Genomic DNA, 47,475 nt, shown 5'->3' on the forward strand with positions numbered 1-47,475 from the left:
ACACTAACTCGCCCGTGGTTGGAAAGCGCTTTCTTTGCTTCGTTTCTTTGTCGCTGTGGACAAAGAAAATGACGGCCGCCACGCACGGTGGCTAATAGTGATAAAAAATACAGCTCACTCACGCAGACCACTAAGGCCGAAAGCACCAACCCGGCATTGACTCTGACCAGCACGCTGCGAGCACGGTCCAAAACCCCGAGCGCGAGCGCCCCCCGCCCGAGTGCGAACGAAAACCCCCTTCAAACCCCGTATAATCGACAATCCCATTTTGGCACCCGGCCTCGCGCGCAGCGACAGAACCCAGAACCCACAAGTTATGCCCAAGCGCCGCCGCCGTACAAAACAGCAGACCCGCACGCCATGAAAGCCGCCGACATCCGCGAGAAATTCCTCAAGTTCTTTGAATCGAAGGGCCACACGATCGTCCGCTCGTCCAGCCTTGTGCCCGGCAACGATCCCACGCTGCTGTTCACGAACTCCGGCATGGTCCAGTTCAAGGACGTATTCCTCGGCACGGAGAGCCGTCCGTATTCGCGCGCCACGACCTCGCAGCGCAGCGTGCGCGCCGGCGGCAAGCACAATGACCTCGAAAACGTCGGCTACACAGCCCGCCATCACACGTTCTTCGAAATGCTCGGCAACTTCTCGTTCGGCGACTATTTCAAGCGCGACGCGATCCACTATTGCTGGGAACTGCTGACCAAAGTCTATGGACTGCCGCCGGAAAAGCTCACGGTCACCGTCTATGAGGAAGACGACGAAGCGTTCGGCATTTGGGAAAACGAAATCGGTGTGCCCAAAGAACGGATCATCCGTATCGGCGACAACAAGGGCGCACGCTACGCATCGGATAACTTCTGGACCATGGGCGACACCGGCCCGTGCGGCCCGTGCTCGGAAGTGTTCTACGACCACGGCCCGGAAGTGTGGGGCGGCCCGCCGGGATCTCCCGAAGAAGACGGCGACCGCTTCATCGAGATCTGGAATCTCGTGTTCATGCAGTTCAATCGCGACGCCCAGGGCAACATGACGAAGCTGCCGAAGCAGAGCGTCGATACGGGCATGGGCCTCGAGCGCCTCGCCGCCGTGCTCCAGCATGTGCACAGCAACTATGAAATCGACCTGTTCCAGGCGCTGATCAAGGCTGCAGCCCGCGAAACCGGCACGCCGGATCTCACGAACAATTCACTGAAGGTGATCGCGGATCATATTCGCGCCTGCTCGTTCCTGATCGTCGACGGCGTGATTCCCGGCAACGAAGGCCGCGGTTATGTGCTGCGCCGGATCGTGCGCCGCGCGATCCGCCACGGTTACAAACTCGGGCGCAAGAGCGCGTTTTTCCATAAGCTCGTGGCCGATCTGGTCGAGGAAATGGGCGCGGCCTACCCGGAACTCAAGGACGCGCAAACACGCGTGACGGACGTTCTGCGGCAGGAAGAAGAGCGTTTCTTCGAGACGATCGAACATGGCATGTCGATGCTCGAAACGGCACTGGCGGAGCTCGACGCCAAGGGCTCGAAGCAGCTGGACGGCGAACTCGCGTTCAAGCTGCATGACACCTTCGGCTTCCCGCTCGATCTGACGGCGGATGTATGTCGCGAGCGCGGCATCACGGTTGACGAAACCGCCTTTGACGAAGCCATGGCGCGTCAACGCGAACAGGCTCGCTCGGCCGGCAAGTTCAAGTCGGCACAAGGCCTCGACTACGCCGGCGCAAAAACGACGTTCCACGGCTACGAGAACGAAATCTTCGACGACGCCAAGGTCATCGCTGTGTACGTTGACGGCGCCTCGGTGAAAGAGGCGCACGTGGGCCAGCAGGCCGTCGTCGTGCTCGATCACACGCCGTTCTACGCCGAATCGGGCGGTCAGGCGGGCGATCACGGCGTACTCGCGAACGCGTTGGTGCGCTTCGCGGTCGTCGATACGCTGAAGGTCCAGTCCGACGTCGTCGGTCATCACGGCACGGTCGAGCAAGGCACGCTGAAAGTGGGAGACGTGATGAAGGCGGAAATCGATACGGCTCGCCGTCTTCGCACCGCCCGCAACCACTCGGCCACGCACCTGATGCACAAGGCGCTGCGCGAAGTGCTCGGCAGCCATGTGCAGCAAAAGGGTTCGCTCGTCGATCCGGACAAGACCCGCTTCGACTTCGCGCACAACGCGCCAATGACGGACGAGCAGATTCGTCGAGTGGAAGCGATCGTCAACGCCGAAGTGCTGGCAAACGCGCCGGGTATCGTGCGTGTGATGCCGTACGACGAAGCGGTGAAGGGCGGCGCAATGGCGCTGTTCGGCGAAAAATACGGCGACGAAGTGCGCGTGCTCGACCTCGGTTTCTCGCGCGAATTGTGCGGCGGTACGCACGTGCATCGCACGGGCGATATCGGTTTGTTCAAGATCGTGATGGAAGGCGGCGTGGCGGCAGGGATTCGCCGCGTGGAAGCAATCACCGGCGACAACGCCGTGCGTTTCGTGCAGGAACTCGATGCGCGGATTAACGCGGCGTCGGCGGTACTGAAGGCGCAACCGTCCGAACTCACGCAACGCATCACGCAGGTTCAGGAACACGTGAAGGCGCTGGAAAAGGAGCTCGGCACGCTGAAGTCGAAGCTCGCTTCCAGTCAGGGCGATGAACTGGTGTCGCAGGCTGTCGAGATCGGCGGCGTGTTTGTGCTGGCGGCGCAACTGCCGGGCGCGGATGGCAAGACGTTGCGCGAAACCGTCGATAAATTGAAGGACAAGCTGAAGAACGCAGCGATCGTCCTGGCTGCCGTCGATGGCAACAAGGTGAGCTTGATTGCAGGCGTGACGGCGGAGGCATCGAAGAAGGTGAAAGCCGGAGATCTGGTGAACTTCGTCGCGCAGCAAGTCGGCGGCAAGGGCGGCGGACGGCCCGATATGGCGCAAGCGGGCGGCACCGAACCCGAAAACCTGGCTGCGGCGCTGGCGGGTGTTAATGACTGGGTGAAGGAAAAGCTTTAAGCGTTCAACTTTCGCGCGCATTTGAGCAGTTTGAAAAAGCCCGGTCTGTTTTGACAGAACGGGCTTTTTTTCGGCCGCGGGAGCGGCGGTTTTGACGCATACGTGAATCCGCAAACCGCAAGCCAATCGACAGGTACATGGTTTGCGGTTTTTCGGTCAGTGCGGGGCACGAAGCCTCGCGCATCGACTACACAAGGAACCTGTCTCATGAATCGAAAACTCGTCACACTCGTCGCTGCTTCATCGATGTTTTTCGCCGCGGGCGCCGTCCATTCCGAAGGATGTCTGAAAGGCGCGGCAGTAGGCGGCGTGGCGGGCCACGTTGCGGGCAAGCACGGTGCTGTGGGCGCGGCCGGCGGTTGCGCGATCGGCCATCACGAAGCGAGCAAGAAGGACAAGAAAGCGCAGCAGGCCGTCGCAGCCAGCCAACCCAGCGGAAAGTAACGCCGGGCAGCCGGCCCGAGGGCAGCGGCGTGGGTCATATTGGCGTCTCCGCGCACTCAAGCGCGACCCGCTAAAATGACGGCCACGTCCACCATTGCCCTGGCCATCCCATCGCATGCAACATTTCGCCTCCGACAACTACGCCGGCATCTGCCCCGAAGCGCTCGCCGCGCTGATCGAAGCCAACAATAGTGGCCACGAGCCGGCCTACGGCGACGATTCCTGGACCCAGGGTGTATGCGACCGCATCCGCGACCTGTTCCAGACCGACTGCGAAGTCTTCTTCGTTTTCAACGGCACAGCGGCCAATTCGCTGGCGCTCGCGTCGCTCTGCCAGTCGTATCACTCGGTGATCTGTCACGAACTCGCGCACATCGAAACCGATGAATGCGGCGGCCCCGAATTTTTTTCTGGCGGTTCGAAATTGCTGACGGCGCCGGGTATCGATGGAAAACTCACGCCGGATGCCATCGAAGCTATCGTCACGCGTCGCGCTGACATTCACTACCCGAAACCCAAGGTTGTCACGCTGACGCAATCCACGGAAGTGGGTACCGTCTACAGCGTTGAAGAAATTCGCGCGATCGCGGCGATCGCAAAACGCCGTCACCTGAAAGTGCATATGGACGGCGCGCGTTTTGCGAACGCGGTGGCCTCGCTGAATGTGCATCCGTCGGAGATCACGTGGCGCGCGGGCGTCGACGTGCTGTGTTTCGGCGGCACGAAAAACGGCCTGCCAGTCGGCGAGGCGGTGATTTTCTTCGATAAAGCGCTGGCCGTCGACTTCGCATATCGGCTGAAACAGGCGGGGCAGCTTGCGTCGAAGATGCGTTTTATCTCGGCGCCCTGGCTCGGCCTGCTCAATAACGATGTCTGGCTGCGCAACGCGCGCCACGCCAACGCAATGGCGCAATTGATGGCTGATCGGCTGGAAGGTATAGAAGGCGTGAAGGTAATGTTCAAGCCGCAGGGCAACGCCGTGTTCGCCGAGCTGCCGCCACAGGTGGCGCAGGCGCTGCGCAACCAGGGCTGGAAGTTTTATCAGTTCATCGGTTCGGGCGGCTGCCGGTTCATGTGCGCGTGGGACACGCTGCCAGAAACGGTGGAACAGTTCACCGCCGAGATCCGCGCACTTTGCGCCGCCCACTGACTTTTCGAGTTCTCGACCTCAGACCATGATCGAATACCAATTCTGTCCGCGCGATGCCAACAAGCTGGTCGAACGTGTCGATGCCAGTCACGAAGGCGGGCGCGTGCGCCTCGCGTGTCCGGACCCGGAATGCGGGTTCGTGCACTGGAACAATCCGCTGCCGGTGGTCGCGGCGATCGTGGAGTACGAGGGCAAGATCCTGCTCGCGCGCAACGCCGCGTGGCAAGAGGGCATGTTCGCGCTGATCACGGGTTTTCTCGAGAACGGCGAGACGCCCGAGGAAGGCATCGCCCGGGAAGTGCTCGAGGAGACGTCGCTCGTCGCGGAATCGGTGGAACTGGTCGGCGTGTACGAATTCATCCGCAAGAACGAGCTGATCATCGCGTATCACGTGAAGGCGAACGGCACGATCGCGCTGTCGCCGGAATTGCTCGAATATCGGCTGGTCGAGCCCGCAAAACTCAGACCGTGGCGTGCAGGAACGGGACATGCCGTGGCGGAATGGATGCGCCGGCGCGGTCTGTCCGTGGAATATGTGGACCGCCCGGGGCAATAACGGCGTAAGGGCATCGTTAGCATGAATTGACGCGGTCCCCGTCGGCCTTCTAACATGCCGGACGCCTTACTCAACCGCGGACACACGTCATGGCCTTCATCTTCTACGTCACCCACATCCACCTCGGTTACGACGCGCTCGGCATGCTCGACAGCGAATGCGCGCGCGTCGGCATCAAGCGGCCGCTGATCATCACGGACAAAGGTGTCCTGGCCGCGGGGCTGGTGTCGCAAACCGTCCAGGCGATGAATCTGGATGCGGGCGCGGTTCCCATCTTCGATGAAACCCCGTCGAACCCGACCGAAGCGATGGTGATGAAAGCCGCCGCGCTCTACAACAGCGAAGGTTGCGATGGCCTGATCGCGGTGGGCGGCGGTTCGTCCATTGATCTGGCGAAGGGCGTGGCGATCATGGCGACCCATCCGGGGACGCTGACCGAGTACGCGACCATTGAAGGCGGCAGCAACAAGATCACCGCTCAGGCCGCGCCGTTGATCGCTGTGCCGACCACATCGGGCACGGGCAGCGAAGTGGCGCGCGGAGCGATCATTATTCTCGACGATGGCCGCAAGCTCGGCTTTCACTCGTGGCATCTGCTGCCCAAGTCGGCTATCTGCGATCCGTCGTTGACGCTGGGCTTGCCGCCCATGCTCACGGCCGCGACCGGCATGGACGCGATCGCGCATTGCATCGAAACGTTTCTCGCGCCGGCGTTCAATCCGCCCGCCGATGGCATCGCGCTCGACGGGCTCGAGCGCGCTTGGGCGCATATCGAACGGGCGACGCACGACGGCCAGGATCGCGATGCGCGCCTGAACATGATGAGCGCGTCGATGCAGGGCGCCATGGCGTTCCAGAAGGGCCTGGGCTGCGTGCATTCGCTGTCGCATCCGCTGGGCGGGCTGGTCATTAACGGCCGGACCGGGCTGCATCACGGCACGCTGAACGCGGTCGTTTTGCCCGCCGTGCTGCGCTTCAACGAAAGCGCGCCGAGCGTGGTGGCCGACAAGCGTTTTGCACGCATGCGCCGCGTGATGAATCTTGCCGGCGATGCCGATATTGCCCAAGCCGTCCACGACATGACCGAGCGTCTCGGCCTGCCGACGCGTCTTTCGCAAATGGGCGTGGAGGAAAGCATGTTCGACAAGGTGATCAAGGGCGCGCTCGCCGATCATTGCCACAAGACCAATCCGCGCGAGGCGAGTGCGGACGATTATCGGCGGATGCTGCAGGAGTCGTTCTGATCCATGAGCAAGCCGGTTCCCACGACGCGCGCGGATTATCCGCATTTTCTGTCGATCAATACGCGCTGGTCCGATAACGATCTCTACGGCCACGTGAACAACGTGGTGTATTACAGCTACTTCGATACCGTGGTGAACGAGTATCTGATCCGGCACGGCGCGCTCGATCTGGAGGCTGGCAGGACGATCGGACTCGTGGTCGAGACGCATTGCAGCTACTTTGCTTCGCTGGCGTTCCCCGAACGTATCGATGCCGGTTTGCGCGTGACGCGGCTCGGTACAACGAGCGTACGTTACGAGGTTGGAATCTTCAGCGCGGGTTCCGAGCAACCGGCCGCGCAAGGGTATTTTGTGCACGTCTACGTGGATCGCGACACGCGTCGTCCGGCTCCTTTGCCGCAAGCGCTGGTTGCGGCGCTCAAGCCGCTCGTTACCGTTGTTACAGGCTAGGTTCACGCAACGTGACCTCGTTCGTTCAGTGGTTCGCGATCAACCTTCTGAATGGAGTGAGCGTGGGGTTGCTGCTGTTCATGCTGTCAGCGGGACTAACGCTGATTTTCAGCATGATGGGCGTGCTCAACTTCGCTCATGCGAGTTTTTATATGCTCGGCGCGTATGTGGGTTACGCGCTCGCGGCGCTTGGGGGTTTCTGGTTTGCGTTGATCGTCGCGCCGCTATTGGTCGGCGCACTGGGTGGCTTGTTCGAGCGCTTGCTGTTGCGCCGGATAGAAGCGCGCGGGGCGCTCGCCGAGCTTTTGCTGACCTTCGGCGCGGCTTATCTGATCGCTGAAGGGGTCAAGTTGGTTTGGGGCCTGGCGCCCCTCAACGCTGTTGTTCCTTCATCGCTCGATGGTCCGTTGTTCACGTTTTATGGCGCTGCTTTTCCTCGCTATCGCGCGTTCATGATGGGTGTGTCGCTGGCGATGTTGCTGGCTTTGTACGTGGTGCTGCGAGTGTCGCGAATCGGACTCGTTGTGCGCGCCGCGCTCACGCATGCGGCAACTGTCGAGACGCTTGGTCACAATGTGCCGCGTGTATTTACGTTGGTGTTTTCAACCGGCGCGGCGCTCGCCGCGCTGGCCGGCGTGATCGGCGCGCCATTGTTCGTGATCGAACCTTCGATGGCCGAGAACATCGGGCCGATCGTGTTTGTCGTCGTGGTCGTGGGTGGGCTCGGGTCGGTGGGCGGGGCGCTCGCGGCATCGCTTCTGATCGGCTGCGTGCAGACGTTTGCGGTCGGGACTACGTTGTCGCTCGGTAGCATCGCCGGTTTTGCGGGCGCTGTGTTGCCACCTGCATGGGCTTCGCTGAGCGTCGCGCAGATCGCACCCGTGCTTCCGTATGCGTTGCTCGTTGCGATGCTCGCGCTGCGGCCTCGTGGACTTTTCGGGCAGCGTGGTGGCGACGATGTTTAAGCCGCGCTTCGCTTATCCTCACGCGCTTGTGTGGCTGCTGCTTGTAGCAGGTCTTGTGTTGCCGCCGCTCTTCACCTCACAAAGCTGGCTGCTCGCTTACCTCGCGCAAACGGCGACGATGATCGTGTTTGCGCTCGCGTTCAATCTGCTGCTCGGCGAGACAGGTTTGCTGTCGTTCGGGCATGCCGTATATGCCGGTCTTGGCGCATTCGCCGCTGCGCAAATCTTCAATCAATACCCCGTGCCGCTGCCCTTACTACCGTTGATCGGCGGTTTAGCTGCGGCGCTGGTGGGAGTGGTCTTCGGCTTCTTTTCAACGCGCCGCGCCGGCACCACATTCGCGATGATCACGCTCGGTATCGGCGAACTGGTGGCAGCGGGCGTGTGGCTCGTGCCGGGTTGGTTCGGGGGCGAGGGCGGCGTTTCCATCGACCGTACGAGTGGCCCCGCAGTTGCAGGCTTGAACTTCGGGCCTGCGATTCAGGCCTATGCCTTGATCGCCGGATGGTGCGTGCTGGCGTGTATCGCCATGTTCGTGTTCTCGCGAACGCCGTTCATGCGTGTGGCGAATGCGGTCCGCGATAACCCCGTGCGTGCCGCTGCTATCGGCTTCGATCCGCGGCGCGTGCGCTTCACGATGGTCATCGTGGCCGCGTTTTTTGCGGGCGTGGCGGGCGGGCTCGGGCTGATCAATGTGGAGCTGGCATCGGCGGAAGGGGTAGGGCTCGCGCGTTCGGGGAGTGTGCTGATTGCCGCTGTGATCGGCGGGACCACGACGTTCTTCGGGCCGGTACTAGGCGCGGTGGTACTCACGTTTTTCAGCGTGGCGGTGGCGAGTGTGTCTTCGGCTTGGGTGGCATACCTCGGGCTGTTTTTTGTATGGGTCGTGGTCGTGGCGCCGAAGGGTTTGGCTGGTCTCATTGCTGCACGATCACGTGATGGTTTCTTGAACATGGCGTTTGCCATGTGCGCTGCCGTTGCATGGACGCTTGCAACTGTCGTCGCTCTGGAACTCGTCTACGCACTCCAATTCGATAGCCACGGCGACCGCCTCGCGCATGTCGCGGGCTTCCTGCTCGATGGCCGGCATGTCGCTCCATGGTGTTTCGCTGTCTTAAGCGCCTTGGCCGCGATTCTGTTCACCCGGCAAGCCCAGCGCGCACGATGAACACTGCGCTCGAACTGAAGCAGATCACGAAGCGTTTCGGTGCGACGGAGATTCTGCGCGGCGTCGATCTGACGATTCGCCAAGGCGAGCGCCATGCGTTGATCGGTCCGAACGGCGCAGGTAAATCGACCTTGTTCGATCTCATCGCGGGGCGTACGCAGCCCACAAGCGGCCACATCGCGTTGAACGGCGTCGACGTTACGGGAGTGCCGGCTCATAGGCTTGGACGCAAGGGCCTTGCGCGCAGCTTCCAGACCACAAGCGTGTTCACCGGTCTCACCGTCCACGATAACGTTCGTTGCGCAGTGCTGGGGTCTCCCGCGGCTACGTGGAAGGATCGATGGGTCCGTTCGGGTGCGATCGACCAGGAGGCGCAGCGAGTGATCGAGGCTATCGGCTTGACGCAGCATCGCGATGAACTCGCCACCAGTCTGAGCTATGCGGAATTGCGCGCTCTCGATCTGGGCCTTGCGCTCGCCACGGGCGCGTCCGTGCTATTGCTCGATGAACCCACCGCCGGCATGAATCGCGCGGAAGCCGCTCGCGCGCTTGCGTTGATTCGCGAGACGACGCAAGGCAGGACATTACTGATCGTGGAGCACGACATGGAAGCGGTTTTCGCGCTCGCCGACCGCATCTCGGTGCTCGTACAAGGCCGCGTAATCGCGACTGGAACGCCCGTTGAAATTGCGGCAAACGCGGCAGTTCGCACGGCCTATCTCGGCGAAACACCATGACGATACTGCTTGAAATCGACAGCTTGAACGCATGGTATGGCGCGAGTCATGTGCTGCATGGGGTGCGTTTGCGCATCGACGAAGGCGAGATCGTTGCGCTGGCGGGACGCAACGGCTCGGGGCGTTCGACGCTCGCGAAGGCGCTGATGGGACTCGTGCACGCGGAAGGCGTAGCGAACTTTCGCGGGGTATCGATGATCGGCAATCGCCCATATGCGATCGCGCGGATGGGCGTCGGGTACGTGCCCGAACAACGCGACGTTTTCCCGACTTTAAGCGTGCGCGAAAACTTGCTGCTCGGCATGAAGCCGGGTGGATCGCGCTTCACCATCAACGACGCGGAGCAGCTTTTTCCCGTGTTGAAAGAACGCGCGGCCGTGAAGGCGGGGATGTTGTCGGGCGGCGAACAGCAGATGCTCGCGCTTGCCCGGACCTTGATGGGCGACCCGTCGTTCGTGATCATCGATGAACCGACCGAAGGGCTCGCGCCGCAAGTCGTGACGCAGGTTGCTGCCTGTCTGAAGGGCTTGCGGGAGCGCGGCGCGGCGATTCTAATGATTGAGCAACGCATGACGATTGCGCGCGATCTGGCCACGCGCATCGCGGTAATGGGCCACGGCGCAATCGTCTTCGATGACACCCCCGAAGCGCTCGCCGCCAACGAGCGCCTGAGAAATGAATGGCTCTCTATCGGGGGATGAACGCTTAAGCCTTGCTATCCCTCTCCACGATCCATTCGTGCTTCGGATCGTTCTTGAAATGCCAGGTCCGTTTGTCGCCGGCCATCACGTTCAGGTAGTAGTTGTCGTAACCATACGGCACTACCACCGGGTGATAACCGCGCGGCACCATGACAACGTCATGATCTTCCACGGCCATGGTTTCATCGAGATCGCGTTCATCGGTATAGACGCGCTGGAACGCAAACCCTTGCGGCGGATTCAACCGATGATAATAAGTCTCCTCAAGCGCGCTCTCCACGGGCACATTGTCCTTGTCGTGCTTGTGCGGGGGGTAGCTGGAAGCGTGGCCGCCGGGCGTCTTCACTTCCACTACCAGCAAGCCCTCGGCGGGTTCGGTCTGCGGAAGAATATCGCAGACGTATCGCGTATTCGCGCCTTTGCCACGGGTTGAGCGTTTCATCTGCGACGGCTCGATCAGCCGCGCCGGATACTTGCCCGTAGCGGGTGCGCTCGCCACGCCAATCTCCGCGTCGCGATCCGCGCGAACGGTCGCGGCGAGCTTGGGCGGCAGATACACGGCGTAGGGGGCGGTGTCTTCGAACACGCTGTCGCGCGAGCCGAGTTTCTCCCATTTGTGTTCGCCCGCTTCTATGCTCACCGTCCCCGACAACACGACGATGCATACTTCGCGCTGCGCTTCATGCACATGCACGATGTCGCCGGTTTCCAGGCGGTAAGCCGCGAACCCCACGTGTTTCCACAAAGCGGTTTCCGGCGTCACGCGCGCGATGGTCTGGCCTTCGCGCGATGCCTTGACTAGCAGGCTCATATTGCCTCCTGAAGCGTTTCTTCAACGAGCGAGCGCAGCGTCTTGTAGCCTTTCTCGGCATACGCATAACTCGTTGCAATGACGGGATCCTGTTCTGCTTCGACCACGAGCCAGCCGCGATAACCCTGCTTCTTCAATTGAGCGATAATCGATGGAAAATCCACCGCGCCGTCGCCGGGAACGGTGAACGCGCCGTTGATCACTGCTTCCAGAAAGCTCCAGTTCCGGTTACGCGCAAGCTTGATGATTTCTGGCCGCACGTCCTTGCAATGCACATGGCAAACGCGTGCAATGTGCTTCTCCAGCACAACCAGCGGATCGCCGCCGGCGAACGTGATGTGGCCGGCGTCGAAGAGCAGGCCGACTGCGTCGTTGGTGAGGCTCATCAGGCGATCGACGTCGGCAGGCGTCTCCACATACGCGCCCATGTGATGGTGATACGCCACACGAACGCCTTTAGAGAGGGTGTATTCAGCGAACGTGTTCAGGCGTTTCGCGTACTCATTCCAGCGGTCATCGGAGAAAAAACGCGGGCGCTGATACAGCGGCCGCGGCGAACCCTGGATCGAGTCCGAGACTTCGCCGTAGACCATCACCGTTGCGCCGTTTTTCGCAAGCAGGTCGAGATGCGGACCTACGGCCGCGATCTCGTCTTCCGCACTGCGTTCGGCGAGCCGCCCGGAGTACCACCCGGAGACGAGCGCAAGGTCATATCCGGCGAGCAGCGTTTTCAACGCTTCCGGTTCGCGCGGGAATTTGTTGCCCAACTCGAAGCCTTCGTAACCAATCTTCTTGCCTTCGGTCAGGGCCAGGCTCAGCGGTGTCTCACCGCCAAGCGAGGGCAGGTCGTCGTTCATCCATGACAGCGGATTGATGCCGATCCGTACATCGAACGTGCTCATCGGTTATTCCTTCGTGCGCTTCGAACGCGCCGTGATTTCGTGTTCATAGGTCGAGCGTGCCGAGCGCACCGCTTCACGCGATGAGACTTCCGGCACTGCGACTTCCCACCACCAGCCGCCTTCTTCGGTCGGACGCGCAGGATCGGTGTCGATGCTGATCAGGTACGAGCGCGTCGATGCACGTGCGCGTTGCATCGCGGCTTCCAGTTCGTCGATGTTCGCTACATGCTCGGCGGTTGCTCCGAGCGAGCGCGCGTGCATCGCAAAGTCGATTGCGGGTGCGCCTTCGGGACCCTGGCGGCAATCTTCGATCATGTTGTTGAATGGAGCGCCGCCGCATGCCTGCTGCAAGCGGTTGATGCAGCCGTATCCGCGGTTGTCGAGCAGAACCACAATCAATTTGGCCCCAAGCATCACCGATGTCGCCAGCTCGCTATTCATCATGAGATAGCTGCCATCGCCGACAATCACGATCACTTCACTGTCCGGCCGCGCGAGTTTCGCACCGAGCCCGCCGGCGACTTCGTAGCCCATGCACGAGTAGCCGTATTCGACGTGATAACCGCCGGGCGTGCTGGTACGCCAGAGCTTTTGCAAGTCCGCGGGCAGCGTTCCGGCTGCACAAACCACCACGTCATGCGCCGCCGATTGCGCGCTCGAACGCTGCACTGCGCCGATTACATCGGCTTCGCGCGGCAACGTGTTGTCGTCCTGAGGCGCGTTCGTCACCTGGCCGACCGTAGCGCGCCAGCTATCCGCGAGTTCGTGCGCGCGTGCGGTCCACGGTGGCGATGCTCGCCAGTCGCCGAGCGCCGCACTCAATGCATCGAGGGCAAGACGTGCGTCAGCTTCTACCGATAAAGCTCCTTGTTTCAGGGCATCAAATGCATTTGCATTGATGCCGATGAGCTTCGCCTGCGTGAACAGCGTATTCGATCCGGTCGTGAAATCCTGTAGCCGTGTGCCAACGGCGAGCACGCAATCGGCGTCGTGGGCGAGTGCGTTGGCAGCGTCCGATCCCGTCACGCCGATGCCGCCCAGATTCAGTGGATGGTCCCACGCGAGCGCGCTTTTTCCCGCCTGTGTTTCAGCTACGGGAATGCCGTGGCGCTCGGCAAAGGAACGCAATGCATCGGCCGCGAGGCCGTAGAGCACGCCGCCGCCGGACACGAGCAGGGGCTTTTTAGCCGCGCGCAAGGCAGCCGTAGCCCGTGCGATTTCTTCATCGACAGGCGAGGGCGTATGGAACGGCACCACGCGCGGTTCGAAGAACGACGCGGGATAGTCGTATGCCATCGCTTGCACGTCTTGCGGCAGCGCGAGCGTGACGGGCCCGCACAACGCGGCGTCCGTCAGCACGCGCATTGCACGCGGCAACGCGGTGAGCAATTGCGCCGGATGCACGATCCGGTCGAAGTAACGCGAGACGGGCTTCAGCGCGTCGTTCGCGGAAATACCGCCATCGCCGAAATCTTCTACTTGCTGCAAGACCGGATCGGGCGCGCGGGACACGAACACATCGCCCGGCAGCAACAACACCGGCAAGCGGTTCACGTGCGCCAGGGCTGCCGCCGTGACCAGGTTCGTCGCACCCGGACCGATGGACGTCGTCACCGCCATCAAACGGCGTCGAAAGTGTGCCTTTGCGTACGCGATCGCCGCATGCGCCATCGCCTGCTCGTTGTGGGCACGATAGGTCGGCAGCGTTTCGCGATGTGCATACAACGCCTCGCCGATGCCTGCAACGTTGCCATGTCCGAAGATGGCGAAGACGCCGCCGAACAGCGGCTCACCGTCCGGAGTTTGCTGCGCGGCGAGGTAGCGGACCAGCGCCTGCGCGGTGGTTAAACGAAGCGTGCCGTTCATGCTGCCTGCTCCTGCGTGACAGTTTGCGTGGCGTTTTTACTGCGGGCATCGCGCCATGCATCGATCAGCGTTTCAAATGTGCGTCGAACGCGCGCGATGAGTTCCGCGTCGTCGATAGAACCCGCCAGCCACGCATGACTCGGCTCGTGGAAGATGGTCCTACCCACGGTAAATCCACGACAGGTCTTCGATAAAGCCGCCGGCTTGAAGCCCTCGCACAGTTGATCGACAGCAGCCGACAAGCCCAGCAGCACGACACCCCGGCACGCTGGATCACGCTCGGCGATCAACGCGTCGATAGCCTGCCATTGCGCCGCGTTCATGGGCTCGAGCTTCCACCACTCGGGATAAATGCCGAGGTTATAGAGGCGTTTCAACGATCGCAACGCGGTATCTTCAGCAATCGGTGGACCGTTCTTCGGCACGATCACTTCGAGCAACAACTCGTGCCCGCTGACCTGAGCCGCGTCGTACAACGCGCGAATCTGCGCTTCCTGTTCGAGCCGAAGATCGTGCGGGTGATCGGGATGATAGTGAATCAGGCACTTCGCAACATGCTCGCGCGGCCACTCGATAAGCGTCGTGCCAATCGACCGGCCGTGATCGAAGACAAGCGGCATCGAGCCGGGTAATTCCACTGGGCGACCGATCCACCAGCCACGTCCGGTCGCCGCGTTCAGCGCGTCCTGACCGTAGCGGTCGTCGATCAGCACGCCGATACGTCCTTCCAGCCCGCGCTCCTTTTCCGTCTGCGCCACGGCTTCCACAAACAAGCCTTTGAGCTTGGCGATTCGCGTTTCATCGGCGCCGGTTTGCTGCGCGAGATCGAAGAACTGGTTGCGATGGTCGAAGGCAAAACCGAGTACTTCGTCCCATGTTTTCCTTGCCGGCGTTACGCGGTGCAAACGCGCGAGCGTCGCATCGCGATCCGGCCTGCGCATGCGGATGGGATCTGCTTGAGCGGCGTCGAGGAAGTAGCTGAGTTCTGCAGGTGTCGGCATGGCCGGTGCGCAACCGTGGCGCGATACGACAAGCCCTCCGCATGCGTTGGCCGTGCGCGCGCAGACTTCCAGCGGTTCGTCTCTCAACCAGCCGGCCAGGAAGCCGGACGCGAAGGCATCGCCCGCGCCGAGCACGTTGAGCACTTCGACTTCAACGCCGCGATAGACCGGCGCATCGTCGATGGAAACCGGTACGTCGCCATCGATGATCGAACAGCCCATCGGTCCGCGCTTGACCACAAGCATGGCGTCCGTCACGGCACGAACGGCGCTGAGCGCATCGATGAGATTGTCCTTGCCGCCTGCAATCCGGAACTCTTCTTCCGTGCCGATCACCAGATCCATCAATGGCAAGATGCCTTGCAAATGCGCGGTCACGCCTTCGTTCGCAATGAACCGCGTCTCGCCGTCGGCCTTCCCGGTCAGCCCCCAAAGTACGGGCCGATAGTCAATATCAAGTACCGTACGCACCTGATTGCGACGCGCGTATTCGAGCGCGCGCCGGCTCGTGCGGTTGACCTGATCGGTGGAGAAATGCGTGCCTGTAATCAGCAGCGCTTTCGATGAAGCGATGAACGCCTCGTCGAAGTCGTTTTCATCGACGGCCATGTCCGCGCAGTCATCGCGATAGAACACGAGCGGGAAGGTATCGCGGTCTTCTATGCCCAGCAGAACGAGTCCAGTCAGCCGGTCGTGATCGATCCGAACATGGCTCGTATCGCAGCCTTCACGTTCCAAAGTCTCGGTGAGAAAGCGGCCCATGTGGTCGTTGCCGACGCGCGAGAGCATGGCGGACTTGAGGCCTAGCCGCGCACACCCAAATGCGATATTCGCCGACGACCCACCGAGATATTTTGCGAAGCTCGACACGTCTTCGAGCCGTGCGCCGACTTGCTGCGCGTAGAGATCGACCGCGAGCCGCCCGAGACACACGATGTCGCGCGTTCGCCCTGAAGCAAACCGCGATCCGGTTGATGAGTGCAATGCCATGTTCGATCCTGTTCTGTAGATGATGAAAAGCCCGGCGTCGGCCTGAACGTGCTCAGGCCGCTTCGCCTTCCAGCTCGCTCATCATTTGCTGCATTTCGGCGCCGCCCGCCATCATGTCGAGCACTTCGTTCTTGGTGATCGTGTCTTTCGTGAACGTGCCCATGGATTTACCGCGGTTGAGCAGCGTGAACGAATCGCCGATGGGATACGCGTGATGCACGTTGTGCGTGATGAAGATCACGGAGATACCTTTCGCGCGCGCCGTGTGAATCAGCCGCAGCACGTTGAAGGATTGTTTCACGCCGAGCGCGGCTGTGGGTTCATCGAGGATCAGCACGCGTGCGCCGAAATGGATCGCTCGCGCAATCGCCAGACATTGCTTCTCGCCGCCCGACATCGTGCCGATAGGCTGATGCGGGTCACGCACGTTGATGCCCATTTCGGAGAGCCGTGCACGCGATGTTTCCGCGGCCAGATCCAGGTCCATCACGTTGAGAAAGCCGAAGCGTTTTTTCTGCGGCTCGCGGCCCATGAAGAAATTGCGCGCAACCGAGAGCAACGGCACGAGCGCGAGATCCTGATACACGGTCGCGATACCGAGATCGAGCGCTTCTTTAGGCGACCCGAAGTGCACGGGTTTGCCATCGACGAGATACTCGCCGGAGGAGGGCGTATGCACGCCCGCCAGCGTCTTGATCAGAGTTGATTTGCCCGCGCCGTTATCGCCGAGCAGGCAGTGCACTTCGCCGCGTTTCAGGTGCAACGTGACGCCGTTCAGAGCGATCACTTTGCCAAAGAACTTGCTGACGTTTTCCAGTGCGAGGATGGTGTCTTGTTCAGCCATGGCTGTTCCCCTTATTGAGCCTGTGTTCATTGAGCTTGAGAAACGCGACGGCGCACGTAGTGATTGAACAGCACGGCGATCAGCAGCATCACGCCGAGGAACACGCGGAACCAGTCGGAGCTGACGTTCGTGTACGTGATACCGATTTGCACGACACCGAAGATCAGCGCACCGAAGCACGCGCCGATCACCGATCCATATCCGCCCGTAAGCAGCGTCCCGCCGATCACCGCCGCGATGATCGCTTCGAATTCCTTCTGCAGGCCACGATCGGCGGCAGCGGAACCGATGTCGCAGACTTGCAGCACGGCGAACAGGCACGAGCAGAACGCGGTGAGAACGAACAGCGAAATCTTGACGCGCCTGACCGGCACACCGACGTTCTTCGCGGCGTTCGCATCGCCGCCCACGGCCAGGATCCAGTTGCCGAAACGCGTCTTGGCGAGGACGAATGCGCTGACCGCCGCGAGCGCGAACCACCACAGGATGACCTTCGGAATGCCGGGCACCAGGGGTTCGCCGTTATCGAGCAATTTGCCGATGCCCATATGCCCGAGCCACGAAAAGAGACCATGCAACGCGACGCCATGGAACAGCGTGTTCGCGAGCCAGTCGTTTTGCGCGAGATCGCCGACACCCGAGATGATCGTGCGGTCCGCGAAGAGAATGGAGAGCGCAAGCGTGAGGCCGCGCAGGATAAACAGAAACGCCAGCGTGACAATGAACGAGGGCAGTCGCGTTTTCACGACGAGATACCCGTTCAATGCGCCGAGCAGCATCGAGCCGACGAACGCGAACAGGATCGCGACAGATAACGGCCAGTGAAAATACACCGACGGAATCGCGACCATCATGCCGGCGAAACCGATCATCGAACCAATCGATAAATCGAACTCGCCCGCAATCATCAAGAGGCACGCGCCGACTGCGAGCAAGCCGAGATACGCGGCGACTTGCGACCAGTTCATGACGCCATCGAGGTTGAACATGCCCGAACTGCCGGCGCTGATACCGAACACGATAAACACGAGCGCGGCCCCGGATATTGCGGCGAATTCGGGACGATTCAGAATATGGCCGAACCATGATTCACGCCTGACGCGTTCGTCGGCGGATCGGGGCGATGGAACGGAATCCTGATCCTGAGCAGCCGCATTGGCCGCGTTGGAAATCGGGGGGACGTGCTTGCCGGCTATACCCATGATGGCTCCTTGAAGCGCGCGGCCGGACGCTTGCATCCAAGCGGTGGCGCGTTGAGAGAAAGCAGTTGCTGCGGGCGGCGCTTGAATCGGAGAAGACTCAAGCCGGAAGAAATTCAAACCGCCCGCAATAGATCACATCGGATTAACGATATTGGCCTGCGAACTTCAACACCTTGTCGATGTTGTCCTTCGTGATAAATCCCGGTCCCGAACGAATGTTCTTCGGTCCATACGAAGGCTGAAGGCCGTACGTGTCCAGCCGGGCCTTGAACTTCGGATTGGCTTCCAGGATCTGGCGAATCTTCACCGGGTCGGTCGTCTTGTCCTTCTTCACGATGGCGAGCACGGCGACGGGAATGTAGCCTTGCAAGTACGGCTGCTGATCGATGGCGAACTGGATCGTGCCGGCTTGAATGGCTTTCGCGATGTCATCGGAGAAGTCGAAGGTCGCAAACCAGATCTTCTTTTCCAGGCCCATTTGCTGCACGGCCTTCAGCGTTGCCGCTGCGGGCGTCGGTCCGAGCGTGAGAATGGCCTGCGTGTTCGGATGGTTACGCAAGTACGCGCTCACCTTCGACTGGATTTCGGTCGGATCCTGTCCTGAATCGATGGTGGACGGCTTGTAATCGACACCAATCGCCTCGGCGAAACCACGGCAACGATCGAACGACACCGCGTTGGTCGCAATGTGGTTCACGCACAAAAACGACTTGATGCCCGCCGCCTTCGCTTTCTCGCCGGCAGCATGACCCGCCACATATTCCGGCTGGCCGATATGCATGATCGCGCCGAGCTGCGCGCTTTGTTCCTCGGTGCCCGAGTTGATCGTGACCAGCGGAATTTTCTTCGCCGTCACCTTGTTCATCGAACTCTTGAGCACGTCGTAATCTGCGATCGTCGCGATCACGCCGTCGTAATTACGTGCCGCCGCTTGTTCGATCAGGCGCGACATATCGGCGATATCGCCATTGGGCGGATTGCGGTAATCCGTCTCGACATTGAAATCCTCGTCCGCCTGTTTGATGGCGTTCTTGATCGTGTTCCACCACGAATCGGAATCCGGCGCGTGGCTGATCAAAACGAAATGGGCGTCGGGAGCAGCGTGTGCTGCCTGACTGCTCAGTGCTGCTGCGCTGCACAACGCTACGGCAGCCGCGAGCACGCGTAAAGCGGCTCGGCCATTGCAAAGTCTCATTGTCTCCACCTATCTCGGTTGTTTTTCTGAACGAGCGTCCGGCGTGTCCACGCCCCCTGCTCACGACCAAGATTAGGACAAGTCTCATCGCTATGCAATAGGAAGTTTAACTATTCGAAGTTTGGAAAATTCATTCCATTTGTGCGGCGAGAACTCTATAATCGATTGCATCGGATACAGAACAAACCGCGAGCAAGGCATGCAGGAAGACACGCAAGACCCTCAGGAAGCGACCGAGATCCAGACAGTCGACGAGCTGATGCAGCGGATCACAGAGGCTTACGACGCGTTGCCGCGCCAGCTTAAAAGCGTGGCGACGTACATCGAGCAGCATCGCAGCAATGTGATGATGGATCGCACCGGTGACATTGCCGCCGCGTGCGGCGTGCATCCCTCAGCGGTGGTGCGCTTCGCCCAGCGCTTCGGCTTCTCCGGTTTCTCCGACCTCCAGGCGCTCTTCAAGCAGGCCTATACGGGCCAGAGCGGCTCGGCGCAGAGCTATCAGCAGCGCATCAGGAAACTTATCGACGAAAAGCCGGGCAAGTTGTCGGGCGGATCGGTGGCGCGCGAATTTATCGCGGCGAGCCGGAGCGGGCTGGCGGAACTCGAAGCCGGTCTCGACGACGTCCAGTTCGAAGCTGCTGTGAAAATGCTGCAACAGGCCGAGAACATCTACGTGGTCGGCGTGCGGCGCTCGTTTCCGGTGGCGAGTTATATCGTCTACGCGCTGCAGCACACGGCCAAGCGCGTGCATCTGGTGTCGGGTTTCGGCGGCATGTATCGCGAGCAGATCCGCAGCGTGAAGAAGGGCGACGTGGTGGTCGCGATCAGCTTCGCGCCGTACGGCAAGGAGACGCAGTACTGCGTGCGCGCGGCGCAGCATCACGGCGCCAAGACGCTGGTCATTACCGATGGCCAGCTTTCGCCGCTCGCGCGTCACGCGAGCGCGCATTTGTTCGTGAAGGAAGGCAGCGCGTTTGCGTTCCGTTCGCTCACGAGCACGATCTGCCTGTGCCAGGCGCTGTTTATCGCGCTTGCGTACCGGCTTGAACTGAACGTAGAAGAATCAAGGGAGACAGGCGGCTATGACGATTGATGTGGCGGTGTTCGGAGCAGGGCGGATCGGCAAGATCCATGCGGCGAATCTGGCGAAGCAGCCGGGTGTGCGCCTGAAATACGTGGTGGACGTCAATAAGGAAGCGGCTGCGGCACTCGCTGCGCTGCACGGCGCGCAAGTGGCAGATGTGGAAGGCGCGCTCGGCGATGCATCGATTGGCGCGACCGTCGTGTGTTCGAGCACGGACACGCACGCTGATCTGATCCTGAAATCGGCGGCGCAAAAGAAGCACGTGTTCTGCGAAAAGCCGGTGGACCTGACGCTCGAACGCGCACGCGCTTGCGCCGATGCCGTCGCGAAAGCGGGCGTGGTTTGCATGATCGGTTTCCAGCGTCGCTTCGATCCGACTTTTTCCGCGTTGAAGGCGCGCGTGGAGGCCGGTGAGATCGGCGAGCCAGAAATGCTGATTGTCACGAGCCGCGACCCGGGCGCACCGCCGGTCGATTACATCAAGCATTCGGGCGGCATCTTCAAAGACATGCTGATCCACGACTTCGACGTCTTCCGCTGGATGCTCGACGACGAAGCCGACACGCTGCACGCCACCGGAAGCTGCTTGTCGGATCCGGCGATTGCGGAAGCGGGCGATATCGATTCGACTGCCGTCACGATCCGCACCAAGCGCGGCCGCTTGTGTCAGATCAACACAGCGCGGCGCGCGGCGTATGGCTACGACCAGCGCTTCGAATTGCTCGGCAGCCAAGGCATGCTGCAGGCGGGCAATGTGCGGCCGACGGAAGTCACCGCGTATTCAAAGATCGCGGTCTCGAACGATGTGCCCGAAGCGTTTTTCCTCGAACGATACCGCGCGGCGTACGCGCTGGAAATCGCCCATTTCTTCGATGCTGTCCAGGAAGGCAAGCCAGTTCGCACGACGGTCGCGGACGGCCTCAAGGCGCTGGAACTCGCCGAAGCAGCGACGCGTTCATGGCGCGAAGGGACAATCATCAAGCTGGGGGCGGCATGAAAGCGCCTGTGCGGATTGGTATCGTCGGATTGGGTCGGCTCGGTCAGCGCCATGCACGTAATCTCGCGTGGCACGTACCGGGCGCGACGCTCGCAGCGGCGTGCAGTCCGGTCGCGGCGGAACGCGAATGGGCGCAGGCAAACCTCCCTGAACTCGCACTCCACAGCGACTACGAGTCGATGCTCAAAGACGCATCGCTCGATGCCGTCTGGCTCGTCACGCCGACGTCGCTGCACGCCGACCAGATCATCGCGGCATTGCGTGCGGGCAAGCATGTGTTCTGCGAAAAACCGCTGTCGCTGGATCTGGCGCAGTGCGATCGGGTGATCGAAGAAAGCGCGCGGTTTCCGCACCTTCAGGTGATGATCGGTTTCGTGCGCCGTTTCGACGCAAGTTACCGCGACGCCTTCAACAAGATCAGCCAAGGCGCCATCGGCCGGCCGTTCATGGTCCGTTCGCAGACCGTCGACAAGAACGATCCCGACGGCTTTTTCGTGCGTTTTGCGCCGACATCGGGCGGTCTGTTCCTCGATTGCAGCGTCCACGACATCGACCTCGCGCGCTGGATGCTTGGCAACCCGCGGATCCAGCGCGTGTTCGCAAGCGGCACCATCGCGATCCACGAAGGCCTGGCGGAATGTGGCGATATCGACAACGGCGTCGCGATCTGCGAATTCGAAGGCGGGCGCCTGGCGGTTTTCCACGCATCGCGCACGAGCGCCCACGGTCACGATACCCAGACGGAAGTGGTCGGAACGGGCGGGGCGTTATCGGTGGGACACAACCCGCGGGCGAATCGCGTAGAGATCTTCGATGCCACCGGCATTCGCAACGAATGCACACCGACGTTCTTCGAGCGCTTCGAACACGCGTTCCTGAACGAAGCGGAGGCATTCGTGGCATCGCTGGCGGGCGGCCCGGCAACAGGCCTCACGCTCGACGACGCCCGCGAAGCAACGCGCATCGGCATTGCCATGCGGGAAGCGCTTACTAAAGGCCAGGCGGTGAATTTTTAGGCACTGAGGTAAAATCGAACTCTCATAAAGCGGGTTCGAACAAGGCTCAATTCGATGGAAGTGCACAAGGAAGTCGATGCGCGCGGGCTCACTTGCCCGTTGCCCATCCTGCGGGCGAAGAAGGCGCTGGCCGATATGCAGACTGGTCAGATATTGAAAGTACTGGCGACCGATCCGGGTTCGCAGCGCGATTTTGCGGCGTTTTCGAAGCAGACGGGGAATGAACTGGTGGAATCGACGTCGCACGACAAAGTGTTCACCTTCCTGATGCGGCGTCGCTAACCTGCTGCCAACCCTCGGCTAACATTTTCGGGCCGATAAAAAAATGCCCATGATTTTTTCTCATGGGCATTTTTTCTTACAACCGCACACCGCCAGCTGGCGGCTTGACGCTCATCGGACCGCTCATCGGACTGCTTAGCCGAGCAAATGCGGCGAGCGCGTGTTCAAGTACTCCTGGAAATCAGCCGCCACTTCCGGGTGACGCAGCGCGAATTCCACGGTCGCTTTCAAATAACCGAGCTTGCTGCCGCAGTCGAAGCGCGTGCCGTGATACTTGTATGCGAGCACTTGTTCGTCGGCGAGCAGCGACTGGATTGCGTCCGTGAGTTGCAGCTCACCGCCGGCGCCCGGCTTCAACGCGCGGATGTGATCGAAGATGCGTGGTTTCAGCACATACCGCCCGACCACGCCAAGATTCGACGGCGCAACTTCAGGTTCCGGCTTTTCCACAATGCCCGACAGCTTGAAAATATTGTCTTCCCATTCTTTCCCGTCGATCACACCGTACGACTTGGAATCCTGCGCCGGGATCTCTTCCACCCCGATCACCGAGCTGTGATAGTGATCGAACACTTCGATCATCTGCGACATCACGGGCGGCGTGCCGTACAGCAAGTCGTCCGCGAGGATCACGGCGAACGGGTTGTCGCCGACCAGCTTTTCCGCGCACAGCACAGCGTGGCCAAGACCAAGCGCTTCGGCCTGACGCACATAAAAACAATCGACGTGGCTCGGCTTGATGCTGCGCACGAGATCGAGCAGCTTTTGCTTGCCGCGCGCTTCCAGTTCGGCTTCGATCTCATACGACTTGTCGAAGTGATCCTCGATCGCGCGCTTGCTGCGCCCCGTCACGAAGATCATTTCCGTGATGCCGGCGGCCATGGCCTCTTCGACCGCGTACTGGATCAGCGGCTTGTCGACCACAGGCAGCATTTCCTTCGGGCTGGCCTTGGTCGCGGGGAGGAATCGGGTACCGAGACCCGCAACCGGAAAAACCGCTTTCGTAACTTTTAGCATTTGATGACCCTGATCCTCTTATCGTGTTTAAACGTCAAGCCTGAAACGATGGGCATGGAAGCAAATGCCATGATGCAGGTTGATGCGTTGATAAAAAAGTGCGGCGAGATTAATTCTTCAAGCGGAAAAACGCACTTTGCTATAAGACGGAACAAGCAATCGGTTAGTTTCAGGCCGGAAGCCGCGATAACTGCGCTTTCAACTTGTCAGAAGTCGATTCAAACTCCGCCAGCCGTTTGCGCTCCTGTTCTACTACTGCGGCGGGCGCCCGGGCTACAAAACTCTCGTTTTCCAGCTTCACACGGGCCTTCGCGATCTCCTGCGTCAGGCGGTCCACTTCCTTCGTCAGCCGTTCGCGTTCGGCGGCAACATCGATTTCGACCTTCAAGACCAGCTTGTTGGTTCCTACGATAGCAACTGGCGCGCCACTTGCCTCGGCGTCGAGCGCAGCTTCGTCGGCAATGATCTTCACCTCCGACAAACGCGCCAGCGCCTGGACATAGGGCGCGAACGACTTGAGCCGCGCTTCGTCGCCCGTTGCCAGCAACGGCACCTTGAGCGCCGGTGACAGATTCATCTCGCCGCGCAGATTACGACATGAATCGATAACCGCCTTCAGTTCGGCCGCCCACTGTTCAGACGATTCATCAATCTTAGACGGTTGCGCGGCCGGGTAGCGCTGAATCATGATGGACGCGGTCTCAGCGCCTTCCTTAGCCTGCGGGTACAGGTCGGTCAGCGGCGCAACCTTCTGCCACAAGGCTTCGGTGATGAACGGAATGATCGGGTGCGCAAGACGCAGCACGGTTTCCAGCACGCGCAGCAGGGTGCGGCGGGTCGCGCGCTGCTGTTCGGGCGCGCCGGTCTGGATCTGCACCTTGGCCAGCTCCAGATACCAGTCGCAATACTCGTCCCAGACGAATTTGTAGATCGCGCTCGCCACGTTGTCGAAACGGTAGTCGGCGAAACCCTTCTCCACTTCCGCCTCCACGCGCTGCAAAAGCGACACGATCCAGAAGTCCGCCGGCGAGAAATGGAGATATCCGCCCGGCCCGCAATCACCTGCGGCGCATTCTTCCGGTTTGCCGAAACCACAGTCGTGGCCTTCGGTATTCATCAGAACAAAGCGGGTGGCATTCCACAGCTTATTGCAAAAATTACGATATCCCTCGCACCTTGCCAGATCAAAATTCACGTTGCGACCGAGGGTTGCCATGGACGCCATCGTGAAGCGCAGCGCGTCGGTGCCGAACGGCTGGATTCCTTCGGGGAATTCCTTGCGGGTTTTTTTCTCGATTTTTTCGGCTTGCTTCGGGTTCATCAGGCCGGTAATACGCTTGGCGACGAGCGTTTCCAGGTCGATGCCATCGACGATATCGATCGGGTCGAGCGTATTGCCCTTGCTCTTTGACATCTTCTGGCCTTCCGCGTCGCGCACGAGGCCGTGGACGTAGACGGTGTCGAAGGGGACTTTGCCGGTGAAATGCGTGGTCATCATCACCATCCGGGCGACCCAGAAGAAGATGATGTCGAAACCCGTCACCAGGACCGACGAAGGCAGGAAGTGCTTCAGTTCCGGCGTTTCGTTCGGCCAGCCAAGCGATGAAAACGGCACGAGCGCCGATGAAAACCACGTGTCGAGCACGTCGTCGTCGCGTTTGAGCGCGCCGGTGTAGCCTTTTTCCGTGGCTTCCGCGCGTGCTTCTTCCTCGGTCTTCGCAACGAAGATTTCGCCGTTATCGCCGTACCACGCCGGGATTTGATGGCCCCACCAGAGCTGGCGCGAGATACACCAGTCCTGGATGTTTTCGAGCCACTGGTAATACGTCGTTGACCAGTTTTCCGGGACGAACTTGATTTCGCCGTTGCGGACCACATCGAGCGCTGTTTCCGCGATCGATTTGCCCGGATTGAACGTGCCTTCCGGCGCCGGCTTGCTCATGGCGACGAACCATTGGTCGGTCAACATCGGCTCGATCACTACGCCCGTGCGGTCGCCGCGCGGCACCATCAGCGCGTGCGGTTTGACAGACTCAAGCAGGCCGAGCGCTTCCAAATCGGCCACGACTTGCTTGCGTGCGTCGAAGCGGTCCATGCCGCGATATTTTTCCGGCGCGTTGTCGTTGATCTTTGCGTCGAGCGTGAGAATCTCGATCATCGGCAGCTTATGGCGCAGGCCGACCTGATAGTCGTTGAAATCGTGCGCGGGCGTGACCTTGACCACGCCGGTACCGAACTCGCGATCCACGTAGTCGTCCGCGATCACCGGGATTTCCCGGTTCGACAACGGCAGCATCACCGTCTTGCCGATTAGATGCGCATAACGCTCGTCTTCCGGATGGACCATCACGGCGGTGTCGCCGAGCATGGTTTCCGGGCGGGTGGTCGCGACCGTCACGTGGCCCGAGCCGTCCGGCAGCGGGTAGTTGATGTGCCACAGGCTGCCGGCTTCTTCCTCGCTGGCTACTTCCAGGTCGGACACGGCCGTACCCAGCACGGGATCCCAGTTCACCAGCCGTTTGCCGCGATAAATCAGGCCCTGCTTGTACAGCGTGACGAACACGTCGAGCACGACGGGGGACATTTTGTCGTCCATCGTGAAATATTCGCGCGACCAGTCGATGGAGGCGCCCAGGCGGCGCACTTGATTCGTGATGGTCGAGCCGGATTTCTGCTTCCATTCCCAGACGCGTTTGAGGAATTCCTCGCGGCCGAGATCATGCCGCGATACGCCCTGCGCATCGAGTTGCCGCTCCACGACGATCTGCGTGGCGATACCCGCGTGATCGGTCCCAGGCAGCCACAGCGTGTTTTCGCCGAGCATGCGGTGGTAGCGGGTCAGGCTGTCCATGATGGTCTGGTTGAACGCGTGACCCATGTGCAGCGTGCCGGTGACGTTCGGCGGCGGGAGTTGAATCGAGAAATCTTTTTTGCCTTCGATCAGGGTTGGCGCAGCGTAGCCGCGCTTTTCCCATTCCGGTCCCCAATGGGATTCGATGTTCTGGGGCTCGAAACTCTTCGCAAGCGTGTTGTCACTCATGGGGTGGGATCTGCCGAAAAATGCGTAAAAAAGAAGCGGGGGTCGACCAGCGACATCGGTGAATTATAAGGTCTTACCGGACCGGTGGCCGATTTACGGGCCGCGGCGCCTGTGTTTCGAAAACGTGTCCGTGCGAGGGGTCTTATAATGTTCGACCCACCGGAAGACTCGCCCCATGCCCGATCTGCTCGCCAATCTGAATCCCGAACAACTTGCCGCCGTCACGCTGCCGAACGAGCCGGCGCTCATCCTGGCGGGCGCGGGCAGCGGCAAGACGCGCGTGCTGATCACGCGCATCGCGTGGCTGATCCAGCAGGGATACGCGACGCCCACGACCATTCTCGCCGTCACGTTCACGAACAAGGCCGCCAAGGAAATGATGGCGCGCCTGAGCGCGATGATGCCCATCGACACCCGCGGCATGTGGATCGGCACTTTCCACGGCTTGTGCAACCGCATGCTGCGCGCGCATTTTCGCGACGCCGGACTGCCGCAGACATTCCAGATCCTCGATACCGCCGACCAGTTGTCGGCCATCAAACGGCTGATGAAAGGCCTGAATATCGACGACGAGAAATATCCGGCGAAAAATCTCCAGTACTTCATCAACAACGCGAAGGAACAAGGGCTGCGCCCGAAGGACGTCGACGCAACCGATTCCTTCAACATGAAGTTCGTCGAACTGTATGCGCTGTACGAGCAGCAATGCCAGCGCGAAGGCGTCGTGGATTTTCCCGAACTGCTGCTGCGTTGTTATGAGTTGCTGGCGCACAATCCGCCGTTGCGCGCGCATTATCAGGCGCGCTTTCGCAACATTCTGGTGGATGAGTTCCAGGACACGAACAAGCTGCAATACGCGTGGCTGAAGATGCTGGCGGGAGAGCACAACGCCATCTTTGCGGTGGGCGACGACGATCAGTCCATCTACGCATTTCGCGGTGCGAACGTGGGCAACATGCACGACTTCGAGCGCGAGTACCACGTGCGCAACATGATCAAGCTGGAGCAGAACTATCGCTCGCACGGTCATATTCTCGATACCGCCAACTTCCTGATCGCCAAGAATTCGCGGCGGCTGGGTAAAAATCTTCGCACCGACGCCGGTCATGGTGAACCGGTGCGTGTGTACGAAGCCGCGACCGATACGCAGGAGGCGGCGTGGATCGTCGAGGAGATCAAGGCGATGATTCATGCCGGCGCCACGCGCGGCGAGATCGCCATCCTGTATAGAAGCAATGCGCAGTCGCGGACCATCGAACATACGCTGGTGAACGCGGGCATTGCGTATCGCGTGTATGGCGGCTTGCGATTCTTCGAGCGCCAGGAAGTGAAGCACGCGCTCGCGTATCTGCGCCTGATCGACAACCCGAACGACGATACCGCGTTCGCTCGCGTCGTGAATTTTCCGACGCGCGGGATCGGTGCGAGATCGATCGAACAACTTGCAGACGCCGCACGTCTCTACAACTGTTCAATGGCCGCCGCCGTTCCGTACGTGACGGGCAAGGCGGGTTCGAGCATCGGCGCTTTTGCGCAGTTGATCGCCAAGATGCGCGCGGAAACGCAGCAAATGAGCTTGCCGGAAACGGTGGAGTACGTGGTCCGGACGAGCGGTCTCGCCGCGCATTACGAGAGCGAGCGCGAAGGCCAGGACCGGCTGGAGAACTTGCAGGAAGTGGTGAATGCCGCAGCCGCGTTCGTGCAGGAGGAGGGCTACGGGCTCGACACTCCCGCGCGGTCCATTCCATTGCGTCCGGGTGCGACCAACGCGCCGGAAATCGGCCTGGCGACGGATGATCCGTCCGTCGATGTGCTTGATCGGACAAGCCCCGCCGATCCCGCGCAAAACCCCGACACGATGACCCCGCTCGCGGGTTTCCTGTCGCACGCATCGCTTGAAGCCGGCGATAACCAGGCGCAAGCCGGCCAGGACGCCGTGCAATTGATGACGGTTCACGCAGCCAAGGGTCTCGAGTTCATGGCGGTGTTCATCACGGGTCTGGAGGAGGGCTTGTTCCCGCACGAGAACAGCGCGCAGGAAAGTGACGGGCTGGAGGAGGAGCGGCGGCTCGCGTACGTGGCGATCACGCGGGCGAAGGAGCGGCTGTATCTGTCGTTTGCTCAGAGCCGGATGCTGCACGGCCAGACGCGCTACAACATCCGTTCCCGTTTCTTCGATGAACTCCCCGAAGAGTCGCTCAAATGGCTCACGCCGAAAGTGGAGGCGGGTGCGCGCTGGGGCGGCCGGTCGGATAACGCCGGTTGGGGCCGCGACTGGTTCGCGCGGCCGGGGCAGGAGCGTGGTGGGGAACGCGCTGCGTACACCGATCCTGACGCCGGCAAGCCGTTGCCCGCATTCGCCAACAATCAACGCGCCGCCGACACCGGTTTCAAGGTCGGTCAGCCGGTGTTTCACACCAAGTTTGGCGAAGGCACGGTGATCGCGCTGGAAGGATCGGGCGCGGACGCCCGCGCGCAAGTCCGCTTCAAACGACACGGCGAGAAGTGGCTCGCGCTGGCGGTCGCTAAATTGCAGGCGGTCGAATGACCATCCGTGTGAACCGTCTCGGCATCATGGCCGCGTTGCCGCAGGAACTGGGCGATCTCATCGAATCAATGCATGCCGCCGGCGAGGTGCGCACCGAAACCATCGGCCGGCGTGAATATCACGTCGGGTTGGCGCATGGGGTGCCTTGCGTGGTGACGCTCGCGCGCGTCGGGAAGGTGGCCGCAGCGGCAACGGCGAGCGCGTTGATCCACGTGTTCGGCGTCGATGCCATCGTGTTCACCGGTGTAGCCGGCGGCGTGCGCGCCGACGTGCGTGTAGGCGATATCGTGATCGGCGAAACGCTGATGCAGCACGATCTGGACGCATCGCCGTTGTTTCCGCGCTTTGAAGTGCCCTTGCTGGGCATGGCGCACTTCCCCGGCGATGTCACCCTGAACGCCGCGCTGGCGAATGCGTGCAGCGCTTTTCTCGCCGATGAACATGCTGCGCTGGAGCGCCGGTTTGGCGTGCATCCGCCGCGCTTACATCGTGGGTTGATTGTGAGCGGCGACCGGTTTGTGTCGAGTCACGACGAAGTGGATGCGCTGCGCTCGGCGTTGCCCGATGCGCTGGCGGTCGAGATGGAGGGCGCGGCGCTCGCGCAGGTGTGTTTCGAGCACGGCGTTCGGTGCGCGGTTGTGCGCACAGTCTCGGATACCGCCGATGCTGATGCACCGGAATCGTTTCTCGAGTTCCTGCATGCGCTAGGCGGAGCGTATTCGTCGGGAATCTTGCGACGCTTCCTGGCCGCATGGGTGTTCCCTGGCGACGTAAATATCCCTTCCTGATCGTTCTTTTCGTGTCGGTCTCGCAGCTCACCTTCGCGCGCGGTAGCACCTCCGTTTTCTGCTGAGCCAAAATCAGAGGCGTTGCCCAAACGCTTTCTCTGCGCACGGCGCGGCCAATCAGCGCCGCAGCGTCGTTTCCCTTTATTTCCCTCCTCGACTCGCACCCCAAAATTCTCTCTTGTAATTGCGAATGATTCGCAATTACAATGTTCGCGACGACAGGAGGTCCTATGACCCAAACGACGCCCGACTCCGACCGGGCACAGCGCGCCATGTCCGCGAACGCTGCACGCGTAATCGAGACCACGCGCCGCGCATGGCTTGCCGCAGCGGCGCAGCCCGCCAGCGCACGCGTGAATAGCGCCACGCAGCTCCGGCCACCCCGGTTTTCACGTCGTCCGATAGTCGCAAACCTTGCTTTAGCCATGAATTTCTGGAGTACGAGACCGCTGTGATCGCCACCCAATCTCCCTCGGCCAAGTCCTTCACGCCGGCATGCGTTATCAACGACGCGCACGATGTACCCGATCAGCGTTTGCACGACGCGAGCCGCTTTCCGCTTGTGCGCTTGCGCCGTCGAGCGGTGCAGCCCGGCTACGCGTTTGTCTGGGGCGCCGAAATGCAGCGGCTGTTGTCGCTGAAGACGCCGTTTGTGATCGTGTCGGAACATAACGCCGATGAAACCGCCGACGACACTCGCCTGCGCAACGCCTGGCTACGCACGCAGCGGGCAACGCTCGCGCTTTTTTGCCGCGGGTTGATCGTGATCGAGCCGAGGATCGAAGCACGGGCGACGACGCGGGAAGCTGCGCGCGCCGTGACGCAGGGTAGTGGTGTGCGAACGGTCGTGGTGTCGAGCATGCGTGTGGCCGGCGATCTCGCACCCGTGCTGCTCAAGCATTCGGCAAGCGACCTGGCGAAACCTCAATCAACCGGTATGCCGCGTTTGCAGATGCCGTAATGCCGTAGTGGCGGCGCGCGTGGCGACCTGGCAAAACGGTCGACTCAGGGCCGTCCCTCTCTAGCAGCGCCCCGTCGCCTGAACTATGCTCAGGAGCAATTCGCCGCGTCTGAACGCCTGAGTGCGATTCAGGCGCGGCGTTTCGCGACCAGAGAGGGTTCGAATGCCGACTTATCGTGAAGCTCACCTCCGTTCGATTGAAGATCCGGAATCGTTCTGGGGCGAACAGGCGCGGCGCATCCATTGGGAAACGCCGTTCGAGCAAGTGCTCGATCGCAGCAATCCGCCTTTTGCGCGCTGGTTCGTCGGCGGCAAGACCAATCTCTGCTACAACGCCATCGACCGCCATCTCGGCGCGCGCGCTCAGCAGAACGCGCTCGTGTATGTATCGACGGAAACGGGCATCGAGCGGCGCTACACCTACGCCGAACTGCACGCCGAAGTGAACCGCATGGCTGCAGTGATGCGCTCGCTTGGCGTGACTCGGGGCGAGCGCGTCCTGATCTACCTGCCGATGATCCCCGAAGCCCTGTTCGCGATGCTCGCGTGCGCGCGGCTTGGTGCGATCCATTCGGTCGTGTTCGGCGGCTTCGCGGCGCCGAGTCTCGCGGCGCGTATTGATGACGCTACGCCTGTGCTGATTGTCACCGCCGATGCCGGTGCGCGGGCAGGCAAGGTGATCGATTACACGCCGCTTATGGACGAAGCGCTGGCGCGCGCCGTGCACAAGGTGTCGAAGGTGTTGCTGATCGACCGGCAACTCGCACCGGAACGCTTGCAGGCGCCGTATCTGGTTGCATACGAGCCGCTGCGCGAAAAATTCTTCGACGCCCATGTTCCCTGCGTCTGGCTCGAATCGAACGAACCCTCATATGTGCTCTATACCTCCGGCACGACCGGCAAGCCAAAGGGCGTGCAACGCGATGTGGGCGGGTACGCGGTGGCGCTGGCGGCATCGATGGAACACATCTTCCAGGGCAAGCCCGGCGACACCATGTGGACCGCGTCGGACGTCGGCTGGGTGGTCGGGCACAGCTACATCGTCTATGCGCCGCTGATTGCCGGGCTGACGACGCTCATGTACGAAGGCACGCCGATTCGCCCCGACGGCGGCATCTGGTGGCGGATCATCGAGCAGCACAAGATCAACCTGATGTTCACCGCGCCGACCGCGTTGCGCGTGCTCAAGAAGCAAGATCCGAAGCTGATGGAGCGGGCGGATTTATCGAGTCTGCGCGCGTTGTTTCTAGCCGGCGAACCACTCGATGAACCCACCGCGCAGTGGATTCAAAGTGCGCTGAAAAAGCCCGTCGTCGATAACTATTGGCAGACCGAAACCGGCTGGCCGATGATCGCGATTCCGCGGGGTATTGAAGCGTTGCCGCCGAAGCTTGGCTCGCCCGGGGTGCCTTCGATGGGGTTTGCTTTGACAGTGCGTAACGAGGTAACGGGTGAGATTTGCGCACCGGGCGAGAAGGGCGTGATCGCACTTGACTATCCGTTGCCGCCCGGGTGCATGCAGACCGTGTGGGGCGACGATTCACGCTTCATCAAGACGTACTGGGAGAGCATTCCGGGGCAGCAGCTGTATTCGACTTTCGACTGGGGCGTGACCGACGAGGATGGCTATGTGTCCATTCTCGGGCGCACCGATGACGTGATCAATGTGGCAGGGCATCGGTTGGGCACGCGTGAAATCGAGGAGGCGATCAGCAGTCATCGGGCCGTGGCCGAGGTGGCGGTGGTGGGCGTTGCTGATTCGGTAAAAGGGCAAGTCGCGCTGGCGTTTGTCGTGTTGCGCGATGCCCAGGCTCTGGATAAGGCCGGCGCGCGCGAAGCGCTTGAAGCGGAACTCGCCCGCAGCGTCGATGCGCATTTGGGCGCGATAGCGCGTCCAGCACGAGTCCATTTTCTGGCGACGTTGCCGAAGACCCGATCGGGCAAGTTGTTGCGGAGGGCGATTGCCGCGCTGGCCGAAGGGCGCGACCCCGGCGATCTGCCGATGATTGAAGATGCCGGGGCGCTGGTGCAGGTGAAGGAGGCTTTGGCGCGGTAGCTACTCTTATTTCACCAGCGGGCGCAGCTCCCGCTGCGCCCGCGGTGTGAGTCGCTGTGCCTCTTTGCTCAGGTTGATCTGCATGGTTGTTTCTGCAATTTCGTGAACCGATTGCTCAAGCTCGTAGGTGCCTTTTGCCTTCAGCCAGTCCATGACTTCCGCCAGATGCCAGATTGCCGTGCTGCCTTCGTGTACGGGTAGCGGGAACGTAGCCGCGTTCGTGAGTATCGTGAGTATTAACTTGCGCATGTTCTGGCGCGTTACGCCAATTGCATCAGCGACGTCGGTCAGGCCGACAAAATCAGGTGATGCTTCCACCAGCGCTGCTGATGGAATGGCCGACTTGACGTGCTTCAATGCACTCGTCAAAAATGCCGCTTGCGCGCTCTGCGCTTCGCGTGTGAATGCCCGCGCAATCCGTCCCGGCAGACCTACGCCGATCAATGCGTCGTCGCATCCTGGTGCACTGAGACGTCCGATCAACTCTTCATGATTGCAGCCGTTTTTCTGTCAGTCGGTACTTTAATGTGAATGTGTATTCCATGGCTTCGCTTTAAGTGAGACCGTTGATTGTTCGGAAACCTTGTCTGACTGGAACGTGCAGTTGTCGACTACGCGCTTGATTGCCCGCGTGTGATTCGTTGGGTTTTTCGGCGTACTCCACACACTCGTGATACAAAATTCCCCGCAGCGGCGCTCAGCTGCGTTGTATGGGCAATAAATCCGCCCCGCATGACTTCCTCCTTGTTTAACGCGCCAACCACGCGTTTCAGCGGGCCGCAGCGCTTCTTCAATCTCTTCTTTTGAGGCTGTGAACGAGTCATCCTGAGCTCCATAGGAGAGGCGCCCCACCAGGTTGTCACTTGACAACCTGGTGGGGCGCCTGGAACGTCGAAACGAGAACTCGTTTTAGAGTCGTGCGCTCGCCGGTCGTATGCCTGTTCTGCTCACATGATCGTGATCATCACGCTTATGCCGATATCCGTTTCTCTCGGGTATTTGGCAGCAGGATCGTCAGGACTCCGATCAGCGGCAGGAACGAACAAACCTTATAGACATAGTCGATGCTCGTCGCGTCAGCCAGATGGCCAAGGACCGCCGCGCCGATCCCGCCCATGCCGAACGCGAAGCCAAAGAACAACCCGGCGACCATGCCGACCTTGCCGGGGACCAGTTCCGTCGCATAAACCAGGATGGCCGAGAACGCCGATGCGAGGATTAGTCCGATCACGACCGACAGCACGCCGGTCCAGAACAAATTCGCAAACGGCAACATCAAGGTGAATGGCGCAACGCCCAATATCGATACCCAGATAACAACCTTCCGGCCGATCTTGTCGCCGACGGGGCCACCGACGATCGTGCCCACGGCCACTGCCGCGAGGAACCAGAACAGATGCACTTGCGCGGTTTCCACGGGCAAATGAAACTTGCTGATCAGATAAAACGTGAAGTAGCTACTGATGCTCGCCAGATAAAAATACTTTGAAAATACGAGCAGCATTAACACCGTCATGGCGACGAGTACCTTATTGCGCGACAAGGCCGACACCGCGACCGTTCCACGTGCCTTCTTCACTGCCGGATGACGTTGATACCAGCGCCCGATATTCGCCAATACCACAATGGCGAGTAATGCCGCAGCCGAAAACCACGCAATGCTGCGTTGTCCGTGCGGCATGACGACCAATGCGGCCAGCAATGGCCCAAGAGAGCTGCCCGCATTGCCGCCGACCTGAAACACCGATTGCGCAAGACCGTGCCGTCCGCCCGACGCCATGCGCGCCACGCGCGACGACTCAGGATGGAAGATTGACGATCCACATCCGACGAGTGCCGCGGCGATCAGCAATACCGGATAGCTTCCGGCCATCGACATCAATAACAACCCGCACAGCGTGAAACCCATGCCAATCGGCAGCGAATACGGCTTCGGATGTTTATCGGTGTAGAGCCCGACCAGCGGCTGCAATAGCGACGCGGTAATTTGATACGTCAGCGTGATCAAGCCGATCTGTCCAAACGACAGTGAAAACTCGCTTTTGAACAGCGGATAAATGGCGAGAATCAGCGACTGGATCATGTCGTTGAGCAAATGCGCAAAACTGATCGCGCCGAGCACGGAAAACACGGTGCGCGGAACAGCGGGGCTCAAGACAGGGGCAACGCCAAGCGCGCCTTTTTCGATACTTGTCTGCATGATGATGGGCCGGAAGTAGTCTCTCGTTGCGTTTCGTTGATCCTCAGCAGCGCCGCCAATGCGCCATTTGCTGACAATTCTAAATTGTCCTCTATGCATTGTCCGGCCAAACTTTGTCGCGAAACGGACAGCAGCGTGCCCACGCCTGGAGCCAGTACGCCCACTTTAGGTGAGAGTGACATGAGTTTGTAACATGTTCAGAAAACACCTCTAAAGAAGCGCCATTTCCCGCCGTAGACCATTGATGTAGCCGTGCGTCCCGCCCAAGAAGCAGGTCGCGCGATGCCAACCAAAACTGGGGAATTCAATAGATGAAACCGTTTTCGCTACGGGGTAATCCCGGCGCTGGCTTTATTCCCGATGGCGGCGCCAAGGCAGCCGTCAAGGTGCTGGCCAAGGTCGCTGGCACGAGCGGCCGTTCGTTGTCCGTCAAGGCGTCGCTGCGCCTGGCGTTTGCGTTGTTGCTGATTGGCACGCTCGTCATCGGCGTGATTGCGCTGACGCAGATCAGCCGCCTCAATGGCTCGACGGAGTCGATCTATCGCGAAGGTTACGTCGCCACCCGTGCGGTGGAGGAACTGCGCAGCGCCGTGTTGCGCGCGAGCCGTTCGCAAAAAATGCTGCTTACGGCGACGACCGCCAAGGAACGCGACGAACTTGGCGCGGACATCGAACACGCGCTGGCCGATATCGGCAGCGGGCAACAGGGCCTGCAAAGCTACGCAGACCCATCCGGCGACCAGAAGCGTCTGGCGACGGCCGTCGGCGCGTGGAGCACCGATCTGCGCACCTTCGTCAAACTGATGAAGGAACAACCGCTCGATCTGTCGCAGATGAACTGGCAAGTGGGCATGCAGGACGTCTCGCTGCTGGTGGCGACGGGCAAGCTGGAGAAGCTGGTGAATGTCCTCATCGAACAGCGTGGCGTGGCGGCTAAAGCGACGATCGATTCGGCGGCTTCCATTTATCACGCGTCGTTCGTGATGGTGGCCCTGCTGACGCTGGTGTTGATCGTGCTGGCGTTGACGGTGAGCGAATGGGTCGTGCGGCGGCTCGCAAAACAACTCGGCGGCGAGCCGGTCTACGCGATGGAAATCGCGAGCCGGATCGCGGCGGGCGATTTGTCGAACCGTATCGCGATCGCCAAGCGCGACAGCACCAGCATGCTCTACGCGCTCTCGGGCATGCAGAAGGATTTATCGACGACGGTCGGTGAAATCGCGGCCAGCGCGGAAGCGATCGCGTCGGCATCCGGCGAGATCTCGCAAGGCAACGTGGACTTGTCGCAGCGCACGGAACAACAGGCCGTCGCGCTGGAAAAGACCGCGTCGAGCATGGAGGAATTGACGTCGACTGTGCGCCAGAACGCCGAGAACGCGAAGCAGGCGAGCTCGCTGGCTTACAACGCATCGGAGATTGCGGAGAAGGGCGGTGTGGTGGTCGGACGCGTGGTGGCGACCATGGAACAGATCAATGCGAGTGCAAAGAGTATTGGCGACATCATCGGGGTGATCGAAGGCATCGCGTTCCAGACGAATATTCTCGCGCTCAATGCAGCCGTGGAAGCGGCGCGGGCAGGCGAAGAAGGGCGCGGGTTTGCAGTCGTCGCAGGCGAAGTGCGCAATCTTGCGCAACGTTCGTCGGCGGCGGCGAAGGAGATCAAGGGCTTGATCCACGCGTCGGTCGCGCGTGTTTCGGATGGCTCGACCTTCGCTCACGAAGCCGGCGCGACCATGGAAGAGGTCGTGAAGGCGGTCAAGCGCGTGACGGACATCATGGGCGAGATTTCGGCGGCATCGGCGGAGCAGAGCAGCGGCATCGAGGAAATCAATCACGCCGTCACGCAGATGGACGCAGGCACGCAGCAGAACGCAGCGCTGGTCGAGCAGGCGGCGGCCGCGGCGCAATCGCTGGATGACCAGGCGCACGCGTTGAAACAACTGGTCGGGAAATTTCAACTGGCGTGATTAAGCCACGTGCACGATAAGCGACAACTGCGGGCTTGCTGAACCGCAAGCCTTTGTTCTAGAATTCGCGACGGGCGCGGCAGGGCGCCCGGTCTCGCGAAAGTGAAAACACCTGTCACGCGTTATCGCTTCATCTGGATAAACCGCAACGTTGAACCTTTAGCCGCAGCGAGAACGGCGCAACAAGGAGAAACGTCATGTGGTCAACATCCTGTCCTCGGTCTGTCAATTCCGGTCTCACCAACACCGAATTTCTTCGGCGCCACGCGCGCCGGCTGCTTCGCTTCGCTCACGCCGACAATACAAGTTCCGCGATGCCCGTCGTGCGCCGCTTGCTCGCCGCCGGCGTGACCCGCGCCGAGACGCTTGCAGAACTACACGAAACGCGCGCGAACGTTCAACTCAAGCACGTATTGAACATGCTGGCTGTCGAGCTGGGTCATTTCGGCTGGGACGCCTGCAAGCCTGTGCTCGACACACGCGAGCCCGCCATCATCGATCGATACCGGTTCGATGCTGGCGCTTTCGGCGACTACGAGAAGGTGTGGTTTGCAGGTGCCGGCGCCGCGCGTGAATGGCAGCGCGAGCATGGCGGGTACATCGTGGAGTATGGCGATCAGGCGGTGGCGATTCTCTGGCGCGAGTGAGAACGAGAGACTTGCCGGCGCGCACGATTGGTCATCGGTGCGCGCCGGGCAGAGCATTCAAAACGGACTAGAGCAGCTCTACTTCCTTCCAGTCCGCGTTAGAAAAAAAACGACTCAATTCCCGCATTAGTTCATTCAGCGCGGCCATTTCCGGCTGCGTGATCTTGCGTACGTGCTCCGCTTGCGTCCAGTCGCCGTAAAGCATGGCGATGGTCGAGCCGTTGGCTTTCACGGGCAACAGCACGAATGCGTGGGCATCGCCGAAAGAGGGTTTGAACCAGCGCGGCAAGCGGGCTTCAATACGCGGATCGCGAGCATTCTCGATAAAAATCCCCACCGGATTCGCGATTGCCAGATGGAACACGTCAGGCTCGAACGCCGCAGAAAACGCCAGCGATGGCAGCAGCTTGTCCACGCCCGGCCCAAGTCCGAGCCGTGCGTGAAATTCGTTGTTGCCCTGGCGCACGAACACCACCGTGCGCGAAAACGAGAGCCCGGCAAGCACGGCCTCCGACGCCAGCGCGAGCACGGCGCCCAGCGCGTTCTTCGACGGCAGCGAGCGCAAGTCTTCAAGGCCGGCAGTGATCCGCGCTTCTGCCGATAACCCCGCGCGCGCGATGGCGTCCGCGTCCGCGCGCAGTTCCACGATCTCGCGCATCACGCCATCGTTCGAATCTTCGTTCGCGAGCGCGAGACTCATCGCGGCGAGCGCGGCGGCGTCGGTCAACAACGCGCGGCTGTAGCGGTTCGCGATATCCACCAGCGAGCTCTCGCGATGCGCCTCGTCGATATGCTGCGCGGTGAGCGCATCGGCGACTTCGGTGGAATAGTTGGTAACAGCTTGCAGCCAGCGCACATGGCGCGGCGTTGTTTCATCGATAGGGGCGAGCGGATCGCGGGTCAGCATGCCGGTGCGGATGGTCTCCGGCAGGCGCCAGCGATCCGCGGCTTCCATGCCGATTTCCTCGAAGGTGACGCCCAGCAACGCGCTGCACGCGAGGCTGTCGCTGATGTGCTCGGCCGTGGCCTTGCGGCGCAGCTGATCCCACTCTGTCTCCAGATAGAACGCCACCAGCAGTTTGCCGATCTGACGCATCAGCGTGCAGACCACCGCTTCTTCCGACGCCCGGAATTCGCTGCGCTCGGTCACTTGCCGCGCGACCGCGCCGGACAGCAGCGTGCGATTCAGTTCGAGCTTGGCGTCAATGCGCCGCGGCGCGCTTTGATGAAAGTGATCGACGAGCTTCAGCCCGACCACCAGATGGCCGACCGCGTCCATGCCGAGCACCATCAACGCGCGCGTCACGGTGGTGATGTTGCCGCCGAACGAGATGTACATCGCTGAATTGGCGAGCCGCAACACCTTCTGCGTGAGGCCGAAGTCGGACAGAACGACCTGGACCAGGGCGGTGAAGTCCAGGTCGTCGTCGCTCATTGCGGACACGGTTGTGCGCAAGGCCTGAGAGAGCATCGGAAAGTCTCCGCGCTCGCTCATGCGGCCCCACAGCTTGTCCAGTAATTCGGCTTTGGAATTGCTTGCCATGCGATTAATGTGAATGCCTTACCGTTCCCTACCGGTTGTCCGGTACGGCCTGAATCATCGACCTGGGTCGAAGTGTAATGCGAGGAAAAAAGCCTGCATAAACCCTTTAACGGCGCTGTCACACGGAAGCTTTACAGCAGATGCGTGAAGGAAACGCTGCAATAGCTCCCGTCCATACCCTTGGCCGACGCAAATGCGTGACGGTATCTTATAAAGGCGCCTGGAGAAAGAGCGTTTTATCCTGAAAGCAACGCATCAGTTCGCCGGCGGGCAGGGCTTTGCAGATAAGCCAGCCCTGGATCTGGTCACAACCCATTTCGATTAGCAGATGGCGCTGCGCTTCCGTCTCCACGCCTTCCGCCACGAGTTCGAGCCCCAGCGATTTTGCCAGACCGACCACCGCGGTGACGATCGCCTGGTTGTTGCGCGAGGTCAGCAGGTTTTCGATGAAGCTGCGGTCGATCTTCAGCTTCGACAGCGGGAAGCGCTGCAGGTAGGCCAGGCTGGAATAGCCAGTGCCGAAGTCATCGACGGCGAACGTGATGCCAAGCGCCGCCAGGGTTTCGAGCAGAAGGGTGGCTTCTTCCGGGTCGTGCATCAGCAGGCTTTCGGTGATTTCGAACACGAGCCGGCTCGGATCGAGGCCCGTCAGTTGCAGCGCATCTTTCACGTTTTGCGTGAAACGCTTGTCGCGGAATTGCTGCGGCGAGACGTTCACCGAGACGTAGTCCAGCACGAACCCTTCGCTATCCCACTGCACCAGTTGCATGCACGCGGCCTTGAGCACCCAGTTGCCGAGATAGTTGATCAGGCCGATGGATTCGGCGAGCGGAATGAAGGCTACCGGCGGCACGGGGCCATGCACCGGATGCTGCCAGCGGATCAGCGCTTCGACGCCGACCACACCGCGGCTGCGGCTTTCGGTGATCGGCTGGAAATGCAGCGAAAACTCGCCGTTGCGCACGCCTTCGTAGAGATCGGCTTCGAGGTTCAGGCGCTCCGCGTTGCGGGGGTCGTCATCGGGAACATGGAACATGACGATGTTGCCGCCCGAGGTCTTCGCCTGCGCCAGCGCGTGATCGGCCATGCGCAGCAGGCTGCTGCTGGCTTGCACGACTTCATCGGGGAAGATTGCCGCGCCGATGCTCGCCGACAAATGCGTGTGCTGCTCGCGATACCGGTAGGGCTGCGCAATCGCACTCAACACCCGCCGCGCGACATCTTCGGCCGCGGTGGCCGCTTCGGCCGAGGTGCCAGCCGAGAGCAGCACGGCGAATTCATCGCTGGACACACGCGCCACGCGCTCGCCGGCGCGAGCCGCGTGCTGGATGCGGCGCGCGGTCTCGCGCAGCATGTCGTCGCCCGCGTCGTAGCCGAGCGCCCGGTTGATGCGCTGGAAGCCGTCGATATTCACCAGCAGCAGCGCCGCGTGCGTGTGCGTGCGAATGGCCTCGGCCTGGGCGGCATCGAGCGCGCTTTTAAGTGCCGTCAGGTTCTCGAGGCCGGTCAGCGAATCGTGATGCAGCGTGTGCCGCAGCGCGGCTTCGTTGTCGCGCCAGCGCGAAACTTCGAACGCCGCGAGCGCGAAGCCGGGCACGCCTTGCGTATGCGTCGCGAGGACCCGCAACTCGACGCAGATCGGCGTGGTCAGCGACTTCAGCAGATGCAGCGTCGCCGTTTCGAGCTTGCCGCTTTGTTGTGCGCGGGCGACGAGCGCATCGAGTTCAGCGGTTTCATCCGACGGCACCAGTTCGTGCAGCGTGAGCGAGCTCAGGTAGTCGCGGTGATAACCGAGGAAATCGATGCTTCCCGCCGAGACATAGCAAAACCGCAGCGACGTATCCACTTGCGCGAGGAAATCGACCGCGGCAAGCGTGGTTTCAATGGCGGTGCTTGCGGGCGGTTCGGCTTCATTCACGGCAGCCGGGTGCAGCAGATGAAGCGGTGCGGGTGAAGCCGAGGCGGGACGCCCGGTTTTTGAACCCTGCACGCCGCGCGGCGGCGACCCGGGCACGGTGAGCGGCACTTGCAGTGCAAGAGGCAGGGTTTCACGGGCGCCGGTGGCTGGCATGGCGGGCGTTGCAGCGTCGGCTGTCGCGAACCTGGCGATACAGCTCGGCAATGTTGTTGCGATCAGCGCCCGGGCAGCCGCGCGCACGGCGGCGCCGGTTTGGCTGGCTAGAGCGAGCCATGTATTCAGGCGCTGGGCGGTGATCCGTTTTACTGGCATGTTTCAGTTAAGGCCTGTCTGATTGCGCACCGGGCCGGTAAGGGCGTGGCGCACGCTGTCCGGCAAGCGCGCTGCATCGGGAGTGGTTGACGATTTTTTCCGGCGATGCGGGCACGACCCGCCAGAAGATTCGGTAACCGCGAGTCGGACGCGTTCTTTGCAAGTTAACGGTTATGTCCCGAAATTCTTTAGAGGAATGGCGGAGCGTCGGTGAGCCACGGCCGCGGTGGGTTTGACGCCATTTGTCGGCATCTCGATTTGGGGTAGAGTGCGGCTTGACAGTTGCAAGTTCCGAACGGGTCAGGTGCCGTCGAGTGCGTCTCGAGCGATCTTCTGGCCACTTTTGCGCTTTCGAGTTTGTAAGCTAGCTTCTTAAGCTAAATCCTTAAGCTATAACCTCTCGAGCCAACCGCTTGAGTTAACCGCTGTTTGGTCGTTATTCAGCCAACATCGTTCCATTGCTGCACGCCATGATCGCGTCCCCAAGCCCATTGCCAGAGCTGGCCCAGAAGTCAGGTGTATTGAACGCACGCATCGTGTCGCGCGAGCTTTCGATGACGGCCGCCCATTGCAGCGAGCGCGTGGTGTCGCATGAATCCAGCGGGTCTGTTCATGCCACCGGTTAATCGGAACCCGACCCGCCACGCCGCGCGCAAGGCGGCCGACACTCCCGCCGAGCCGCCCGTGCTTCGCGAGCCGGAGAGCGTCTATCTTGGCCGCCAGCCGATCATCGATCGCAACGGCGCGCTGCATGCCTACGAACTGCTGTTTCGCGACAGCCCCGACAATCGCGCGCGCATTTTCGACGACGTGCAGGCCACGGCGCACGTCGTGGCGCGAACGGTCGGGGAGATTGGTTTGTCGGCGGTGCTCGGGGATCATCGCGGTTACGTGAACATGAACCGCGACCTGCTGTTCGATGACATCGTCCATATCATGCCGCCCGAGCGTTTTGTGCTTGAGATTTTGGAAACCGTCACCTTCGACGCCAGGCTTTTCAAGCGCTGCGGCCAGTTGCGCACGGCGGGCTTTCAGTTCGCGCTCGACGACGTCGTGTCGCTCACCGAACCGCTGTATGACGCGCTGCCGTATGTGGATTACGTGAAGGTCGACTTCCTCGCCACCGAGCGTGCTCATCTTCCGGAACTGGCAGCCGCGCTCAAGCAGCATGGCAAGACGCTGATTGCGGAAAAAATCGAAACGCATCAGGACTTCGACGAAGCCCGCAAGCTTGGCTTCGACCTGTTCCAGGGCTACTTCTTCGCCCGTCCGCAAGTGCTTGTCACGCGTCGCTCGAATCCGTCGCGCACTGCCTTGCTGCGTCTTCTGGGCGTGTTGTCGGGCGAGCCCGATATCGGCGAACTCGAAGCCGAGCTGAAGCTCAATCCGAACGTGGTCGTGCAGTTGCTGAGGCTTGCCAATTCGAGCGCGTTCCAATTGAGCCGGCCGGTGTCGTCGTTGCGCGAGGCGATCGCTGCGACCGGCACTCGCCAGATTTCGCGCTGGACCCAGTTACTGCTCTACGCCGATGGCCGCCATTTGCCGTGGCGTTCGGACCCGCTGGTACAACTGGTCGGGACGCGCGCGCGTTTCATGGAACTGGCGGCGCGGGTCATGCGGCCATCGAGTGAGGATTTCGCCGATGCCGCGTTCATGACCGGCATCTTTTCGCTCGTGCATGTGGTGGTGGATTTGCCACCGGCCGAGATCATGGATCTGCTTAAGTTATCGAAAGAAATTTGCGCGGCGATCGTCGATGGCCAGGGCTCGCTCGGCGCGCTCCTGCGACTCTCTCAGGCCGCGGAACGAGGCGATGCGCCGGAGCTCGATTCGAGCATCGGCTCTAACGCGGAATTCAAGGTGTTGACGCCGGCCGTGCTTGCCGATCTGCAGTTCGAGGCGGCCACATGGTTCGGCGCGCATCGGGTGGAGTAGGTATCGCGCTTGCTGAACGGGTGATGTGTTTGTCCGGTTTTACGGGCGTCACGAAAATAGAGGAATCTCATGAAGCGAAAGTTTGCGGGTCGGATGCTGGGAGTGTCGCTGGGTGCCGCGCTTGCGGTGTACGCGCTGGTGGCTTACGCGACCTTGAAGCCCGGCGATCACGCGCCGGTGTTCAATGCGCAGGCGTCGTTGGGTGGCAATGTGTACGAGTACTCGCTCGCGAGCGAGTTGAAGAAAGGGCCCGTGGTCCTGTACTTCTATCCGGCAGCGTTCACGAAAGGCTGCACGATCGAGGCGCACGAGTTTGCCGACGCCGTCGATGAATACAAAGCCCTGGGGGCGACAGTGATTGGTGTGTCGCACGACAACATCGATACGTTGAAGAAATTTTCCGTCAGCGAATGCCGCAGCAAATTCCCGGTCGCGGCCGACGGCGATGCGAAGATCATCAAGCAATACGACGCAACCATGCCGCTTGTCAGTTCGATGGCCAATCGCGTGTCGTACGTGATCGCGCCGGATGGCACGGTGATCTATGAATACACGAGTTTGTCGCCGGACAAGCATGTGGCGAACACGCTGCAGGCGTTGAAAGACTGGAACGCGAAGCATAAGACCCAATAACGTAGCTCAGTCTCGTAAGGTTTTCGATCGATGCCGATTATTGTTGCGCTCGTTGTTCTGGTGGCCGTGATCTACGGCGCGTTCTGGTCGTTTCACGCGATATCGGCGGTGCTCGGTATTGAGGTTGCGATTGGCGCGGCGGTGATCGCGGTGCTGGTGGTGGTGAGTATCGCGGTGTATTTCTGGTTGCGGTGGAAGGAAGTTGCACCGAATGTTCACGATGGCGACTGGACGCACGAACTCAAGCGCGACTGGGGTGGCGTGCGGCTGGCGGCAGCCAAGCGGTTGTGTGAAGTACGCGTAGGAGGGCAGGTCGGCATGTTTATCTTCGCGGATCTGCGCGGCGCACGGGTTGAGCCAGTCGGATCGGGCGCGGCGGGGTCGTGGCAAGTGGCGCTTGACGTGAAGGACACGACGCAATCGCGGTGGAACCTGCCGATGCAGGACCGGCGCGAGGCGCACAAGTGGGGCAGGATTTTGGAGAAGGCTGCGGCGCAGACTTTGTGACGGGTTTTTCGTTTGCCATGCTGGCGTATAGGCCGGGTTCTGCCAATAGTTGCCGGCAGAACCCCAACCCGTTCACCGGTGCGAGCAACCTTACGTGTGATATCCCATATCGCCGCGTACTTTGCCTCGAAACACCCAGTAAGACCACACCACATAAAGCACGATCACAGGCAACAGGAACATTGTCCCGATCAGCAGGAACTGCTGCGAAAGCGGTGTGGTGGATGCATCCCACAACGTCACCGACGGCGGCGCGATAAAAGGCCAAAGGCTGATCACAAGACCCGTGAACGCCAGAAAGAACAGCCCGATCGAGCACATGAACGGGACGACTTCCTTGCGTTTCTCGAGCGCCGACCACAACGTCCAGACCAGCAGCACAGTCAGCACCGGCACCGGCGCGAACACGAAACTATTCGGGAAGCTGAACCAGCGCGCGGAGATACGCGCGTCCTTCAGCGGCGTCCAGATACTGATCAGCAAAATAAACGCGACCACGCCGAACAGCACTTTCTTCGCCATGCCGCGAGCCCATTCCTGCAGCTCACCTTCCGTTTTAAGCACGAGCCACGTCGTGCCCTGCAGCGCGTAGCCAAAGATCAGCCCGACACCCGTCAGCAGCGGAAACGGCGCGAACCAGTCCCAACTCGTGCCGGCAAACACACGTCCGTGAATCGGAAAGCCCTGCATGAACATGCCGAGCACAACGCCTTGAGAGAACGTCGCGATCAGCGATCCATAACCGAACGCGCCGTCCCATATCCACTTGCGCGCACCCACGACCTCGCGGAATTCAAACGCCACGCCACGGAAGATCAAACCCAGCAGCATCAGCAGGATCGGAAAATAAACAGCTGGCACGATGATCGCGAACGCAAGCGGGAAGACCGCGAGCAAACCGCCGCCGCCAAGGATCAGCCAGGTTTCGTTGAAGTCCCAGACGGGCGCGACCGAGTTGATCATCAGCTGGCGTTCGACGGGGTCGCGGCGCAGCAGGAACACCATGCCCACGCCGAGATCGAAGCCATCGAGCAGCACGTACATGAATACCGCGAGCGCCAGGATAGCGGCCCACATCGGCACGAGGTCGAGCATCATGATCTCCTGGAAGGGGGAACGACATCGTCCGGACCGGCCGCTTTGGCGGCGCCGGTACTGCCCGGCGCATTAGCCGATGCCGCCGACAACGGCCTCGCCGCGCGTGTTTCCGGTTGCAGCAGATCGCTGTCGATATCGGCGTGTTCATCGGCGGGGCCGATCCGCACGAGCCGTCGCAGCAGGATGAATCCCGAGCCGAAGATGACGATATACGCCAGCACGTAGAGCAGCCACGAGAGCCCGACATCGCCGGCAGTCAACGACGGCGTGACCGAATCGCTGGTGCGCAGCAATCCATACACGGTCCACGGCTGGCGGCCGCTTTCAGTGGTCGTCCATCCCGCCAGCACAGCGATAAACCCCAGCGGCATGCCGAGTGTGGCGCAACGCAGCCAGCGCGGACTTGTTTCAAGCTTGCCGCGCGCGAACAGCACGATGCCGGAGAGCACCAGCGCAAACATCAGCAACGCGATGCCGACCATGATCCGGAACGCGAAGAACACGACGGCGACGTTCGGTCGGTCCTCACGCGGGAAGTCTTTCAGGCCGCGCACGGTGCCGTTCGGATCGTGCGTGAGATAGATGCTGCCGAGTACGGGAATCGAAATTTCGAAATCGTTGCGTTCGTTGGCCTGGTCGGGGATCGCGAAGATATTGGCGGGCACGCGCGAACCGGTGTCCCACAAGCCTTCCATCGCGGCGATCTTGGCCGGCTGATGTTCGAGCGTGTTGAGACCGTGCATGTCGCCGATCACCATCTGCACCGGCACCATGATCACGAGAAAGATCAGGGCCATCTTGGTCATCACGCGGCTCTCCTCCAGTGCGCGCCGCTGCCGCAAATAGAGCGCGCCCACGCCGAGAATCACGAACGCGGCGGTCACAAGAAAGGCGCTGACTGTGTGGCCGAGACGGTAGGGGAAGGAGGGGGTGAAGATGGCGTCGAAGAAACTCGTCACTTCGAAGCGGCCATCCGGGAGAATCCGGTAACCGGCCGGCGTCTGCATCCAGCTATTCACCGCCAGAATCCAGAACGACGAAATCACCGTTCCCGACGCGACAAAAACAGCCGCCAGCACATGCGCCCATTGCGGCACGAGCTTGCGGCCGAACAGCAGGACGCCGAGAAACGCGGCTTCAAGAAAAAATGCGGTCAGGACCTCGTAACCCATCAGCGGGCCGATCACGCTGGCGGTGGCATCGGTGAAACGGCTCCAGTTGGTGCCGAACTGGAACGGCATCACAATTCCCGATACCACGCCCATGCCGAATGAAACGGCGAATATCTTCAGCCAGAACGCAGAAAGCCGCCTGTACACATCCCGCGCGGTTATCCACCAGAGCAATTCAAGCGTCGCGATAAAGCACGATAAACCGACCGTGAAGGCCGGCAACAGGATGTGAAACGCAATCACCCAGGCGAACTGGAAGCGGGATAGCAAAACGGCATCGAACTCCATGAATACTCCGTGAGAGAAGTTTCAAATGGGCTGAATTCAACGACGCGTCAGGCCACGTTCGCACGCCGATCCAGCGTTATGTTGTGCCCGTTGCGACGGTGTTTCAACCATCGACCGCTGCGTACTGGTTCAGATTAAACCAGGTTGCCGTTTTGGTTCAACGATGCCTTGACTGCTCCAACCGATCAAACCCGCGCTTGACGTCCTCCCGGTCCTAAAGGACCGGGATTCCTTCTGCAAGACGGCCACGTC

At 60.9% G+C, this 47,475-nt stretch carries 39 protein-coding genes and 1 pseudogene; 24 read left to right on the forward strand and 16 right to left on the reverse strand.

Annotated features, from left to right (window positions below; translation table 11 throughout):
- Nucleotides 1-360: 360 nt before the first annotated feature.
- The 10 genes from alaS (at nt 361) to M0D69_RS32515 (ending at nt 10,400) form a co-directional block, all read left to right on the forward strand.
- Entirely contained in the window at nt 361-2,985 is a 2,625-nt protein-coding gene (alaS, locus tag M0D69_RS32470) for an alanine--tRNA ligase (RefSeq protein ID WP_301785938.1), read from the forward strand.
- Nucleotides 2,986-3,192: 207 nt separating this feature from the next.
- The gene (locus M0D69_RS32475; protein WP_301785939.1) at nt 3,193-3,429 is read left to right on the forward strand and encodes a hypothetical protein; all 237 of its coding nucleotides are present in this window, start codon (nt 3,193-3,195) and stop codon (nt 3,427-3,429) included.
- 115 nt (nt 3,430-3,544) lie between these two features.
- Nucleotides 3,545-4,579: a low specificity L-threonine aldolase gene (locus M0D69_RS32480; protein WP_301785940.1), complete on the forward strand. Its 1,035-nt coding sequence runs from the start codon at nt 3,545-3,547 to the stop codon at nt 4,577-4,579.
- A 25-nt stretch (nt 4,580-4,604) separates the two neighbouring features.
- The gene (locus tag M0D69_RS32485; RefSeq protein ID WP_301785941.1) at nt 4,605-5,135 is read left to right on the forward strand and encodes an NUDIX domain-containing protein; all 531 of its coding nucleotides are present in this window, start codon (nt 4,605-4,607) and stop codon (nt 5,133-5,135) included.
- A gap of 89 nt (nt 5,136-5,224) precedes the next feature.
- Nucleotides 5,225-6,379, forward strand: a complete 1,155-nt coding sequence (locus tag M0D69_RS32490; RefSeq protein ID WP_301785942.1) for an iron-containing alcohol dehydrogenase — start codon at nt 5,225-5,227, stop codon at nt 6,377-6,379.
- Between the two features lie 3 nt (nt 6,380-6,382).
- Nucleotides 6,383-6,829: a thioesterase family protein gene (locus tag M0D69_RS32495; protein ID WP_301785943.1), complete on the forward strand. Its 447-nt coding sequence runs from the start codon at nt 6,383-6,385 to the stop codon at nt 6,827-6,829.
- Nucleotides 6,830-6,840: 11 nt separating this feature from the next.
- Nucleotides 6,841-7,794 carry a branched-chain amino acid ABC transporter permease gene (locus tag M0D69_RS32500; protein ID WP_301785944.1) on the forward strand — a complete coding sequence of 318 codons (954 nt, stop codon included), beginning with the start codon at nt 6,841-6,843 and terminating at the stop codon, nt 7,792-7,794.
- Complete coding sequence (locus M0D69_RS32505; RefSeq protein WP_301785945.1) at nt 7,787-8,962, forward strand: branched-chain amino acid ABC transporter permease; 1,176 nt, start codon at nt 7,787-7,789, stop codon at nt 8,960-8,962. The genes M0D69_RS32500 and M0D69_RS32505 overlap by 8 nt, the downstream gene beginning before the upstream one ends.
- Nucleotides 8,959-9,699 (forward strand): ABC transporter ATP-binding protein, encoded by a 741-nt coding sequence (locus M0D69_RS32510; RefSeq protein ID WP_301785946.1) that lies wholly within the window; start codon nt 8,959-8,961, stop codon nt 9,697-9,699. The genes M0D69_RS32505 and M0D69_RS32510 overlap by 4 nt, the downstream gene beginning before the upstream one ends.
- Complete coding sequence (locus M0D69_RS32515; RefSeq protein WP_301785947.1) at nt 9,696-10,400, forward strand: ABC transporter ATP-binding protein; 705 nt, start codon at nt 9,696-9,698, stop codon at nt 10,398-10,400. Before M0D69_RS32510 ends, M0D69_RS32515 begins: the two co-directional genes overlap by 4 nt.
- Nucleotides 10,401-10,404: 4 nt before the next feature.
- Here the strand turns inward: M0D69_RS32515 and iolB are convergent, their stop codons facing one another.
- The 7 genes from iolB to M0D69_RS32550 all read right to left on the reverse strand — a co-directional run bounded on the left by iolB (nt 10,405) and on the right by M0D69_RS32550 (nt 19,211).
- Nucleotides 10,405-11,211, reverse strand: a complete 807-nt coding sequence (gene iolB, locus M0D69_RS32520) for a 5-deoxy-glucuronate isomerase (RefSeq protein ID WP_301785948.1) — start codon at nt 11,209-11,211, stop codon at nt 10,405-10,407.
- Nucleotides 11,208-12,113 (reverse strand): myo-inosose-2 dehydratase, encoded by a 906-nt coding sequence (gene iolE / locus M0D69_RS32525; RefSeq protein WP_301785949.1) that lies wholly within the window; start codon nt 12,111-12,113, stop codon nt 11,208-11,210. The genes iolB and iolE overlap by 4 nt, the downstream gene beginning before the upstream one ends.
- A 3-nt stretch (nt 12,114-12,116) precedes the next feature.
- On the reverse strand, nt 12,117-13,979 hold the full coding sequence (iolD, locus tag M0D69_RS32530) for a 3D-(3,5/4)-trihydroxycyclohexane-1,2-dione acylhydrolase (decyclizing) (RefSeq protein ID WP_301785950.1): 1,863 nt from the start codon (nt 13,977-13,979) through the stop codon (nt 12,117-12,119).
- A complete protein-coding gene (gene iolC / locus M0D69_RS32535) occupies nt 13,976-15,970 on the reverse strand; it encodes a 5-dehydro-2-deoxygluconokinase (RefSeq protein ID WP_301785951.1) in 1,995 nt (664 codons plus the stop codon). The genes iolD and iolC overlap by 4 nt, the downstream gene beginning before the upstream one ends.
- 52 nt (nt 15,971-16,022) lie before the next feature.
- Nucleotides 16,023-16,814 (reverse strand): ATP-binding cassette domain-containing protein, encoded by a 792-nt coding sequence (locus tag M0D69_RS32540; RefSeq protein ID WP_047844645.1) that lies wholly within the window; start codon nt 16,812-16,814, stop codon nt 16,023-16,025.
- 26 nt (nt 16,815-16,840) lie between these two features.
- Nucleotides 16,841-18,016: an ABC transporter permease gene (locus tag M0D69_RS32545; RefSeq protein ID WP_301785952.1), complete on the reverse strand. Its 1,176-nt coding sequence runs from the start codon at nt 18,014-18,016 to the stop codon at nt 16,841-16,843.
- Between the two features lie 142 nt (nt 18,017-18,158).
- Nucleotides 18,159-19,211: a sugar ABC transporter substrate-binding protein gene (locus M0D69_RS32550; RefSeq protein ID WP_301785953.1), complete on the reverse strand. Its 1,053-nt coding sequence runs from the start codon at nt 19,209-19,211 to the stop codon at nt 18,159-18,161.
- A gap of 199 nt (nt 19,212-19,410) precedes the next feature.
- Here M0D69_RS32550 and M0D69_RS32555 point away from each other — a divergent pair, with 199 nt between their 5' ends.
- From M0D69_RS32555 to M0D69_RS32570, 4 genes are read left to right on the forward strand one after another with little or no spacing between them, the layout of a single operon-like run.
- Nucleotides 19,411-20,307, forward strand: a complete 897-nt coding sequence (locus M0D69_RS32555; RefSeq protein WP_301785954.1) for a MurR/RpiR family transcriptional regulator — start codon at nt 19,411-19,413, stop codon at nt 20,305-20,307.
- On the forward strand, nt 20,297-21,295 hold the full coding sequence (gene iolG / locus M0D69_RS32560; RefSeq protein ID WP_301785955.1) for an inositol 2-dehydrogenase: 999 nt from the start codon (nt 20,297-20,299) through the stop codon (nt 21,293-21,295). The genes M0D69_RS32555 and iolG overlap by 11 nt, the downstream gene beginning before the upstream one ends.
- Entirely contained in the window at nt 21,292-22,311 is a 1,020-nt protein-coding gene (locus tag M0D69_RS32565) for a Gfo/Idh/MocA family oxidoreductase (protein ID WP_301785956.1), read from the forward strand. Before iolG ends, M0D69_RS32565 begins: the two co-directional genes overlap by 4 nt.
- A 54-nt stretch (nt 22,312-22,365) precedes the next feature.
- Entirely contained in the window at nt 22,366-22,593 is a 228-nt protein-coding gene (locus M0D69_RS32570; RefSeq protein WP_047844639.1) for a sulfurtransferase TusA family protein, read from the forward strand.
- 135 nt (nt 22,594-22,728) lie between these two features.
- Here the strand turns inward: M0D69_RS32570 and galU are convergent, their stop codons facing one another.
- Complete coding sequence (gene galU, locus M0D69_RS32575) at nt 22,729-23,610, reverse strand: UTP--glucose-1-phosphate uridylyltransferase GalU (RefSeq protein ID WP_277043000.1); 882 nt, start codon at nt 23,608-23,610, stop codon at nt 22,729-22,731.
- 169 nt (nt 23,611-23,779) lie between these two features.
- Nucleotides 23,780-26,650, reverse strand: a complete 2,871-nt coding sequence (locus M0D69_RS32580; protein WP_301785957.1) for a valine--tRNA ligase — start codon at nt 26,648-26,650, stop codon at nt 23,780-23,782.
- Nucleotides 26,651-26,825: 175 nt separating this feature from the next.
- On the opposite strand from M0D69_RS32580, the gene M0D69_RS32585 reads away from it, so the two are divergent.
- The 5 genes from M0D69_RS32585 to M0D69_RS32605 all read left to right on the forward strand — a co-directional run bounded on the left by M0D69_RS32585 (nt 26,826) and on the right by M0D69_RS32605 (nt 33,003).
- Complete coding sequence (locus M0D69_RS32585) at nt 26,826-29,198, forward strand: UvrD-helicase domain-containing protein (RefSeq protein WP_301785958.1); 2,373 nt, start codon at nt 26,826-26,828, stop codon at nt 29,196-29,198.
- Nucleotides 29,195-29,986: a 5'-methylthioadenosine/adenosylhomocysteine nucleosidase gene (locus M0D69_RS32590; RefSeq protein ID WP_301785959.1), complete on the forward strand. Its 792-nt coding sequence runs from the start codon at nt 29,195-29,197 to the stop codon at nt 29,984-29,986. Before M0D69_RS32585 ends, M0D69_RS32590 begins: the two co-directional genes overlap by 4 nt.
- 230 nt (nt 29,987-30,216) lie before the next feature.
- Nucleotides 30,217-30,441: a hypothetical protein gene (locus M0D69_RS32595; protein WP_301785960.1), complete on the forward strand. Its 225-nt coding sequence runs from the start codon at nt 30,217-30,219 to the stop codon at nt 30,439-30,441.
- Entirely contained in the window at nt 30,438-30,947 is a 510-nt protein-coding gene (locus M0D69_RS32600; protein WP_301785961.1) for a hypothetical protein, read from the forward strand. The genes M0D69_RS32595 and M0D69_RS32600 overlap by 4 nt, the downstream gene beginning before the upstream one ends.
- Before the next feature lie 163 nt (nt 30,948-31,110).
- Complete coding sequence (locus tag M0D69_RS32605) at nt 31,111-33,003, forward strand: propionate--CoA ligase (protein ID WP_301785962.1); 1,893 nt, start codon at nt 31,111-31,113, stop codon at nt 33,001-33,003.
- A gap of 6 nt (nt 33,004-33,009) precedes the next feature.
- On the opposite strand, the pseudogene M0D69_RS32610 reads toward M0D69_RS32605, so the two are convergent.
- From M0D69_RS32610 to M0D69_RS32620, 3 genes and pseudogenes are all read right to left on the reverse strand, one after another.
- Nucleotides 33,010-33,547, reverse strand: a pseudogene (locus tag M0D69_RS32610) (helix-turn-helix transcriptional regulator).
- Nucleotides 33,526-33,855: a hypothetical protein gene (locus M0D69_RS32615; protein ID WP_301785973.1), complete on the reverse strand. Its 330-nt coding sequence runs from the start codon at nt 33,853-33,855 to the stop codon at nt 33,526-33,528. The pseudogene M0D69_RS32610 and the gene M0D69_RS32615 overlap by 22 nt, the downstream one beginning before the upstream one ends.
- Before the next feature lie 118 nt (nt 33,856-33,973).
- Nucleotides 33,974-35,203 carry an MFS transporter gene (locus tag M0D69_RS32620; RefSeq protein ID WP_301785963.1) on the reverse strand — a complete coding sequence of 410 codons (1,230 nt, stop codon included), beginning with the start codon at nt 35,201-35,203 and terminating at the stop codon, nt 33,974-33,976.
- Nucleotides 35,204-35,514: 311 nt separating this feature from the next.
- On the opposite strand from M0D69_RS32620, the gene M0D69_RS32625 reads away from it, so the two are divergent.
- The gene (locus M0D69_RS32625; RefSeq protein WP_301785964.1) at nt 35,515-37,170 is read left to right on the forward strand and encodes a methyl-accepting chemotaxis protein; all 1,656 of its coding nucleotides are present in this window, start codon (nt 35,515-35,517) and stop codon (nt 37,168-37,170) included.
- A 197-nt stretch (nt 37,171-37,367) separates the two neighbouring features.
- On the forward strand, nt 37,368-37,817 hold the full coding sequence (locus M0D69_RS32630; RefSeq protein WP_301785965.1) for a hypothetical protein: 450 nt from the start codon (nt 37,368-37,370) through the stop codon (nt 37,815-37,817).
- 67 nt (nt 37,818-37,884) lie between these two features.
- Here M0D69_RS32630 and M0D69_RS32635 read toward each other — a convergent pair whose 3' ends face one another.
- Nucleotides 37,885-39,360, reverse strand: a complete 1,476-nt coding sequence (locus tag M0D69_RS32635) for an HDOD domain-containing protein (RefSeq protein ID WP_301785966.1) — start codon at nt 39,358-39,360, stop codon at nt 37,885-37,887.
- A 208-nt stretch (nt 39,361-39,568) separates the two neighbouring features.
- Nucleotides 39,569-41,590 (reverse strand): bifunctional diguanylate cyclase/phosphodiesterase, encoded by a 2,022-nt coding sequence (locus M0D69_RS32640; protein ID WP_301785967.1) that lies wholly within the window; start codon nt 41,588-41,590, stop codon nt 39,569-39,571.
- A 591-nt stretch (nt 41,591-42,181) separates the two neighbouring features.
- Between M0D69_RS32640 and M0D69_RS32645 the strand changes: the two genes are divergently transcribed.
- The 3 genes from M0D69_RS32645 (at nt 42,182) to M0D69_RS32655 (ending at nt 44,665) form a co-directional block, all read left to right on the forward strand.
- On the forward strand, nt 42,182-43,525 hold the full coding sequence (locus M0D69_RS32645) for an EAL and HDOD domain-containing protein (protein ID WP_301785968.1): 1,344 nt from the start codon (nt 42,182-42,184) through the stop codon (nt 43,523-43,525).
- A 69-nt stretch (nt 43,526-43,594) separates the two neighbouring features.
- Nucleotides 43,595-44,158, forward strand: a complete 564-nt coding sequence (locus M0D69_RS32650) for a peroxiredoxin (RefSeq protein WP_301785969.1) — start codon at nt 43,595-43,597, stop codon at nt 44,156-44,158.
- A 30-nt stretch (nt 44,159-44,188) separates the two neighbouring features.
- The gene (locus M0D69_RS32655) at nt 44,189-44,665 is read left to right on the forward strand and encodes a hypothetical protein (RefSeq protein WP_301785970.1); all 477 of its coding nucleotides are present in this window, start codon (nt 44,189-44,191) and stop codon (nt 44,663-44,665) included.
- A gap of 90 nt (nt 44,666-44,755) precedes the next feature.
- On the opposite strand, the gene cydB is transcribed toward M0D69_RS32655, so the two are convergent.
- Together cydB and M0D69_RS32665 are read right to left on the reverse strand one after the other, a co-directional pair.
- Complete coding sequence (cydB, locus tag M0D69_RS32660; RefSeq protein WP_301785971.1) at nt 44,756-45,763, reverse strand: cytochrome d ubiquinol oxidase subunit II; 1,008 nt, start codon at nt 45,761-45,763, stop codon at nt 44,756-44,758.
- Nucleotides 45,760-47,223 carry a cytochrome ubiquinol oxidase subunit I gene (locus M0D69_RS32665; protein ID WP_301785972.1) on the reverse strand — a complete coding sequence of 488 codons (1,464 nt, stop codon included), beginning with the start codon at nt 47,221-47,223 and terminating at the stop codon, nt 45,760-45,762. The genes cydB and M0D69_RS32665 overlap by 4 nt, the downstream gene beginning before the upstream one ends.
- Between the last annotated feature and the right edge of the window lie 252 nt (nt 47,224-47,475).

Origin of the sequence: Caballeronia sp. SEWSISQ10-4 2 (assembly GCF_030464885.1) — a bacterium.
In the GTDB taxonomy this organism is placed as follows: Bacteria; Pseudomonadota; Gammaproteobacteria; order Burkholderiales; family Burkholderiaceae; genus Caballeronia.

Coding starts and splice junctions, on each gene's coding strand:
- alaS (WP_301785938.1), top strand. CDS start 361: ATGAAAGCCGCCGACATCCGCGAGAAATTCCTCAAGTTCTTTGAATCG.
- M0D69_RS32475 (WP_301785939.1), top strand. CDS start 3,193: ATGAATCGAAAACTCGTCACACTCGTCGCTGCTTCATCGATGTTTTTC.
- M0D69_RS32480 (WP_301785940.1), top strand. CDS start 3,545: ATGCAACATTTCGCCTCCGACAACTACGCCGGCATCTGCCCCGAAGCG.
- M0D69_RS32485 (WP_301785941.1), top strand. CDS start 4,605: ATGATCGAATACCAATTCTGTCCGCGCGATGCCAACAAGCTGGTCGAA.
- M0D69_RS32490 (WP_301785942.1), top strand. CDS start 5,225: ATGGCCTTCATCTTCTACGTCACCCACATCCACCTCGGTTACGACGCG.
- M0D69_RS32495 (WP_301785943.1), top strand. CDS start 6,383: ATGAGCAAGCCGGTTCCCACGACGCGCGCGGATTATCCGCATTTTCTG.
- M0D69_RS32505 (WP_301785945.1), top strand. CDS start 7,787: ATGTTTAAGCCGCGCTTCGCTTATCCTCACGCGCTTGTGTGGCTGCTG.
- M0D69_RS32510 (WP_301785946.1), top strand. CDS start 8,959: ATGAACACTGCGCTCGAACTGAAGCAGATCACGAAGCGTTTCGGTGCG.
- M0D69_RS32515 (WP_301785947.1), top strand. CDS start 9,696: ATGACGATACTGCTTGAAATCGACAGCTTGAACGCATGGTATGGCGCG.
- iolB (WP_301785948.1), bottom strand. CDS start 11,211: ATGAGCCTGCTAGTCAAGGCATCGCGCGAAGGCCAGACCATCGCGCGC.
- iolE (WP_301785949.1), bottom strand. CDS start 12,113: ATGAGCACGTTCGATGTACGGATCGGCATCAATCCGCTGTCATGGATG.
- iolD (WP_301785950.1), bottom strand. CDS start 13,979: ATGAACGGCACGCTTCGTTTAACCACCGCGCAGGCGCTGGTCCGCTAC.
- iolC (WP_301785951.1), bottom strand. CDS start 15,970: ATGGCATTGCACTCATCAACCGGATCGCGGTTTGCTTCAGGGCGAACG.
- M0D69_RS32540 (WP_047844645.1), bottom strand. CDS start 16,814: ATGGCTGAACAAGACACCATCCTCGCACTGGAAAACGTCAGCAAGTTC.
- M0D69_RS32545 (WP_301785952.1), bottom strand. CDS start 18,016: ATGGGTATAGCCGGCAAGCACGTCCCCCCGATTTCCAACGCGGCCAAT.
- M0D69_RS32550 (WP_301785953.1), bottom strand. CDS start 19,211: ATGAGACTTTGCAATGGCCGAGCCGCTTTACGCGTGCTCGCGGCTGCC.
- M0D69_RS32555 (WP_301785954.1), top strand. CDS start 19,411: ATGCAGGAAGACACGCAAGACCCTCAGGAAGCGACCGAGATCCAGACA.
- iolG (WP_301785955.1), top strand. CDS start 20,297: ATGACGATTGATGTGGCGGTGTTCGGAGCAGGGCGGATCGGCAAGATC.
- M0D69_RS32565 (WP_301785956.1), top strand. CDS start 21,292: ATGAAAGCGCCTGTGCGGATTGGTATCGTCGGATTGGGTCGGCTCGGT.
- M0D69_RS32570 (WP_047844639.1), top strand. CDS start 22,366: ATGGAAGTGCACAAGGAAGTCGATGCGCGCGGGCTCACTTGCCCGTTG.
- galU (WP_277043000.1), bottom strand. CDS start 23,610: ATGCTAAAAGTTACGAAAGCGGTTTTTCCGGTTGCGGGTCTCGGTACC.
- M0D69_RS32580 (WP_301785957.1), bottom strand. CDS start 26,650: ATGAGTGACAACACGCTTGCGAAGAGTTTCGAGCCCCAGAACATCGAA.
- M0D69_RS32585 (WP_301785958.1), top strand. CDS start 26,826: ATGCCCGATCTGCTCGCCAATCTGAATCCCGAACAACTTGCCGCCGTC.
- M0D69_RS32590 (WP_301785959.1), top strand. CDS start 29,195: ATGACCATCCGTGTGAACCGTCTCGGCATCATGGCCGCGTTGCCGCAG.
- M0D69_RS32595 (WP_301785960.1), top strand. CDS start 30,217: ATGACCCAAACGACGCCCGACTCCGACCGGGCACAGCGCGCCATGTCC.
- M0D69_RS32605 (WP_301785962.1), top strand. CDS start 31,111: ATGCCGACTTATCGTGAAGCTCACCTCCGTTCGATTGAAGATCCGGAA.
- M0D69_RS32620 (WP_301785963.1), bottom strand. CDS start 35,203: ATGCAGACAAGTATCGAAAAAGGCGCGCTTGGCGTTGCCCCTGTCTTG.
- M0D69_RS32625 (WP_301785964.1), top strand. CDS start 35,515: ATGAAACCGTTTTCGCTACGGGGTAATCCCGGCGCTGGCTTTATTCCC.
- M0D69_RS32630 (WP_301785965.1), top strand. CDS start 37,368: ATGTGGTCAACATCCTGTCCTCGGTCTGTCAATTCCGGTCTCACCAAC.
- M0D69_RS32635 (WP_301785966.1), bottom strand. CDS start 39,360: ATGGCAAGCAATTCCAAAGCCGAATTACTGGACAAGCTGTGGGGCCGC.
- M0D69_RS32640 (WP_301785967.1), bottom strand. CDS start 41,590: ATGCCAGTAAAACGGATCACCGCCCAGCGCCTGAATACATGGCTCGCT.
- M0D69_RS32645 (WP_301785968.1), top strand. CDS start 42,182: ATGAATCCAGCGGGTCTGTTCATGCCACCGGTTAATCGGAACCCGACC.
- M0D69_RS32650 (WP_301785969.1), top strand. CDS start 43,595: ATGAAGCGAAAGTTTGCGGGTCGGATGCTGGGAGTGTCGCTGGGTGCC.
- M0D69_RS32655 (WP_301785970.1), top strand. CDS start 44,189: ATGCCGATTATTGTTGCGCTCGTTGTTCTGGTGGCCGTGATCTACGGC.
- cydB (WP_301785971.1), bottom strand. CDS start 45,763: ATGATGCTCGACCTCGTGCCGATGTGGGCCGCTATCCTGGCGCTCGCG.
- M0D69_RS32665 (WP_301785972.1), bottom strand. CDS start 47,223: ATGGAGTTCGATGCCGTTTTGCTATCCCGCTTCCAGTTCGCCTGGGTG.